The sequence below is a fragment of the Microcystis sp. M015S2 genome (assembly GCF_020245945.1).
Classification (GTDB): domain Bacteria; phylum Cyanobacteriota; class Cyanobacteriia; order Cyanobacteriales; family Microcystaceae; genus Microcystis.
Window position 1 is genome coordinate 57,672 of record NZ_JADBTX010000016.1, and the last position, 53,042, is coordinate 110,713.

General features: G+C 42.5%; 59 protein-coding genes and 3 pseudogenes. 37 read left to right on the forward strand and 25 right to left on the reverse strand.

Annotation, left to right across the window (positions count from 1 at the left end):
• Positions 1–157 precede the first annotated feature (157 nt).
• Positions 158–1,285 carry a DNA replication/repair protein RecF gene (recF, locus tag IM473_RS03045; RefSeq protein ID WP_287657214.1) on the forward strand — a complete coding sequence of 376 codons (1,128 nt, stop codon included), beginning with the start codon at positions 158–160 and terminating at the stop codon, positions 1,283–1,285.
• Positions 1,286–1,448: 163 nt separating this feature from the next.
• Here recF and rpiA read toward each other — a convergent pair whose 3' ends face one another.
• Entirely contained in the window at positions 1,449–2,159 is a 711-nt protein-coding gene (gene rpiA, locus IM473_RS03050) for a ribose-5-phosphate isomerase RpiA (protein WP_287657215.1), read from the reverse strand.
• Positions 2,160–2,231: 72 nt separating this feature from the next.
• A complete protein-coding gene (locus IM473_RS03055) occupies positions 2,232–2,753 on the reverse strand; it encodes an RNA recognition motif domain-containing protein (RefSeq protein ID WP_287657216.1) in 522 nt (173 codons plus the stop codon).
• A 562-nt stretch (positions 2,754–3,315) separates the two neighbouring features.
• Between IM473_RS03055 and IM473_RS03060 the strand changes: the two genes are divergently transcribed.
• Entirely contained in the window at positions 3,316–3,516 is a 201-nt protein-coding gene (locus IM473_RS03060; RefSeq protein ID WP_002739006.1) for an NblA/ycf18 family protein, read from the forward strand.
• Between the two features lie 133 nt (positions 3,517–3,649).
• Entirely contained in the window at positions 3,650–4,531 is an 882-nt protein-coding gene (locus IM473_RS03065; protein WP_287657217.1) for a universal stress protein, read from the forward strand.
• Positions 4,532–4,746: 215 nt separating this feature from the next.
• On the opposite strand, the gene arsC is transcribed toward IM473_RS03065, so the two are convergent.
• From arsC to IM473_RS03085, 4 genes are all read right to left on the reverse strand, one after another.
• On the reverse strand, positions 4,747–5,145 hold the full coding sequence (gene arsC / locus IM473_RS03070; RefSeq protein ID WP_159292536.1) for an arsenate reductase, glutathione/glutaredoxin type: 399 nt from the start codon (positions 5,143–5,145) through the stop codon (positions 4,747–4,749).
• A 23-nt stretch (positions 5,146–5,168) separates the two neighbouring features.
• Positions 5,169–5,816, reverse strand: a complete 648-nt coding sequence (arsH, locus tag IM473_RS03075) for an arsenical resistance protein ArsH (protein WP_287657218.1) — start codon at positions 5,814–5,816, stop codon at positions 5,169–5,171.
• A 9-nt stretch (positions 5,817–5,825) separates the two neighbouring features.
• Positions 5,826–6,971: an ACR3 family arsenite efflux transporter gene (gene arsB / locus IM473_RS03080; RefSeq protein WP_287657219.1), complete on the reverse strand. Its 1,146-nt coding sequence runs from the start codon at positions 6,969–6,971 to the stop codon at positions 5,826–5,828.
• A 125-nt stretch (positions 6,972–7,096) separates the two neighbouring features.
• Positions 7,097–7,435 (reverse strand): ArsR/SmtB family transcription factor, encoded by a 339-nt coding sequence (locus IM473_RS03085; protein WP_002780506.1) that lies wholly within the window; start codon positions 7,433–7,435, stop codon positions 7,097–7,099.
• A gap of 175 nt (positions 7,436–7,610) precedes the next feature.
• Between IM473_RS03085 and psb30 the strand changes: the two genes are divergently transcribed.
• Complete coding sequence (gene psb30 / locus IM473_RS03090) at positions 7,611–7,730, forward strand: photosystem II reaction center protein Ycf12/Psb30 (RefSeq protein WP_002736367.1); 120 nt, start codon at positions 7,611–7,613, stop codon at positions 7,728–7,730.
• Between the two features lie 317 nt (positions 7,731–8,047).
• Positions 8,048–9,604 carry a M16 family metallopeptidase gene (locus IM473_RS03095; RefSeq protein ID WP_287657221.1) on the forward strand — a complete coding sequence of 519 codons (1,557 nt, stop codon included), beginning with the start codon at positions 8,048–8,050 and terminating at the stop codon, positions 9,602–9,604.
• Between the two features lie 117 nt (positions 9,605–9,721).
• On the opposite strand, the gene IM473_RS03100 is transcribed toward IM473_RS03095, so the two are convergent.
• Positions 9,722–10,123, reverse strand: coding sequence for a sll0565 family protein (locus IM473_RS03100; protein WP_271930798.1), 402 nt, complete (start codon positions 10,121–10,123; stop codon positions 9,722–9,724).
• Between the two features lie 72 nt (positions 10,124–10,195).
• Between IM473_RS03100 and IM473_RS03105 the strand changes: the two genes are divergently transcribed.
• Positions 10,196–10,477 carry a DUF6439 family protein gene (locus IM473_RS03105; RefSeq protein ID WP_002735085.1) on the forward strand — a complete coding sequence of 94 codons (282 nt, stop codon included), beginning with the start codon at positions 10,196–10,198 and terminating at the stop codon, positions 10,475–10,477.
• On the opposite strand, the gene IM473_RS03110 is transcribed toward IM473_RS03105, so the two are convergent.
• The 6 genes from IM473_RS03110 to IM473_RS03135 form a co-directional block, all read right to left on the reverse strand.
• Complete coding sequence (locus IM473_RS03110) at positions 10,474–10,875, reverse strand: ATP-binding protein (RefSeq protein WP_287657222.1); 402 nt, start codon at positions 10,873–10,875, stop codon at positions 10,474–10,476. The genes IM473_RS03105 and IM473_RS03110 overlap by 4 nt on opposite strands.
• 341 nt (positions 10,876–11,216) lie before the next feature.
• Positions 11,217–12,584 carry a 23S rRNA (uracil(1939)-C(5))-methyltransferase RlmD gene (rlmD, locus tag IM473_RS03115; protein ID WP_287657224.1) on the reverse strand — a complete coding sequence of 456 codons (1,368 nt, stop codon included), beginning with the start codon at positions 12,582–12,584 and terminating at the stop codon, positions 11,217–11,219.
• Positions 12,585–12,586: 2 nt separating this feature from the next.
• Positions 12,587–13,039 (reverse strand): DUF29 domain-containing protein, encoded by a 453-nt coding sequence (locus tag IM473_RS03120; protein ID WP_287657225.1) that lies wholly within the window; start codon positions 13,037–13,039, stop codon positions 12,587–12,589.
• Positions 13,040–13,095: 56 nt separating this feature from the next.
• The gene (locus IM473_RS03125; RefSeq protein ID WP_287657226.1) at positions 13,096–14,835 is read right to left on the reverse strand and encodes a helicase HerA domain-containing protein; all 1,740 of its coding nucleotides are present in this window, start codon (positions 14,833–14,835) and stop codon (positions 13,096–13,098) included.
• Between the two features lie 259 nt (positions 14,836–15,094).
• Positions 15,095–16,006 carry a 2-carboxy-1,4-naphthoquinone phytyltransferase gene (gene menA / locus IM473_RS03130; RefSeq protein WP_287657228.1) on the reverse strand — a complete coding sequence of 304 codons (912 nt, stop codon included), beginning with the start codon at positions 16,004–16,006 and terminating at the stop codon, positions 15,095–15,097.
• Between the two features lie 309 nt (positions 16,007–16,315).
• Positions 16,316–16,951, reverse strand: coding sequence for a PEP-CTERM sorting domain-containing protein (locus IM473_RS03135; protein ID WP_287657229.1), 636 nt, complete (start codon positions 16,949–16,951; stop codon positions 16,316–16,318).
• A 527-nt stretch (positions 16,952–17,478) separates the two neighbouring features.
• Here IM473_RS03135 and IM473_RS03140 point away from each other — a divergent pair.
• Positions 17,479–17,772 (forward strand): hypothetical protein, encoded by a 294-nt coding sequence (locus tag IM473_RS03140; protein ID WP_286826911.1) that lies wholly within the window; start codon positions 17,479–17,481, stop codon positions 17,770–17,772.
• Here the strand turns inward: IM473_RS03140 and hrcA are convergent.
• Entirely contained in the window at positions 17,759–18,835 is a 1,077-nt protein-coding gene (hrcA, locus tag IM473_RS03145) for a heat-inducible transcriptional repressor HrcA (protein WP_287657230.1), read from the reverse strand. The two genes, IM473_RS03140 and hrcA, sit on opposite strands and share 14 nt — an antisense overlap.
• Before the next feature lie 143 nt (positions 18,836–18,978).
• Positions 18,979–19,317 carry a rhodanese-like domain-containing protein gene (locus IM473_RS03150; protein ID WP_287657231.1) on the reverse strand — a complete coding sequence of 113 codons (339 nt, stop codon included), beginning with the start codon at positions 19,315–19,317 and terminating at the stop codon, positions 18,979–18,981.
• 316 nt (positions 19,318–19,633) lie between these two features.
• Between IM473_RS03150 and sbcC the strand changes: the two genes are divergently transcribed.
• From sbcC to recJ, 3 genes are all read left to right on the forward strand, one after another.
• Complete coding sequence (gene sbcC, locus IM473_RS03155) at positions 19,634–22,657, forward strand: exonuclease subunit SbcC (protein WP_287657232.1); 3,024 nt, start codon at positions 19,634–19,636, stop codon at positions 22,655–22,657.
• 19 nt (positions 22,658–22,676) lie between these two features.
• Entirely contained in the window at positions 22,677–22,931 is a 255-nt protein-coding gene (locus IM473_RS03160) for a MoaD/ThiS family protein (protein WP_287657233.1), read from the forward strand.
• Positions 22,932–23,000: 69 nt separating this feature from the next.
• Complete coding sequence (recJ, locus tag IM473_RS03165) at positions 23,001–25,283, forward strand: single-stranded-DNA-specific exonuclease RecJ (RefSeq protein ID WP_287657234.1); 2,283 nt, start codon at positions 23,001–23,003, stop codon at positions 25,281–25,283.
• A gap of 68 nt (positions 25,284–25,351) precedes the next feature.
• Here the strand turns inward: recJ and IM473_RS03170 are convergent, their stop codons facing one another.
• Entirely contained in the window at positions 25,352–26,299 is a 948-nt protein-coding gene (locus IM473_RS03170; RefSeq protein ID WP_287657236.1) for a fused MFS/spermidine synthase, read from the reverse strand.
• Between the two features lie 174 nt (positions 26,300–26,473).
• Here IM473_RS03170 and accA point away from each other — a divergent pair, with 174 nt between their 5' ends.
• A complete protein-coding gene (gene accA / locus IM473_RS03175) occupies positions 26,474–27,463 on the forward strand; it encodes an acetyl-CoA carboxylase carboxyl transferase subunit alpha (protein ID WP_002744097.1) in 990 nt (329 codons plus the stop codon).
• Between the two features lie 232 nt (positions 27,464–27,695).
• Here accA and IM473_RS03180 read toward each other — a convergent pair whose 3' ends face one another.
• From IM473_RS03180 to rplU, 3 genes are all read right to left on the reverse strand, one after another.
• A complete protein-coding gene (locus tag IM473_RS03180) occupies positions 27,696–28,628 on the reverse strand; it encodes a phytanoyl-CoA dioxygenase family protein (RefSeq protein ID WP_287657237.1) in 933 nt (310 codons plus the stop codon).
• A gap of 148 nt (positions 28,629–28,776) precedes the next feature.
• Entirely contained in the window at positions 28,777–29,046 is a 270-nt protein-coding gene (gene rpmA, locus IM473_RS03185) for a 50S ribosomal protein L27 (RefSeq protein ID WP_002744094.1), read from the reverse strand.
• 34 nt (positions 29,047–29,080) lie between these two features.
• Positions 29,081–29,470 carry a 50S ribosomal protein L21 gene (gene rplU / locus IM473_RS03190; RefSeq protein ID WP_002785944.1) on the reverse strand — a complete coding sequence of 130 codons (390 nt, stop codon included), beginning with the start codon at positions 29,468–29,470 and terminating at the stop codon, positions 29,081–29,083.
• 195 nt (positions 29,471–29,665) lie between these two features.
• Between rplU and murQ the strand changes: the two genes are divergently transcribed.
• The 9 genes from murQ to IM473_RS03235 all read left to right on the forward strand — a co-directional run bounded on the left by murQ (position 29,666) and on the right by IM473_RS03235 (position 36,689).
• Complete coding sequence (gene murQ / locus IM473_RS03195) at positions 29,666–30,586, forward strand: N-acetylmuramic acid 6-phosphate etherase (protein ID WP_287657239.1); 921 nt, start codon at positions 29,666–29,668, stop codon at positions 30,584–30,586.
• A gap of 27 nt (positions 30,587–30,613) precedes the next feature.
• Positions 30,614–32,104, forward strand: a complete 1,491-nt coding sequence (locus IM473_RS03200; RefSeq protein WP_287657240.1) for a site-2 protease family protein — start codon at positions 30,614–30,616, stop codon at positions 32,102–32,104.
• A gap of 180 nt (positions 32,105–32,284) precedes the next feature.
• Complete coding sequence (locus IM473_RS03205) at positions 32,285–32,650, forward strand: DUF4164 domain-containing protein (RefSeq protein WP_287657242.1); 366 nt, start codon at positions 32,285–32,287, stop codon at positions 32,648–32,650.
• A 109-nt stretch (positions 32,651–32,759) separates the two neighbouring features.
• Positions 32,760–33,338, forward strand: coding sequence for an esterase/lipase family protein (locus IM473_RS03210; RefSeq protein ID WP_287657243.1), 579 nt, complete (start codon positions 32,760–32,762; stop codon positions 33,336–33,338).
• 264 nt (positions 33,339–33,602) lie between these two features.
• Positions 33,603–33,962 carry a ssr2422 family thylakoid membrane protein gene (locus IM473_RS03215; protein ID WP_103112024.1) on the forward strand — a complete coding sequence of 120 codons (360 nt, stop codon included), beginning with the start codon at positions 33,603–33,605 and terminating at the stop codon, positions 33,960–33,962.
• 69 nt (positions 33,963–34,031) lie between these two features.
• Entirely contained in the window at positions 34,032–34,490 is a 459-nt protein-coding gene (rplI, locus tag IM473_RS03220; protein WP_287657244.1) for a 50S ribosomal protein L9, read from the forward strand.
• Positions 34,491–34,589: 99 nt separating this feature from the next.
• Positions 34,590–35,174 (forward strand): chromophore lyase CpcT/CpeT, encoded by a 585-nt coding sequence (locus IM473_RS03225; protein ID WP_287657245.1) that lies wholly within the window; start codon positions 34,590–34,592, stop codon positions 35,172–35,174.
• Between the two features lie 22 nt (positions 35,175–35,196).
• Complete coding sequence (gene xth, locus IM473_RS03230; RefSeq protein WP_287657247.1) at positions 35,197–35,985, forward strand: exodeoxyribonuclease III; 789 nt, start codon at positions 35,197–35,199, stop codon at positions 35,983–35,985.
• A 149-nt stretch (positions 35,986–36,134) separates the two neighbouring features.
• Positions 36,135–36,689: a hypothetical protein gene (locus tag IM473_RS03235; RefSeq protein WP_287657249.1), complete on the forward strand. Its 555-nt coding sequence runs from the start codon at positions 36,135–36,137 to the stop codon at positions 36,687–36,689.
• Here IM473_RS03235 and IM473_RS03240 read toward each other — a convergent pair whose 3' ends face one another.
• Positions 36,690–37,007, reverse strand: a complete 318-nt coding sequence (locus tag IM473_RS03240) for a hypothetical protein (protein ID WP_287657250.1) — start codon at positions 37,005–37,007, stop codon at positions 36,690–36,692.
• Positions 37,008–37,129: 122 nt separating this feature from the next.
• On the reverse strand, positions 37,130–38,020 hold the full coding sequence (gene crtR, locus IM473_RS03245; RefSeq protein ID WP_287657251.1) for a beta-carotene hydroxylase: 891 nt from the start codon (positions 38,018–38,020) through the stop codon (positions 37,130–37,132).
• A gap of 496 nt (positions 38,021–38,516) precedes the next feature.
• On the opposite strand from crtR, the gene IM473_RS03250 reads away from it, so the two are divergent.
• From IM473_RS03250 to IM473_RS03320, 15 genes are all read left to right on the forward strand, one after another.
• Positions 38,517–39,056: a PEP-CTERM sorting domain-containing protein gene (locus tag IM473_RS03250; RefSeq protein ID WP_287657252.1), complete on the forward strand. Its 540-nt coding sequence runs from the start codon at positions 38,517–38,519 to the stop codon at positions 39,054–39,056.
• Between the two features lie 117 nt (positions 39,057–39,173).
• The gene (locus tag IM473_RS03255; RefSeq protein WP_287657253.1) at positions 39,174–39,473 is read left to right on the forward strand and encodes a nucleotidyltransferase family protein; all 300 of its coding nucleotides are present in this window, start codon (positions 39,174–39,176) and stop codon (positions 39,471–39,473) included.
• Positions 39,466–39,837: a HepT-like ribonuclease domain-containing protein gene (locus IM473_RS03260; RefSeq protein ID WP_287657254.1), complete on the forward strand. Its 372-nt coding sequence runs from the start codon at positions 39,466–39,468 to the stop codon at positions 39,835–39,837. The genes IM473_RS03255 and IM473_RS03260 overlap by 8 nt, the downstream gene beginning before the upstream one ends.
• An 89-nt stretch (positions 39,838–39,926) precedes the next feature.
• Positions 39,927–40,091 carry a hypothetical protein gene (locus IM473_RS03265; RefSeq protein ID WP_287657256.1) on the forward strand — a complete coding sequence of 55 codons (165 nt, stop codon included), beginning with the start codon at positions 39,927–39,929 and terminating at the stop codon, positions 40,089–40,091.
• A 199-nt stretch (positions 40,092–40,290) separates the two neighbouring features.
• Entirely contained in the window at positions 40,291–44,865 is a 4,575-nt protein-coding gene (gene gltB, locus IM473_RS03270) for a glutamate synthase large subunit (protein ID WP_287657258.1), read from the forward strand.
• Positions 44,866–44,953: 88 nt separating this feature from the next.
• Positions 44,954–45,586, forward strand: a complete 633-nt coding sequence (locus IM473_RS03275; RefSeq protein WP_287690349.1) for a hypothetical protein — start codon at positions 44,954–44,956, stop codon at positions 45,584–45,586.
• Between the two features lie 306 nt (positions 45,587–45,892).
• Complete coding sequence (locus tag IM473_RS03280; protein ID WP_287657261.1) at positions 45,893–46,132, forward strand: hypothetical protein; 240 nt, start codon at positions 45,893–45,895, stop codon at positions 46,130–46,132.
• Positions 46,132–46,560 carry a putative toxin-antitoxin system toxin component, PIN family gene (locus IM473_RS03285; protein ID WP_185236868.1) on the forward strand — a complete coding sequence of 143 codons (429 nt, stop codon included), beginning with the start codon at positions 46,132–46,134 and terminating at the stop codon, positions 46,558–46,560. The genes IM473_RS03280 and IM473_RS03285 overlap by 1 nt, the downstream gene beginning before the upstream one ends.
• On the forward strand, positions 46,557–46,766 hold the full coding sequence (locus tag IM473_RS03290; protein WP_287657263.1) for a DUF4926 domain-containing protein: 210 nt from the start codon (positions 46,557–46,559) through the stop codon (positions 46,764–46,766). The genes IM473_RS03285 and IM473_RS03290 overlap by 4 nt, the downstream gene beginning before the upstream one ends.
• A gap of 150 nt (positions 46,767–46,916) precedes the next feature.
• Positions 46,917–47,165, forward strand: coding sequence for a hypothetical protein (locus tag IM473_RS03295; RefSeq protein ID WP_002738017.1), 249 nt, complete (start codon positions 46,917–46,919; stop codon positions 47,163–47,165).
• Positions 47,158–47,568 carry a type II toxin-antitoxin system VapC family toxin gene (locus IM473_RS03300; RefSeq protein WP_002750647.1) on the forward strand — a complete coding sequence of 137 codons (411 nt, stop codon included), beginning with the start codon at positions 47,158–47,160 and terminating at the stop codon, positions 47,566–47,568. The genes IM473_RS03295 and IM473_RS03300 overlap by 8 nt, the downstream gene beginning before the upstream one ends.
• Positions 47,569–47,842: 274 nt before the next feature.
• Positions 47,843–48,067, forward strand: a complete 225-nt coding sequence (locus IM473_RS03305) for a C2H2-type zinc finger protein (protein WP_002748889.1) — start codon at positions 47,843–47,845, stop codon at positions 48,065–48,067.
• Positions 48,057–48,479, forward strand: coding sequence for a putative toxin-antitoxin system toxin component, PIN family (locus IM473_RS03310; RefSeq protein ID WP_287657265.1), 423 nt, complete (start codon positions 48,057–48,059; stop codon positions 48,477–48,479). Before IM473_RS03305 ends, IM473_RS03310 begins: the two co-directional genes overlap by 11 nt.
• Positions 48,480–48,557: 78 nt before the next feature.
• On the forward strand, positions 48,558–48,797 hold the full coding sequence (locus IM473_RS03315) for a hypothetical protein (RefSeq protein WP_287657266.1): 240 nt from the start codon (positions 48,558–48,560) through the stop codon (positions 48,795–48,797).
• The gene (locus tag IM473_RS03320) at positions 48,797–49,156 is read left to right on the forward strand and encodes a putative toxin-antitoxin system toxin component, PIN family (protein WP_287657267.1); all 360 of its coding nucleotides are present in this window, start codon (positions 48,797–48,799) and stop codon (positions 49,154–49,156) included. Before IM473_RS03315 ends, IM473_RS03320 begins: the two co-directional genes overlap by 1 nt.
• Here the strand turns inward: IM473_RS03320 and IM473_RS03325 are convergent.
• From IM473_RS03325 to IM473_RS03340, 4 genes and pseudogenes are all read right to left on the reverse strand, one after another.
• Positions 49,143–49,349: pseudogene (locus tag IM473_RS03325) on the reverse strand (DUF433 domain-containing protein); the annotation flags it as partial. The gene IM473_RS03320 and the pseudogene IM473_RS03325 sit on opposite strands and share 14 nt — an antisense overlap.
• Before the next feature lie 309 nt (positions 49,350–49,658).
• Positions 49,659–51,284, reverse strand: a complete 1,626-nt coding sequence (locus IM473_RS03330) for an HsdM family class I SAM-dependent methyltransferase (RefSeq protein WP_287657269.1) — start codon at positions 51,282–51,284, stop codon at positions 49,659–49,661.
• Positions 51,277–51,501 (reverse strand): AccI family restriction endonuclease, encoded by a 225-nt coding sequence (locus IM473_RS03335; RefSeq protein WP_287657270.1) that lies wholly within the window; start codon positions 51,499–51,501, stop codon positions 51,277–51,279. The genes IM473_RS03330 and IM473_RS03335 overlap by 8 nt, the downstream gene beginning before the upstream one ends.
• A gap of 147 nt (positions 51,502–51,648) precedes the next feature.
• Positions 51,649–52,293, reverse strand: a complete 645-nt coding sequence (locus IM473_RS03340) for a hypothetical protein (RefSeq protein WP_287657271.1) — start codon at positions 52,291–52,293, stop codon at positions 51,649–51,651.
• Positions 52,294–52,464: 171 nt separating this feature from the next.
• On the opposite strand from IM473_RS03340, the pseudogene IM473_RS22465 reads away from it, so the two are divergent.
• Both IM473_RS22465 and IM473_RS03350 read left to right on the forward strand, forming a co-directional pair.
• A pseudogene (locus IM473_RS22465) lies at positions 52,465–52,623 on the forward strand (tyrosine-type recombinase/integrase); the annotation flags it as partial.
• Between the two features lie 161 nt (positions 52,624–52,784).
• Positions 52,785–53,042: pseudogene (locus IM473_RS03350) on the forward strand (photosystem II D2 protein (photosystem q(a) protein)); the annotation flags it as partial.

Genomic DNA, 53,042 nt, shown 5'->3' on the forward strand with positions numbered 1-53,042 from the left:
ATTATCAGTGATCAGTTATCAGTGATCAGTTATCAGCTTTTTTCTCCCCACTCCCCCACCCCCAACACCCCACACCCCACACCCCACTTCATAATTTATAATTCATAATTCATAATTTATAATTTATAATTCATAATTCCCCAACCCCCAACTTGCAATGTATCTCGAACACCTACACCTTCACAGTTTTAGAAATTATGCCGAACAGGTGCTAAAATTCGAGTCCAAAAAAACAATATTATTGGGCAATAATGCTCAGGGAAAATCCAATTTACTAGAAGCGATCGAACTTTTGGCCACTCTCAAGAGCCATCGAGTCAGCAAGGATCGGGATCTGGTGCTAGAATCGGACTCAGAGGCGAGAATTTTTGCTAGGGTTAATCGTCTTTATGGCGCATCAGAATTAAGTTTAATTCTCCGTTCTTCCGGTCGTCGCACCGTGGTCCGTGATCGTCAACCCCTGCGCCGTCATCTCGATTTTTTGGGCGTGATTAATGCGGTACAATTTTCTAGTCTCGATCTGGATTTAGTGCGTGGTGGTCCGGAAGCTCGCCGAGATTGGTTAGATACTTTATTAATTCAATTAGAACCCCTATACGTTCATATTTTACAGCAATATAATCAGGTTTTACGACAAAGAAATGCTCTCTTAAAAGAGATTCGTAAACAGGAATTAGAGGGCAAAGTTTATGCAGATTTATCCCAACTAAAACTCTGGGATTTACAACTAGCAGAAACTGGTTCAAGAGTGACGAGAAGAAGGGCGCGAGTCCTGCAAAGATTAATTCCTTTAGCCCAAAAATGGCACGAAAGTATTAGCGGAAAAACCGAATTTTTAGAATTACAATATGTTCCCAATGTGCCTTGGCTAGAAGATGATGTCAATGAGGTACAAAGGGCTTTTTTAGATAAGATTGAAACCCGTCGTTTGGCAGAGAAACAACTAGGGACATCGGTAGTCGGTCCGCACCGGGATGAAGTGGATTTTTTAATTAACCAAAACCCCGCTAAATCCTACGGTTCTCAAGGACAACAAAGAACCTTAGTTTTAGCCTTGAAATTAGCCGAATTACAGTTATTAGAGCAGATTATCGGGGAACCTCCTCTACTACTCCTCGATGATGTTTTAGCCGAATTAGATATCGAACGACAAAATCAATTATTAGATGCGATCGAAGACCGTTTTCAAACTTTAATTACCACCACTCATCTCAGTTCTTTTGAGTCCCGTTGGTTGCAATCTTCCCAAGTATTTTCTGTCAAAAAGGGACATATTTTTTATTAACCTATAGTCTCTCTTTGTTTTGCTCTTTGTCTGTATATACCCATAATTCGATCCCCCCTTAATCCCCCCTTAATAAGGGGGGTGTCTGACAGTTTTTAACACCTAACTACTTAATAAAACAGGCCTGCGGCCTGTTTCACTATTAGATTAAGAATAATTAATCCTACCTAATCTCGCGGACTACCGGCTTACCGTCGACAATTTCACCGACGAGAATCAGATCAGCAACCCCGACAAATAAACCATTTTCTAAAACCCCCGGCATATTATTAATAGTTCTTTCCAAATCAGCCGGATCATCGATACTATCAAATTTAACATCGATAACTAAATTGCCTTGATCTGTCACCACGGGGCCAGCTTTTTTCACTCCCATGCGCAGGGAAGGTTTACCACCGAGGGCCTCTAATTTCAGCATCACCGGAGTCATGGCCATGGGTAACACTTCCACCGGCAAAAGAAAAGTCGATCCCAGCTTATCCACCAGCTTATTGCCATCCACTACCACGACGAAAATATCGGCGAGACTATCGACAATTTTCTCCTGAGTATGGGCAGCACCGCCGCCTTTAATCAGGTTTTTCTGGGGATCCACCTCATCGGCCCCATCGATAGCGATATCCATCTTCACGATGACATCGAGGGTAGTCAGAGGAATTCCGTACTTCCTAGCCAAAACTTGCGCTTGAAAAGAAGTGGGAACCCCGACAATATTGCTGATTTCCCCGCTTTGCAGTCTAGCGCCCAGATATTCGATCGCGTAGGCCGTTGTTGAACCAGTTCCCAACCCCACGACCGAATTAGATTGAACTAGATTAGCGGCGGCTTTACCGACCTCCTGTTTCATGATAATGACCGGATCGATTGCTGTCATGATGCACATTCCTAAAAGCGATGTTTTGAACCTCTTAGTTATCGGCTATCCCTTGCCCTCTTGTCAATGCAATTAGGGATTAGTGGCCTGAGCTGCTAACATTTCCTTGAGTTTAGCCAATTCATTAGCCCAACGGGGATCTGGCTGTAAAGCGTCACCATCGCCGGTAACTTTCGGGGTACTACTGCCACCCCGTTCACCCTTGCGTTTTTTGCCGCTGCCGCCACCGGATTTGCGCGGTGTTGCCGTCGTCGGTTTCGGAGTCGGTCTTTCGACTTTTTCGGGGGTTTCTACGCTGGCCTCCGTGCCTTCTGCTTCTTCTCCTTCTTCTTTACCTCCCTTGCTGCGGGGGAGAGCTTTCTCGATTTTGATCGGGTTTTCCATGAAGGATTGGCCGTTGTATTTTTCGATAAACTGGTCGGCTAGTTCATCGCTAGGGACGGTAACGAAGGCAAAACCGCGACATTTGCCAGTTTTGCGATCTTTGATGACTTTAGTGGTAATCGTCTCCCCTTCATCGGCAAAAAGCGCCTGTAATTTTTCGCGCTCGACGGATTCTTTGGGCAAATTACCAACATATAGACGAATGGACATGATGGATTCCTCCAAGTATAGGTTGATGTAAAAACTTGTGCGACATTCCCTGCCTGTATGCTGATTTTTTTAAGGCAAACAGAGCTAAGGAGGATGTTTCCCAGCGATAAGCTTGTAGTTTCTGCACGATAGCGGCTGTGGCCGTCAATTTCGACTATCCTTAACGATTTCAACGAGAGGGACGGAATCTAGGGGTTACGTTTTTTAGCTGTTAACAGGGCTAACCATTCAACTTACCCGATTTATGCCGCTCTCTTCGATTATTACAGAATGTTTACACAATTTGTCAAATATTTTCTCTCGCTCTGGGCTGCCTAAGTATAACTACTTAAGTATTTGTTCACAGTAAGCAAAATTTTATTAAAACTCTTGCTAAATGTATCATTATATGCTTCTTTCCTTTTGGCGGCGGGGTATCCTAGCTAACGGGAGGGAAAAAGCAAAACCCTCTTTACAGATACATTGACACTTTGTCAAGTATTTGTTACATTAGTTAAAAAAGGTGATACCGATCACCCATCTCGCTTGTTATCAACCACTGTCTTCATCGAGGAGGAACACCATGTCTCAACCGATCGAACTTTCCTTAGAACAACAGTTCAACATTCGTTCTTTTCAGACTCAGGTAGAAAAAATGAGTCAGGAGCAAGCGCAGGATTTCCTGATCAAGCTCTACGAACAAATGATGGTCAGAGAAAATATGTACAAAGCTTTTCTCAAACACCAGTGGGGTCTAGATTCTAATCCCTGGGCTCCCCAATAACTCATTTCACCCCTGCGGGCGACCTCTTTCTCCGGCTGGGTTTCTCCGGAAACGAGCTAGGGATGCGGGGCGCATTTCTTCACTTTTTTAGCTATTCTTAGGGAAGAATAACCGAATTGCTAGGGGTTAATTTATGTTCGAGCGCGCTTTGATCTGTACAGATCTTTTCGATGGTCTCCATCGTCTTGTCCATTGTGTGCCACACTTAGCCCTGAGCGGCTTAAAACAAGTTATCTTCCTCCACAGTATTCCGGTTTGGGAACAACCCACCCTAGCTGCCGTAGATCAAGGAAAAATTGACGCGGCTAAAGAAAAATTATCCCCAGCTTTAGCAAATATTCCCGACGGTATGACAGTTAGTCTGGAAATCTCTAACCGTCGTCCCGTGGATGCCGTGCGGGAAATCCTCGCGCATCACTCTATCGACGTAATTTTGATGGGCAATCCCAGGCGCGGCGCTGTCCAAGAAAAATTATTCGGTAGTACCAGTTTAGCGATCGCAGCTATGACCGATATTCCGCTGCTGATTTTCCGACCGCAATTATTATCAGTTTATACTCACGATGAATTAGCCCTGCGCTGTCAGCATCTCTGGAAACATTTATTAATTCCCTACGATGGCAGTCCCGACGCGATTTATCTAATTGAACAGATAGAAAAATACGCTCAAACTCGCGCCCCTGGCTCTTTTGAGCAATGTCTCCTCCTCCGGGTAGTGGAAAATATCAGTCGCGATCCCGGTGTCACCGAATACCGTTTAAATGATGCCCGTCGGGAATTAGAATCGGTGCAAGTGCGACTAGAAAAACTCGGTTTGCAAGTACAGAGCGAAGTGCGACAAGGAACACCTGTATTAGAAGTTTTGACGGCAGCAGAAGAAGATGATATCAGTGCCATCGCAGTGGCCACCTGCCATCGTTCTAATATGTTGGAATGGTTAGCCGTGCGTCGAATTAATGAAGATATTCTTCATCAACTGTGGTTTCCGCTCTTATTTTTCTCCCCCAAGGGATAAGCTAGAAAAAAGATTATCTTGGGGATAAACCACAGAGACACAAAGGACAGAGAGAAGAGCCGAAAATTTTTTGGGAAAATTAACTTAAGTAAGTAGTTATAATTAAATTAAAAATAGATTTTGCCTCTGATCCCCCCTGCCCCCCTTAATAAGGGGGGTGCCGATCCCCCCTTAATCCCCCCTTGATAAGGGGGGTGTCTGACAACTTTTAACAACTACCTACTTAACTGCTCGATTAATCCAATAACTTTAGCCTTAATTTCATCGCGAACTCGGCGAAAAGTTTCGATGGGTTGACCATCGGGATCATCAATTAGCCAATCCTCGAAAATTTCCTGTAAAACCCATCCTTCCGGCAGATTGACACCGCAACCACATAGGGAGATAACGGCATCGTAATCTTCAGGATTAAAATCCCTAATTGGTTTAGAAGTTTGGTCAGTAATATCGATACCAATTTCCTGCATAACTTCGATTGCTCCGGGGTGAACTTTGGCCGCTTCTAATCCGGAACTGGTGACAGCAATTTTTCCCGCGCCTAAAGTTTTAGCGAAACCTTCGGCGATTTGGGAACGACAGGAATTTTTTCTACAGGCAAACATAACTTTTTTCATGATTTTAACTCCTAGAAATTGATTTAATTAATAGCTTTATGGGCAATTGTGGCTATTTCTTGGGCGGCTTTTTCCTTTCTTTCACTATAGCGATCGATCAGATAATCTACCTGATCTCGCAGGAGAATGGTAAACTTATAAAGTTCCTCCATTACATCAATAACTCGATCTCGATAGGGGGAATCTTTCATCGTGCCATCCTCATGAAACTCCTGATAAGCTTTAGCCACCGAAGACTGATTAGGAATAGTAAACATTCGCATCCAACGACCAAGAATTCGCAGAGTGTTAACCGCGTTAAAAGATTGGGAACCTCCGCTTACTTGCATGACTGCTAAGGTGCGGCCTTGGGTAGGTCTAACCGCACCAATACTTAAGGGAATCCAATCAATTTGGTTTTTGATGATGCCGCTAATATTGCCGTGAAGTTCGGGAGATGACCAGACTTGACCCTCGGACCATTGACTTAATTCTCGTAATTCCTGTACTTTGGCATGAGTATCGGGAACACTGCCATAAATCGGCAATTCACGGGGATCAAAAAAGCGCACTTCTGCCCCATATTCAGTGATAATTCTGGCCGCTTCTTCTGCTAATAAACGACTGTAGGAACGTTCCCGTAAAGAGCCATACAAAAAAAGAATTCTCGGTTTGTGAGTCGATTGGATCATGGTGAATAATTATTTATAAGAACTCAAGCAACGAGGATCAAGAAGGGTGGCTTTTTCTGGATCTCTGGGAAACCAAAAGGCGGTTTTTTTACAGAATTCTACCAACATTAACATCACAGGTACTTCAATCAATACCCCCACTACTGTCGCTAAAGCAGCCCCCGAATTCAATCCGAATAACATCACCGCAGTGGCGATCGCTACCTCAAAATGATTACTAGCACCAATTAAAGCAGCGGGAGCCGCATCTTCGTAAACTAAATTGAGTTTGAGAGCGGCCACATAACTAAGTAAAAAAATCAGATTAGTTTGAATAAAGAGGGGAATAGCAATCAGGAAAATATGCAGGGGATTACTAACAATTAAATCGCCTTTGAAAGCAAAGAGGAGGATTAAGGTTAACAATAAGGCAGTGATTGCCACAGGACTGAGATAGTGAAGAAAACGCGATTCAAACCAGGCGCGTCCTTTATGTTTAAAAATCCAGTGACGGCTATAGATACCGGCAATAAGCGGTAAACCAACGTAGATTAACACAGAAAAAACAATGGTCTGCCAAGGGACTACAAAATTATTAGCTGCCAGTAACCATTTACCTAGAGGAGCGTAGAGAAAAAGCATCGCTAGGGAATTGACTGCTACCATAATTAGGGTATGACCCTGGTTACTGTAGGAAAGATAGCCCCACATCAAAACCATGGCCGTACAGGGAGCAATTCCTAGTAAAATAGCTCCAGCAGTGTAGGAACTAGCTAAACTTACCGTCTGTCCTCGGATAATCTCCGTTTGACTCAACCAAGGCAGAAACAGCCAGCCGAGAAAAAATTGAGCCAGCGCCACCATGGTAAAGGGTTTGATCAGCCAATTAACCACTAAAGTTAAAATAACTGGTTTGGGAGTGCGGGCAGCCCGGAGAGCCTGAGAAAAGTCGATCTTAACCATGATCGGATACATCATGAAGAAAAGACAGATGGCGATCGGAATAGAAACGTTATAGACACTCATGGCATCTAAAGTCTTCGCTACGTCCGGAAATAACCGACCGAGGGCAATTCCCGCCAAAATACAGAAAATAACCCAAAGGGTAAGGTATTTTTCAAAAACACTAAGGCTACCACCAGCTTTGGCGGCTTTAGGATTGATTTGATTAGTCATCGCACAAAGGTGGAAAGGGAATAATGGGAGATTGGGCAACCCACCTTTATTATTTCAAAAAAAGTTGATATGTCAAGGGTAAAAGCTAGTTATAAAGCTTTAATATTTCTAAAAATCTTGATCGGTTACTGATTTTCCTCGCAGAAACGAGCGGGGACGAGGGAACTAAAACGACGATATTCGGATAGATATTCTTCTAGGAGAAGAAATTGAGATAGATTCAGGCTGTAGTAGATCCAACGACCCTCTTGACGACTGCGGACTAAATTGGCTTCTTTTAGCGTTTTTAGGTGAAAAGATAATTTAGATTGGGCGATATCAAGATGGTCGCGCAATTCACAGACGCATAATTCCTGATGCCGCAACAGTTGCAAAATTTGCAGCCGTAGGGGATCCGAGAGTGCCTGAAAACCAGTATAAATTTGGGTTAACGAGTCGGGAGATGTGGTCAGAGAGTTGAACATTGAGATAGTCCCTCGGTGGGAAGGAAAGAGGAAAGCGGGAAAATTCAGAATTGCAACAAAACTTTATGTATTTTTGTATCGAATCAGGAAAACCAGCGAATCATCCCCTGTATGATAGACAATGGTTTTGACCAGATTAGCCCTTAAAATCATTGTAGACAGGTTAGGAGACATCATGGAATTATTTGCGGCTCTCAATTTAGAACCCATTTTTCAACTCACCTTCGTGGCGCTAATCATGTTAGCTGGCCCCTTTGTCATTTTCCTACTAGCTTTTCGTGGTGGCGACCTATAAAAACCGCCTCCCCCCCATTGTTATTCGTGCTTTTTTTTGACTTCTCTCCTCTTTAGGGAGAGATTTTTTGTCTAAAAGTCAGGAGTCAGGAGATAGGAGTCAGGAGATAGGAGTCGGGAGTCAGGAGATTGCTTTTATTTATTCCCCCCACTTCCCACTCCCCACTCCCAATTCATAATTTATAATTTATAATTCATAATTCTCACACGCCACTTCCCACTTCCCCACTTCCCCACTTCCCCTCTCCTAACAATCGACTGCTAAGATCGAACAGAGTGATCAATCCCTCGCTCCTACGATACCTGATAAAACTATCTATGATCATTAAAAATAACCCCTATTATCGGGCTGTAATCGGCTTTTGGGTCGCTTTCCTTGTGTTTTGGGGTTTTGGGAGTTTCTCACCCCTTCTTGCCCAAGCGAAAGAGGAACCAGCCGATGTACAATCGATTACCCCCTACCTTAAGCAATTTCAACAAAAAATTACCGAATTTCGCCTCGATAACGGACTAAAATTTATTATCCTAGAAAATCGCGATGCCCCGGTTATTTCCTTTGTCACCTACGCGGATGTGGGGGGTGCCGATGAACCGGACGGTAAAACAGGAGTTGCCCACTTTTTGGAACATTTAGCCTTTAAAGGCACAAAAACCATCGGTACTACCGATTATCTTAGCGAGAAAAAAGTCCTCGATCGCCTTGAAGCTATAGACAAAGAACTGCAAGCAGCCAAAAAAGCGGGTAAAAGCGCAGAAGTGGCTAGATTAACGGAAGAATTTCAAAAAACTAAGGCAGAGTCCGAGAAATTCGTCCAACGCAACGAATACGGGCAAATCGTCGAAACTCAGGGGGGAGTCGGTTTAAATGCCACCACTTCCACCGATGCAACTAGCTATTTTTACAGTTTCCCGTCGAATAAATTGGAATTGTGGATGTCTTTGGAATCGGAACGATTTTTAGAACCGGTGTTCCAACGGGAATTTTACAAAGAAAAAGACGTAATTCTAGAAGAAAGACGGATGCGGACGGATAATAGCCCCTTGGGTCTATTAATCGAAGCTTTTCTCGATCAAGCTTATACTGTCCATCCCTACAAACGTCCCGTTATCGGCTACGATCGAGATATTCGCAATCTAGAACCCTCAGATATCCAAAACTTTTTCGATAAATTTTATCCTGCCAGTAATTTAACCATAGCTATCGCCGGAGATGTGGACCCAGAACAGGTCAAACAGTTAGCTAAGGTTTATTTTGGTCGTTTTCCCGCTAAACCAAAACCCCCCCAGGTGACGGTAGTGGAACCGAACCAAACCAAAACAAAGGAAATTACCCTAAAATTAGCCTCGCAGCCTTGGTATTTAGAAGGATACCATCGTCCCGCCCTCAATCATCCCGATCATGCGGTTTACGAGGTTATCGCCACTTTAATGAGTGAAGGAAGAACTTCGCGACTGTATAAAGCTTTAGTGGAGGACAAACAACTTGCCCTCGCTGCCCAGGGATTTAACGGCTTTCCGGGGGATAAATACCCGAATTTGCTGTTATTCTATGCTCTGAGCGCTCCTAATGTCAGCCTGGAGGAAGTAGCGCAGGGTTTGAATTTGGAATTGGAAAGATTGAAAAATGAACCGGTTTCGGAACAGGAATTAGAACGGGTTAAAAATCAACTACGGGCAGCCCTATTAAGAGGTCTTGATTCTAACATGGGCATGGCGCGATCCTTGATTGAATACGAGGTAAAAACCGGCGATTGGCGTAATTTATTCGCCCAATTAGATGCTTATAATGCTGTCACGGCAGCCGATATTCAACGGGTGGCTAAAGAGACTTTTACCCCCGAAAATCGCACTATTGGCCGAATTTTACCGAAATAGAGAGATGGGGAGATAGGCGATTTTTCAGTGAGCAGTATTAGGTGAGCATTCACTGAAAAAAAGCTACCTTCTCTCCTCCCCAGTGCCGTCTTAACAAGTAATTTAGATACCAGTTAATCACCCAGTGCAGGATCGCAGAATCCAACCCAGTAAGACTCCAATACCACCAAAGCGGACAATTTGCCAAAAAACTTCCCCCAGCAGTCCGCGACGGATTCCTTCCCAGAATAGGCGCTTTAATTCCCCTTCTTTAAGTAAATTGCTTTCTAAAATTACCTCTAATTCTTGAATCTGTTCGCGAATTTGTACCAATTCCTTTTCTAGTTCAGGTAGGGGATTTTCCCGCCATTGGGGTTCTATTTGGCTAAATTGTGCTTCTAGGTCTTTTTTTTGCTGTTCTGCTTCGTTGATCTGTCGATAACGGTCTTTTAGTGTTGCGATCGCCGCTTCGACTTCTTCAATCGCTTGGGTAAATTCTGCCGATTCATCGTTAGGGTATGGGTTTTCTTCTAAGGACATGGACTCGATGGGATTTCCTGCGTCTAAACTATAGTTATAGACGATTTTACGGTTTTACGAAACCTTTTGATTATGATTCCATCCCCTGTCTCTTCCTCCTCTCAGACTGTTGATGATCTATCTACCCTGGAATTGGCGCGGATTTTGGCGGAACGTTTGGCGATCGCACCGATTGACTGGCATCGTCTGAAGGCCAATCGTAATGCTCGGGCCGCTGAACAATTAGGGACGGCTTTGGTGTTTTTATTAGATAATCAGCCAGAAGAAGCACTTCCTCGGCTACAACAGGCTACAGGCTGGCTCGATCGCTCGATTTCTGCTCCTCCCTGTCCTTCTCACGGTCATGGTCATTAATTCAACCAGCGTTCCTGTTTAATTTGTTTAGAAAGTTTCAGTTGGGTTCCTTGTTGATTCCAGTGAACTTGGTCGAAGATTTGATATAACATACACAGTCCTCGGCCATTTTCCGCTTCTTCGGGGGGAAAATTGGGGCAATCGCAACTACAGCCATGATGGTGACAACCTGGCGTAAATCCACAACCTTCGTCGGTAATTACCCAAGAATACTCGTCTTTACTGCTAGAAAATTGAACAACGACGGTTTTGCTGGGATCGAGATGATTGCCGTGTTTAGCGGCATTAACTAAAGCTTCCTGCAATCCTAATCTAATTTCTGGTTCTAATTCTTCGGGAATACTAGCGGTCAATAAATCTAAAATCGGACAAAGATACAAGGTGGAAGCGAAACTCATAGTGTTCCAGCTTCGTTTGCTTGTTGGCAGTGAAATAGCAATCACACGCTTTACCTCTAGCTTTTATTCAATGACTGTTCTCTTACAGAAAGATTAAGGTCTCTTAACCGTCGATCTAGATGATTGCCATACCTAATGAGTCATGTTTTGTCCCTTTTCTGTCTCTGAGATTGATTAGATATTTTTATGATTGATCTACAAACCAATCGAGAATCAAGGCCACTTTGAGCGGGTAATTAATCAAAAAAGTAGTTGACTGGAACCGATACTGATATGCTATAATTTTTAACCATTGACTTTTCAGCTATAAACGGCTAAAGTGTCGGGGTTTTCCTCCTATTTCATCCTACCATATTCGCTGTTTTTTGTCTAAGAAAAGCGACGCATTCGACGTGGGGAGTTTGGGGAAAGAAATCAGCTGTTTGCACTTCTAGCAGTTGATAATCGCCTGTTTTACAGAGATATTGCAAGTCTCTGGCTAAAGTTGCACTTTGACAACTGATATAAACAATGCGTTGACTTTGCAGTTGTAGCAGACTATCAAGGACAGAGCGATCGCAACCTTTGCGGGGCGGATCGAGTAGAATAATGTCGGGTTTAACTGTCAGTTGCGGTAAAGTTTTTTCTACTGCCCCCAAAATAAAAGTTGTGTTGGTAATATTATTTAATTGAGCGTTAATCTTGGCTCGATCGAGGGAAAAGCTATAGGATTCTAGTCCAATCACCTCTTTAACCCGTTTAGCGAGGGGTAAAGTAAAAGTACCGATGCCACAGTAGGCATCAATAAGAATTTCTTCACCTTTAAGGTCTAATTTCTGACAAATAACCGCAAATAAGGCCTCAGCAGCCTCTGTATTAACCTGAAAAAAGGTATCGGCAGCCAGTTGATAGGTTAATCCGGCGAACTTTTCGGTAATATAATCCCGTCCGGCGATAGTTGTGGTCTGAGCGCCAAAAATAGCATTCCCTCGATCGGGGTGATAATTCACGGTTACACCGACTAAATTGGCGTATTTTGCCAGCCATTGCCGCGCCTGGGTCTCAATTCCCTGTAAATTATTATCGGTACTAATCAGGGTTAATAAAATTTCTCCCGTGTGGCGGCCAATTCTTAGGGATAAATGGCGTAATTGTCCTTGATGGGTCTTTTCATCGTAAATTGACCAGCCTTGCTCCTGAATATCCCGTTTTATCTCTGCTAGAAACGGATTTAAAGCCTGATCTTGAATCGGACATTGATTGAGATTAATCAGATGATGGCTGCCGCGACGATAATAACCCGCTTGCACATTGCCAGTGGGGGAAAATCCGAGGGGATAGGTAGCTTTATTGCGATAAGCGAGGGGAGAATTACCGGTGAGGGGAGGATAAACTAAAGGATCGGTAAAACCGCCAATTCTGGTTAATACCTCTTGTACTTGCTCTTTTTTGACCTGCAGCTGAAATTGATCCTCGATGTGTTGCCATTGACAGCCACCACATTTATCGGCAACGATGCAGCGGGGCCGGATACGATGGGGAGATGCTTGTAGAATAGTTTGTAGTTTGCCGATCGCATGACTTTTTTTGATATAGGTGATGCGAGTTTGAATGCGATCGCCAATAACCGTATCTGGTACAAAAATCACCTGTCCTCGGTATTTTCCCACACCTTCGCCCGTATGGTTGAGGTCGGTAATCTCGATCTCGATTAAATCACCTTGTTGCATAGTTAGGGAAACCAGTTTTCATCCAGGGTTTCTGCTGGGGTAATAATGACTTCTATGGGAATTTCTTGCTGGCTCAATTTCGAGACTATTTGCCTAGCTTTTCCATAACAAGAATCGAAAATTTCGAGGAGATAAGGTTTTAAACTAGGACTGTCTTCCAGCAGCTCGGCAATTTCAACTCGAAAATTAATAATTGCCGCTTCCCATTTATTAGCATTATACTCTCTTTCCGTCTGCCAATAAACTAACTTGAGCAGATGAGCTAATAATTGAATTAACAAACTTTTGAGAGCGTGTCGATTATTTTTTCCCATACTTGCTAATTCCTCGATCAGATTAGTCCAGTCAACCGAGGCAAAATCCTCCTGTCGTAATTGGTTAACGGTTGTCTCGATCCATAGCTGAAAATCTCGATCGTATAAGCTGATCTTCGAGATCGGTATTGGAGCGGTCATGGGGGGTAAACAGTAAAAACAATCCAACTCTATTCTACAATCAAAAATTAATTTTTCTAAAATCCTAGATCGGCTTTGGCAATTTTGGCCGCCGCTAAAACTTCCTCATCGGGTAATTCTCGCCAGTCGGTTGCGCCTATTTCAGTATAGAATTTTTGATCGTAGGCGCGAGTACGAATTACTACCGGCATAGGGACCGCATGACCTAAAACTAAAGCTTGTTGTTTTGAGTCTAATTTCGCTAAAACTGATCGCAAACTTCCCCCTCCAGAAACCCCAGTAAATATGGCTTCGATGTCCTTTTCATCGTTTAATAAACAGGTGATTCTCGTCCCGACCTGAGACATAACTTCGTTATCAATTCCTGAAGGTCTTTGATCGACAATTAGGAGAGTAACAAAGTATTTTCGCATCTCCCTGGCGATGGTTCCAAAGATAGTTTGATGCACCACGGCAGAATCTAAAAATCGATGAGCTTCTTCAATGGTAATCACTAACTGTTGCGGCCGATCAACGGGGTTTTTAGTTTGTAAAAAATATTCAGCTTTTTTAACATAATTAGCATGAATCCGACGGGTGATCATATTGGTGGCTAACATATAGGAAAGCATATTACTTTGGGAGCCAAATTCAATGACAACGTGCTTACCCGCATCTAAAGCTTGTAAAACCTGATCGATATAATTGTGGGGACAAGAACTTTTTAAATATTTCAAACTCTCCAGACGCATTAATTTTCTCTGGAGGGACATAATTGATCCGGCATGGCCTTGTTTTTCCGTACAGAAGATTTTAATATCCTCGTTACTCATATTCAATAACTGAGTAATCCAAGATTCTCCATACTCGTTATAGAGAATATTGGCATTATCTAAACTAGCTTCCGAGATGCCTAATTCCCGACCGATTAAACGAATATCTTCGATTTCAATCTGATTATAACTTAAGAATAATTCCTGCGCTCCTCGTACTCCCCGGCGTTTGGTAGAATCGGGATCCAGGGTATAAATTTCCACCTGTCCGGGGAATAATTGACATAATCCTTTCACCGTAGAAACCTCCTTCCCTTCTTTCATCGCTTCCCAACCGTATTCCGAGTGCATATCAAACATGAGGTTAACCCCTGCTTGTTTGCGAATAATACCCGAAATTAACAGCCTGGTTAAAAAGGATTTTCCCGTCCCGGATTTGCCAAAAACGCCGTTACTACGTTCCACAAAGCGATCGAGATTAATACATATTGGCACGTCCATGTCAAGGGGTTGACCAATGGCAAAATTCTTTCTGGTGGGATCATCTTCCCAACCGAAAACCATGCGAAAATCCTGCTCACAAGCTTCATAAACTTGGCTAAAATGCGCGGGAATAGTTTTAACTGGCAGTAATTCTAAATCGGCGCTGGTTTGGGGTTGAAAAGAGCCTAAAGAAGTGTCGGAAACTGCGGGAGAATTACCTCCAGTCGGCGTCAGAGAGACCCTGGCTTGAAAAGCCGGGGCTTCCTCTGACTTCGTAAACATAAGCATAGGAGATAGTTCAATAGTACCATAAGTACCGCTACCCGCTAAAACATCGCGCATAAAACTATCATCGGGATGGGGAGGGTTAGCGATAATCCGGGGACTAGAGTTACCCAGGGAGACATCGGTGAGGAGACAGAAAAAACGCGAGCGAGTGCCTTGCACCACTAAAAATTTACCGACGCGCATATCCTCCACGGAAATATCCGGATAAAGACGGATTTCTAAACCTTCACTCAGGGAACCTTGAATAACCGATCCGAGGGGTTGTTCACTCATGCTAACCTTTATTTGTGGCGATCTATCTCCCTATTCTGTCACTTTTCCGTTAATAGGTGCAAACTCGATCGGGTACAGTCATCAGTGATCAGTAAACAGTAATCAGTGATCAGTAAAAAGACAGTAGGAAACTGGAAGATGTACCAGACTAAGGCTGAATCCGCCTTATTTAATACGGCCCACTTAATACATACTGCACACTTAAAACTCAAATCTGATAACTGATAACTGATACAGGGGTTTAAGAAAAAAATCTGGTTTATAAACGGGAAGCAAGGCAATAGCCAAGGGAGAAGAGAATGCCACTAAAAAAGTGAAGATTAACCGCTATAAACTTGCAGTTACTGACTAGCTGAGGTTGGTCGTGATTTTGGTTAACGTGGTGGACTAATTGCCAAGCGAAAGGGAGACTAAGGAAGATTAAAAGAGTGAGAGGGGGATAAACCTGCAGCAGCACAAAAACTACCGTTAAAACATAAACGAGAACCGTCACTACGGTTAAAACTTTAGAACCTTTTAAAGTACCCAAACGGGCAATGGGTGATTTTTTACCCGCTTTGAGATCATCGGCGACTTGATGGAAATGGGAACAAAAAAGGATGATAGAAGTGGTAATCCCGATAATAATTGAAGCCGCTAGACTAGAGAGAGAAAAAGCACCGACTTGGGAATAGTAGGCAGCCGCAATCGCCAAGGGTCCAAAAGTAAAGAAACAGATAATTTCACCTAATCCTTGATAACCGAGACGGAAGGGCGGACCTTGATAGGTATAGCCCAAAAAACAGCAGAGGGCGATTAATTCTAGGATCATCCAATCGCCTCGCCCATAACTAATAGCAAAAATACCAGCAATACCCACTAATAGAAAAAGATTACTTAGCCAGAAAATTAAAGATTTATTGCCAGTTAAATTAACGATCGAATGTGCCTTATTGACATCGATCCCGGTATCGGCATCAAAAACATCATTACTGAGATTTAACCAAGCGAGAATTAAAATAGCTGAGAGGATAAAAGTGCCAAAAATCGGGAGAGAAAATCCACCTGTTTCCTGATAAGCGATCGCTGTTCCCAGAATAATCGGTATAATCGCCACACTATACATTGGTGGTTTAATGGCTGCTAACCAGAGTTTTTTGGCCGAGGGAGTGGTGACAGTATTAGTGGTCATAGTTAAATAGGGTTTGCTGAAAAAGTTTTTCCTAGTAGTAGGGTGTGGGGTGTAGGGTTTTACCCATTTTTAGGTGGTCAATTACCCAATTTTCAGGGAAAAAGTGCCTAAATTTTCCCCCTGATCACTCCAAGGGCTGGCACTTTTTGATTTCAAAAAGGCCTAAAGATATTATCCAACAAGGTTTTTATATTTATTCAGCAAGCCCTAGATAGTTCTTCAAAAATTGAGATGCGCCCAACCTGACACACTCAGTTTTGATATTAAACCGAAATTTTCGCTAATCTCGCCCTGAGCTTAGTCGAAGGGTTAGACTTTGGTTTTGGTTTTTTCTTGCAGTTGACGACGGGTAGCGGCACCAGCTAAACCCAGACCTAATAAACCGATAGCGGTCATAGTTCCGGGTTCAGGTGTTTTGGTGGTGATTTCTATTTTAACGCCGGCCAAGGTGGACAAGGCGTTACCAGTTTGAGTGAAACGAATGAACAGAGGAAGACTAAAGTTAGTAGGTACCACCGACGAGACATCGAAGTTGAAGGGGGTACTGGTAATAGTATCAATGCCACTGGCAAGAACGTTATTGAATACGTGAGTTCCGTGAGCAAAGAGATCGAACTCTAGTTTAGCGTTAGCATCGGAAGACTGGTAAGTGAATGAACCTAAAACATTAGCGGCGATGAAATTACCTAGAATTGCGCCGCCAGTAGCAGGAGTAAAGGGGTCTGTATCACCTTGTCCTGCATTAATGATCGTAGCACCGATGCCATTGATGGGATCGGGATTGCCACTAGATGGTGGTGGAGAAGAAGGGGAGTTAAAATTACCTGTCGTGGTTTGAAAAACAATCGGTAGGGAGGTAACAAGGGTTCCCGCTTGGACTGCGGGGGCAACTAGGGCAACGGTGGCGAAGGTGGATAATAAAACTGCAATTTGATGGCTTCTCATGATTTTTCCTTGTCTAATAAGGGGATAAATTAAGCAAATTGCCTGAGTTCAAAAGGTTTAGGGGAACATCGGCAGAAAATCAACATCGGCAGAAAATAGGTAATATATACCTATTCCTTTTGATTCTGATCGACGTTTATTTTAATTGGCAGCTTGTGGTTTTGTCAAGGAGATTTTTGTTGATTTTTCTTGACATAAAACAATTTAGCTGCGTATATCCCCGAAAAAAGCTGATTTTAAAGTGAGCCATTCATCAGTGAATATTATCAAAACCCTGGACTGGGGATAGGAATTAATCTATCCCATCCCATGAAAAAGCCCTATTGGAGAAAACTTCAGTTTGTCAAGACTGTTTGGTACATTTTAGGAAAACTTGACATAATCTTTCATCTCAGCCGAGAACAAGCCAAATATCTTCATATAAATTCATGATTAGAGTGGGTTTTCTGGAGCGACCCAAGCGATCGCTAAAGATGTTATTATCTAGGACAGTCAGCTGAAAATTCCTGCAACTTTGCCAACCACCGATGAGAGCGATCGCTAAAGATGATATTCTTTATATTCACCATGAGGATGTGCCTGTTTATAAAAAAGGTGGTTCGGTGGTGAGAAATAGTTATTTTTGGGCGCTAAAATCGATCGCCTGTGGAGCGCGTCGGGGACAGGATTGGGAGTTCGATGGGGAGGTGTGGGTGGCGCTGGTGCGGATGTTGCTCTGTTTTGCCAATTCTGGTTATTTGGGGGATGGTGAGACAATTTTAGAGTTTACTGTCGATTGTCCTATTCCCGAACCTTTGCGGGCGATATCTACTTACTTATAGCTTCACTGAGATAGTTAGCGGTGGATTCCACTAGGGGAATAGTATTTTCGTATAACATTCGCGTCGGTCCGATAATGCCGACACTACCGACGGGAGTATCTCCCTGTTTATAAAAAGCGGAGATAAGAGTACAAGGGCGCATGGATTCCAGAGGATTTTCGGAACCAATAGTGATTTTGACTTTTTTAGCTGATTTTTCCGGTTCTGGTCTTTGTAAAATCAGGGGTAAAAGGCGATCCTGTTCTGCTTCCAATAGATGCAGTAACATTTGTACTTGTTGCCATTGGGCGAATTCTGGCTGTCGAATGACTTCAGCGACACCATGGACGATAATCTCCGGGGTGGCAGTGGATTGGAGACTAGCGCCGATTTCTTGGCTTAATTGTTGGAGAAAATGGGTATAACGGGTAAATTCTCGCTCGATTTGCTGCCAATCGAGGTTAATTAAATCTGCCAAGCAATAACCTTTTAATTTTTCCCCGAGAAAATTAGAGAGGATTTGTAATTCTTCTGCTAATCCATCCTTCTTGTCCGTTGCCATAGACTCAGGAATCTCTATCATAACCGAGCGTGTTTGTAAACTATCTGTAACAATAATTAACATAATCTGCCTGGCTGAGACGGGGATTAATTGCAGATGACGCAGGGTATTAGTGAGGGTGTGGGGGAGGGTAACGATAGCGATATAACCGCTTAAACCGGCTAAAAGTTGGGTGGCCCGTTGCAGCAGACTTTCGAGACTCCAAGCAGGAGATTTAGCGTTTTGATGCAGATAATAGCCGATTTTTTCGCCGATACGGTCATCGGGAGTCATTAACTCATCGACGTAGAGACGATAACCCCAATCGGAGGGAATGCGTCCGGAGGAAGTGTGGGGTTGATAGAGTAAACCTTCTTTTTCCAGTTTACCGAGAGCATTGCGAATCGTGGCGGAACTAACAGTAAATTTATACTCCTCCACCAGAGTTTTTGAGCCAACCGGTTCGGCCGTGGCGATATAATGTTGGATTGTCGCCTTTAAGATATGCTGATAGCGATCGCTGAGATGGGTTCTAGCGGACATAGGGGAATAATCTTAACAAAAGATTTATAACATTTTTTTAGACAGTATAACGCTTAATCAGTTATCAGTTATCAGTTATCAGTTATCAATGGGGAGAAAGGGGATAGTTTACCCCTCTCTTTTCCTGATTGAGGCCATCAAAATTAGTAACGGGGAATATTAGGATCGACGAGGAGGGAATAAGCATCGATGCCACCGTTAATATTTTTAACATTAGTAAAACCCTGACTTTGTAGCCATTGGCACATTTGCAGGGATCTCATGCCATGGTGACAGATAACGAGAGTTTCCGCTTGGGGGTTGAATTGGGTGGCAATAGTGGGCGACCATTCTCGGTATTGACTCAAGGGTAAAATGGTAAAACTGGCTACAGATGCGATCGCAACTTCCTCCGGTTCGCGCACATCAATAAGTTGTAAATTAGGATCATGAGCGGCTAAACGGAGAGCGAGTTCATCGACGCTAATTTCGGGAATGCTCATAGATTTGGTCTTAAGAATCGGTTATCTTTCCTTTAGATTAGCAAATCGAGGGACCCTGAGCGGTTATCTGTGAACAGTGCCTAGGTTGTGATGATGGTGAGGAGAATTCTGAGGAACAAAAAAAGCGCATTTGCCCCCGGCTGGATTTCAGTTAAGCTTTGATTAGAGGTTATTGTAGGAGAGAGTTATTGATACCGAATAGATTCACCCAGATGTATTTCGCTGAAGCTATCTTGTCCCCGGTTTTTTATCCTCTGATTAATTTCTAACCTGTACTGCATTCTCTCCCCTCTCCCACCTCCCCACCTCCCAGCTTATGATTCCCCTAAAATTAACCCTGAAAAATTTTCTCAGTTATCGCGAGGCAGTGCTAGATTTTCGCGGATTACATACTGCCTGTATTTGTGGTGCCAATGGTGCGGGAAAATCCTCTTTACTCGAAGCAATTACTTGGGCAATTTGGGGAGAAAGTCGCGTCTCGATTGCTGATGATGTCATTCATGCGGGCAGCGATTATGCGCGGGTAGATTTCGAGTTTAGTTATGGGGGAGAAATTTATAAAATTATCCGTAGTCGTCACCGGGGGGGAAAAGCTTCTGGTTTAGATTTTCAGGTGATTAATGATCAAAGTTTTCGTCCTTTATCGGGTAAAAGTATTAAAGATACTCAAGCACAGATTAATACTTATCTAAAAATAGACCATAAAACTTTCATTAATTCTGCTTATTTACGACAGGGACAAGCGGACGAGTTTATGAAACAGCCTCCCAGTGGTCGTAAACAGATTTTAGCAGAATTATTACAACTTGATCGCTATGAAATTTTAGCAAATAAAGCCAAGGATATATCGAAACAATTTGATGGGCAGTCCCTCCAGATCGAGCAGCAAGTAGAAACTATCAAACTCCGTCTTCAGGAGAAAAATTCTTATCAGGAACAGCTGCAAGAGTTAAGCAGCCAAATTGACCAAATTAATCAAGAACAAGAGGTAAATAATCGGCGTTTACAGCAACGACAGGGGGAAGAAAATCAGCGTCAGAATTGGGAAAAACAGCTGCAGTGGCAAAGAGAACAGGAGCGAGCTTTATTAGCAGAAATCGAGAGATTAGACCGGGAAAAAGTTAGTCTAGACAATCAATTAAATCAAATAAGGACTATTCTTCATCGCAAAAATGAGATTATTACCGCACACGAGCGCCTAATCAATTTAGACCAGAAAGAGGCCAGTTTGTCAAGTCAATTGCAAGCTTGGCAACAGGCCCAGTATGATAAACAACAATTAGAACAGAAATTACAGCAAAAAATTAACGAATTTACCCTTCCCATCCAACAAACGAGCGCTCGTTTAGAAGAATTGGGAAGACAGGAACAAGAAACTCAAAAAATTATCGAGCAAGCGGGGGATATTCAAGCAGCATTGGAGAAGTTAAATTATCATCGTCAACGTCTTCAGGAATTGGATAGATTAGCTTTAAAATATGCTCCTTTAAATAGCCGAAAAGCTGATCTAAATATGCAGTTGGAACGGGAAAAAGCCAGGATTAATGCTCGTCGGGAACAACTGCAAAGAAATCGGCAACAATTAGAGACAGAAATCGCTCGTATTCCGCTGCTAAGAGAGGAAGCTCTCAATTTAGCCAAACGAATTAAAGAACTAGATAAAAAACAAACCTATTGTGAACGAGTTGAAGAAAAGGAAACTCTCAAACAAGTGGACAAAAAAAGTTTATTGGAGCAACAGAAAAGATATGAAGAACAACTTTTAGAGTTAACTGATAAATTGGAAAAATTAAATATTCCCGATTCGGTTTGTCCTCTGTGTGAACAGAATTTAGACAGTCATCACCGTCATCAAGTAATCAGGAAAACCCATCAAAATCAAGAACAAATTCAAGAGCAAATCTGGTCCCTACAGGAACGGATGGCAGACTGTGATCGAGATTTAAAACGTTTAGGGGAGGAATTAGCCCAAATTAAACAAGAATTGCCAGCAAGGGCGAATCTACAACAAAAATATGTACAGTTAGAAGTCAAGTTAGAAACTATTGAAGAAAAGGAAATAGAACTAGAGAAAACCGAGGAGATACTTGTCCAGTTAGAAGCACTTTTAAGCAGTGGCAATTATGCCCTAGAATTACAGCAAGAATTGCAAATTGTCAATCAAGAAATCGCCCTATTAAACTATGATGAACAAAGTCACGCTTTAGTCAGAGGAGAAGAAAAAAGATGGCGTTGGGCAGAAATTCAAGAATCAGAACTTAAGCAAGCAAACCGTCGTTTAGCTAATATCAAGGCTGAGAAACCTAATTTAATTAATCGATTAGCTAGACTAGAACAAGAGAAGCAAGAACTAGGTCAAAACTCCCCACTGAAACAGGAAATTGAACGCTTAGAAAAGCTTATTCAAAACTTAAATTATGATCGCAGTGAACATCAGAATATTCAAAATCTGATCCGACAATTACAGGGGGTAAGATTACAGTATCAAGACTGGCAACAAGCAGAAAAAAATTATCCAGAAATAGCCGCTAAAATCGCTGACATTGAGCAAAGATTACAGCTGCGAAATGAGGATCGCCAGAAGATAAATCAGGAGTTAGTAAATATTAGTCAAAAGATTGGTACTTTGACTGACTATCGCCAAGAAATAGCCGTATTATCGACTAATATTCAACAGCGAAGACAGATAATTGATGGATTGCTCTCCCAAAAAGGTCGGGTTGAGGAGAAGTTACATCAACTAGAAACTTTAGGTAAACAACTGACAGAAAAAGAGAGCGATTTAGCTAAAGTTAAACAACAATATAGAGTTTATAAAGAGTTAGCCCTAGCTTTCGGCAAAAATGGCTTACAAACTCTGATGATTGAGAATGTTTTACCAGAGTTGGAAGCTCAAACTAATCATATCTTAGCTCGCTTAACTGGTAATCAATTTCATGTGCATTTTTTAACCCAAAAAAGCGGTAAAGGTACGAAGAAACAGCAACAAAAGTCAATCGATACTTTAGATATTATTATTGGTGATACCCGGGGAGCCCGTCCCTACGAAACCTATTCAGGAGGAGAAGCTTTTCGGATTAATTTCTCGATTCGATTAGCTTTAGCGAGATTATTGGCACAAAGAGCGGGAACAGCCCTACAAATGCTCATTGTTGACGAGGGATTCGGAACTCAGGATGCGGAAGGATGCGAGCGCTTAATTGCGGCAATTAACGCTATATCCGCCGATTTTGCCTGTATTTTGACTGTAACTCATATGCCCCAATTTAAAGAAGCTTTTCAACATCGCATCGAAGTCCGCAAAACCGAACAGGGTTCTCAATTAATGTTATTATCCTAGGAAAAATATTGATGTAAAGATGGAAAAGATTACGATCACAGTCAAACTATTTGCTATTTATCAAGAAGTCTATCAAACTTCACAATTAAACCTCGAATTTCCTGCCCAAACTTCCGTGGCAGCAGTGTTAAACTATATTATAGCCCCCTATCCTCAATTAGAAAGATGGCGCGATGTTACTCGTTTTGGAGTTAATCTTCAGTTTGTTTCGGGAGAGAAAATCCTCAAAAATGGCGATGAGATAGTTTTAATTCCCCCCGTTAGTGGTGGCTAAATGGAGATAGGGAAAATCACAAAAGTTGACTGTCACCTTTTTTCCTTTTTACTTTTTCCTTGATATCCCGTGTCTAACTGGCAAATTCCCCCATCGGTAGAGCTTCCCCAAGAGTTTTTAAAAATAGTCGAAGACTATACCCCAGAGTCGGATGGCAGCGTCGTGGCACAAATATTATGGCATCGCGGTGTCCGGGATGTGGTGACTCTGGGGACGTTTCTGGATGAGAAAGCTTATCAGTCAAAAACTCCCTTTGATTTTGGGCAAGAAATGAACTTCGCCGTCAAAAGACTGCAAAAAGCCCTAAATAAAGGCGAAAAAGTGACTATTTGGGGTGATTTCGATGCCGATGGTGTCACCGCTACCAGTGTCCTCTGGGAAGGATTGGGACAGTTTTTCCCACCCTATCAACAGTTAGATTATTACATACCCGATCGCCAAAAAGAATCCCACGGCCTCAATTGTCCAGGTATCGAGAAACTAGCGCATCAAGGAACCAGTTTAATCGTCACCTGTGACACAGGAAGCACGAATATCGCCGAAATTGACTATGCAAACAGTCTAGGCATCGATATTATCATTACTGATCATCATACCCTACCCGACGAGCGCCCCGAGGTGATTGCCCTGATTAATCCCCGCTACTTTGTGGAAACCCATCCTTTCTATCATCTTTCTGGGGTTGCCGTTGCTTATAAATTAGTGGAAGCGATGTATTTAACCCTTGCAGATATTCCCAGAAAACCCCTAGAAAATTTGCTCGATTTAGTTGCGATTGGTTTAATTGCCGATTTAGTCAAATTGACGGGAGAATGTCGTTATTTAGCCCAAAAAGGTATTCAAAAACTGCAAAATACTCAGCGTTTGGGAGTTAAAAAATTACTCGATTTATGTAACAAAACCGGAGATAGACCGCTGGATATATCCTTCGGTATTGGACCGCGAATTAATGCTGTCAGTCGCATTTATGGCGATGCTAGATTTTGTGTGGAATTACTTACCAGTGAAGATGAAAAGCGTTGTCACGAATTAGCTGAACAAGCGGAATTAGCCAACATTCGTCGCCAAGAAATCCAACGGGATATTATTAAACAAGTTCAGAAAAAACTAGAGAGAATTGATCTTTCCACCACTAATGTAATTATTTTAGATGATCCCCAATGGCCAGCGGGAATTTTAGGATTAGTTGCGGGACAAATTGCCCAAGAATACCAGCGACCAACAATTTTATTAAGTACCAGTGAACCACCTTTTGCTAAGGGTTCCGCTCGGTCAATTCGTGAGATCGATCTCTATCAATTAGTATCTTCTCAATCCCATCTTTTACATCGTTTTGGTGGTCATCCTTTGGCCGCAGGTTTAAGTTTAACTATAGAAAATTTACCCCTATTTATTGAGGGAATTAATCAACAGTTGCGACGCACAGGAATTGATTTAACTTCCCTTTCTTCCCAGATAGAAGTAGATGCGGTGGTGACGGTTTCCCAATTGGGAAAAAGTCTATTTCGAGAATTAAAATTACTGGAACCCTGCGGAATGGGTAATCCGACACCAAAGCTATTAATTCAAAATTGTTATTTTCAAAATCTTTGGCATAAAAATCTTGAGGATTTCAAAGGCAAAAAAATCGCTTATCCCCGGACAACTTTTGAAATCTGGGATAGTTCAATCGAGCAGGGTTTCCCCGGTATGTGGTGGGGTCATCACAAAGACGAAATTGCTGCCGATACCCGTTATGATGCCGTAGTTGAATTAGATTTTAATACCTACAAAAATCGCTATGAAGTGCGCTTAATTGCCCTGCAAACTTATCAACAACAATCCCTAACCTATAGCAATAAAAAAGATTTTTTAATCGACAATCGCCATCGAGAAATTAGTCAAGAAGTTAGCCAATTAAATCCCCTTTTTCTCTGGGAATGTCCCCGGGATTGGACAAAACTTTCCAGGGAATATCAACAGGCAATTTTACGCGATAAAAAGTTAGTTCTTGCCTATGCTAGTCCTTTAAAAAAATCCGCTCACACCACATGGATAAACCTTGTGGGGATTGGGAAATATTTAGCTAGAACTAAAACCAGTATTTCCCGTCAACAATTACAAAAGCGCTTAAACCTCAGTTATCATACCCTAGAATTAGGATTAATTTCCCTAGCAGAAAATGGCTTTAAAGTCAAGAAAAATCAAGAAAATTTATCCTTTGAATTAATCAATCATGAGGCAAAAATTAATAAGATTGAGCAATTTCTAGAAGCGGTGGCCCTAGAAAACTTTCTCCAGCAATACTTTGCTACTGTTCCCCTAGAAATTCTGCAAGCAATTCTCAATCATGAAGACTCGATCGATTTCTAATTCTAAATCCGTTGAGTATATTATGACCCTTATTTACTGATAACTGATAACTGATAACTGATTACTGATTACTGATTACTGATTACTCCTTGACCGAAAAATTTCGGGGGTTTTGCCAGGGTATAAACTTCCGTATTTTGTGCGATTGCTTGACGAATATAGAGAGGAGTTTGTAACATTCCGAGCAAAGTCATGCCATCAATTAAACGTAATCCTCCTGTAGTTGTATCGCTGATTAATTCATCCACCACATCGGGATCGGGACGAGTATTTAAAGGATGATTAGCACAGAGAGTAAAACCCCAAGGGGAACCATAACTAGGAGTAGGAGCGCAATAGGAATGAACGTAGGGAAAAACTGCTTTTAAAGTATTCACCAAACGCGCATGATACATCACCGAAGGAGGAGAAACCGGGCCAGATTGGACAACAACAATGCCATTTTCGGCCAAAACTCTTTGTAGTTTTTCAAAGTATTCTTTCGTGAATAGGGGGAAAGAAGGACCCTCTCCGATGGGATCAACCAGATCAGAAATAATAATATCCCATTTATCATTAGTGGTGTCTAAAACTTCTAAAGCATCGGCCACAACTAACTGAAAACGAGGATCATCAAAAGTGCCTTGGTGCATTTCGGGAAGATGTTCCTTACAAGCTGCCACCACATCCCCATCGATATCGATCATCATCACTTTTTCGATTGTTTTCCAACGCAATAACTCCCGCGTTGTCGCACCTTCACCACCTCCCAGAATTAAAGCAGTTTTTGCTTCTTGGTGGGCAATCATTGCCGGTTGCACTAATGCTTCATGATAAATAAATTCATCCCCCGTACAGGATTGCCATTTGCCATCCAGTACCAAGGCTTTTCCATAGGCCCCCGATTCAACAATATACATCTCCTGAAAAGCGGTTTTTTTGTAGGCTAAAATCCGGGAAACCCCATGACTATAAATGTCCCAGGGGGTAATATATTCGTTAACCCATAGATCCGCTTTTAGTTCACTTCCTGCCATAACTAATCCTCCTTGGGGTGAAAAAGGCACGATCTACTATTATACGACAATTGACAGATTTAGATCGTTAACCTGAAATTATCTCCAGGTAATCCCGAAGCTGCCGATAATCGATCGCTGAAAAACGGTAAGCTAGAAAAGATTAGCTTCAAGTAAACTTCTAGCCACTAACCTATGACCAAAAACGAGACTACCGAGAAAAAGATTTTTCTCCTAGATTTTGAGAAACCCCTTTACGAATTAGAATCCCGCATCGAACAGATTAAAGAATTAGCCCAAGAAAATAGCGTAGATGTCTCGGAACAAATTAGTCAACTAGACGAACGAGCTAATCAATTACGTCGTGAAATTTTTAGCAATCTCACCCCTTCCCAAAGGCTACAATTAGCCCGTCATCCCCGGCGCCCCAGTACCCTAGACTATATTCAAGCCATCACCGATGAATGGTTCGAGTTACACGGTGATCGCGGTGGTTATGACGATCCTGCCCTTGTGGGTGGTGTTGCCCGTTTTAACGGTCGTCCCGTGGTGATTATCGGACATCAAAAAGGCCGGGATACTAAGGATAATGTCGCTAGAAATTTCGGCATGGCTGCCCCCGGTGGTTATCGTAAAGCCATGCGTTTAATGGAACACGCCCATCAGTTTAATCAGCCAATTTTAACCTTTATTGACACCCCCGGCGCCTGGGCGGGGGTGGAAGCGGAAAAATTAGGTCAAGGAGAAGCGATCGCCTATAATCTCCGGGAGATGTTTCGTTTAGATGTGCCGATCATTTGTACTGTTATTGGCGAAGGTGGTTCCGGCGGCGCTTTGGGGATTGGTGTCGGCGATCGCCTATTAATGTTAGAGCATTCTGTCTATACCGTGGCGACTCCCGAAGCTTGTGCCGCCATTCTCTGGAAAGATGCCAAAAAATCCGATAAAGCAGCAGTTGCCCTCAAAATTACCTCAAAAGATTTAAAAGAGTTAAATATTATCGATCAGATCGTTCCTGAACCCTCCAGAGGGGCCCATGCTGATCCGATAAAAGCGGCAGCCAATTTAAAAGCCGCTATTAGTGAAAATTTAGAGGCTTTATCTTTATTAACACCCCAACAACGGCGCGAATCTCGTTATCAAAAATTCCGCAATTTAGGCGTATTTTTAGAGGCTACAGCTTAATCAGTGAGCAGTGATCAGTTATACCAAATCCTGTTCACAAAGTAGAAGCATTCGGATAGGAAATCTACGGTTTCAGCGATAGGTTATTACCTCAATGCTTCGCCCCTACTTTCAAAATCTTGCACCTGCTTCGCAAAAAAGCCCCAAACCCCTTAGCTCGTCTATATTTTACCTTTATTCAGCCAGCCCTAATTAGTCCGATTAATTCCGAGTTATTAGTGGTAGATTAATCTTACCAATTAAAAGGCCCCAAAGCCCGATCATTGTAATCGCCACCCTCGGCAATAAAATGAATTACCATCGATTTACGGGTTAGCAGGGTATTATTAATCTTCCCACCACCATGAATTAACATTCCGTGCCAGAGAAGAATCTCTCCTTTTTTAGCAGTAAATGATTGACAGTCATAATTCTGAGCGCGCTGGTTAACATAATCTTGGTATTGGGGAATTTTAGCGGCAGTAATATTTTTAAGATTGACGGCGGGATAGTCTGGAAAAAAGTCAGTTACTTTGATATTTTTATGAGATTTAGGATAAAAAATTAGCGGGCCAGCATCGGCGGAAATATCTTCCAAGGCAATCCAAACACCGACTAAATGATTAGCCGGATGAACATAAAAAACTGCCATATCCTCGTGTAGCCCCTGCTCTGTACCGTGCAGGAAGTTGATGGAATATCTCGGTTCGCAGGATTTGCCAATAATTAAATTAACTAAATCTCTCAGATTTTGATTGTCAAAAATTGCTCGAGCAGCGGGGGAAATCTCATGAAAGGCATGGAGTCGCCAAATAGAATTAACTAAGGCTTTTCTTTGCTCCATATCTAGGGCTAAAACTTGCTCGTGACTTAAACTCGCCGGTAGATTTTCTGCTTGAATGCCTTCAATTCTTAATCCAGGGATAGCCGATTCTAGGAAAAATAAATCGGCTAATTCTGCTACTAAATTATTGATCGCCGTTGCGGGAATTAAATCTTTGACAATACAATAACCCAATTCTCGCCAATGGTCGAGGAGTTGATATTCTCGTTCGGAAATTCGCCGTTGTTGACGAGCTTTTTGCAGGGATTTTTCGGCTCGCGAGCGATCTAACCAGGGTAATTCGGCAGTAGAATCGAAAGACCAGGGCAAATTTTTTAAGATATCGGCAATTTTAAGAATCATACTCAGTTCATCTTTTCCGAGCTACTTTCGGACTATATCTAATCCATGAGTGTTCGATCTACCCTGTCAACAGATATAAATTATCTGAAAAAACCCCCTAGGATGAGTTAGGAGGTTACAGGGAAAAAATTAATCAGAGTTGATGGAATTAACTGGCGCTAACTTCAGCAGGATAAACGCTAACTTGACGGCGACTTTTATCCTTGTATTCAAATTTGACCACACCATCAATTAAAGCGAATAAAGTATCATCGCCACCACGACCAACATTTTTACCCGGGTGAACTTTAGTACCTCGTTGACGGATGAGAATATTTCCCGCTTTTACCACTTGACCACCGTAGCGCTTAACGCCTAGTCTCTGGGAACGAGAATCGCGTCCGTTGCGGGTACTACCCGTACCTTTCTTATGAGCCATAATTTCTCTCCAAATGCTTTTTTGATTCTAAAAGTTATTCTTCTTCATCGCTACTATCTTCCACAACTTCAGCACCGGAGGTAGCAGCAGTGGCGACTAGGGTTTTACCGTTATAATTGATTGAATCAATCATAAAACGGGTAATTTCTTGACGATGACCGCGTTTTTTACGGGTTTTCTTTTTCGGGCGCATTTTATAGACAATAACTTTTTTGCCCCGACGATGTTGCATGACAGTGCCTTCGACGGTGGCCCCTTCGATAAAGGGTTGACCGATGCTAATATCATCCTCATCATGGATTAATAGCACTTTGTCGATGGTATGGGTACTTTGTTCATCGACGGGAAGAAGTTCAATATCGTAATAGCGACCGGGTTCTACCCGAATCTGTTTGCCACCGGTCTCAATAATCGCGTAACTCATAAATTTTCTGCGCTCGTTTTGCCGTACAGGTAGCTGAAAAAAATTCCAGCTTTTGTGCTAATGTCTTCACCTGATCCGAGCAGGAATTGACACAATTTACCATTGTCTAATATTCGGGCGGCAATTGTCAAGCTTTTTACCCACCGATTGGCTATATACTGAAAATAATCTTACGAAAAGCTCAATTAAACCGTTATGGAACAGTGGGAAAGCAGAGGACACCTGTTAACCGAACAAATTAACCCAAACAGCCTAAATTTAGACCAATTAAACCCGCTCGAATTGGTGGATCTCTTCAATCAGGAGGATGCCCAAACCCTAAAAGCGATCGCCATGGCCCGGCAAGAATTGGCCCTAGCAATCTCCCTGACCAGTCAAGCTCTGGCTAAAGGTGGTAGACTCTTTTACATTGGGGCGGGAACCAGTGGCCGGCTGGGGGTTTTGGACGCGGCCGAATGTCCCCCCACCTTCTGCACTCCCCCGGAATTGGTACAGGGAATTATTGCCGGTGGAGCGGCGGCGCTGGTGCGTAGTTCCGAAGATTTGGAGGATAAAGCGGAAGATGGGGCGGCGATTATTGCCCAGCGAGAAATTCACGAATTAGACGTGGTAGTGGGGATTACCGCCGGGGGGACAACCCCCTACGTTCATGGGGCTTTACAGGCGGCAAAACAGCGGGGTGCGACGACGATTGCTATTAGTTGTGTCCCCGCCGAACAAGTGGAGATTCCTGTGGATGTGGATATCCGCTTATTGACCGGACCAGAACTTCTGGCCGGCTCCACCCGTCTGAAAGCGGGAACGGTGACGAAAATGGCTTTAAATATCCTTTCCACAGGGACAATGGTCATGTTAGGCAAGGTTTACGGCAACCAGATGGTCGATGTGGCAGTTACTAATCATAAACTCCATGACCGCGCCCTGCGGATTATCTGTAACCTTAGCGATATTAGTCGTGAGGAAGCGGCAATTTTACTGGAAAAAAGTGGCCGCCGGGTTAAACTGGCTTTGTTAATGCAGAAAACGGGACTTTCGGCGGCGGCAGGACAAGAATTGTTACAAAAGCATCGAGGGCAATTACGGGCCGCCCTGCAAGCTTATAATCAAATTGATTGATAAAAACCTATTGATTTTGACTTTCCTATGGTTAATATTTCTTCGGAAATTGCTGCGGTCGCTGTTATTTTCCTCGTCGCTGGTGCTATCTTGACTTGGAGTTTTTATCGAGCTAAACCCTACGGCCAACTGGGAATTTTACCTTGGTTACAATCCCTGGTCTTAATAGCTCCTTGGTTAATTTTTTTCGGGCTATTTGCGGCAGGAATTTATCTCAATCTAGCGGTAATTCTCTTTTTACTGGTTGCTTCCACAATTATCTATATTTATTTGGGCAACCGTTTACGCTTACTGAAAACCAATCAGATAATTGAACCGAAAGTTAACCCGGCAGTTAGCCAGTCCGTTACTCCTCTAGAAACCGCGGCAGCAGTGACAGCAATTGTACCGGATGTGATGCCAATTCCCGAAGAGGATTTAAAAGTTGTTCAGAGTATTTTTGGGATAGATACTTTTTTTGCCACCGAAACTATCTCTTTTCAGGAAGGGGCAATTTTTAAAGGCAATTTACGGGGAGAACCAGATATCGTTCACTCGCGCTTAACCCAGAAATTAAGTGTTCATTTTGGCGACAAATATCGTTTATTTCTGGTGGAAGGAACCGAGGAAAAACCTGTGGTAATTATCCTTCCCAAAACTAACGATCCTAGTCCTGCCACTCTTGCTCAAAAAAATCTCTCTTTAGTTTTGTTAGTAGCCACCATTGTCACCAGCTTAGAAGCGGCGGGAATTTTATTGGGTTTTGATTTGTTTAGTAATTGGCAGAGATATCGAGAAGCAATTCCCCTGAGTTTGGGTTTATGGTCGGTATTAATTGCCCACGAAATCGGTCATCTAATTATCGCTAAACGCCATAATGTTCGTCTCAGTTTACCCTATTTTCTTCCCACTTGGCAGATTGGTTCTTTTGGGGCGATTACTCGTTTTGAATCTTTATTACCTAACCGCAGTGTCCTATTTGATATAGCTTTCGCTGGTCCTGCTTTGGGAGGTTTGGTTTCTTTAATCTTGTTAATCGTTGGACTGACTTTATCTAATTCTGCCAGCCTTTTTCAAATCCCTAGTACCTTTTTCCAAAGTTCAATTTTAGTGAGTTTTTTAGCGCGGATAGTTTTGGGCGACGAGTTACAAAATGCCGTTATCTCCGTGCATCCTTTAACTGTTATCGGTTGGCTAGGATTGGTGATTACCGCCCTTAATTTACTGCCTGCTGGACAGTTAGATGGTGGCAGAATTGTTCAGGCTATTTATGGTCGCAAAATTGCCCGCCGCACCACTGTGGCCACTTTGGTCATTTTGGGCATTATTTCCTTAGTTAATCCCAGTAATCCGATTCCTCTCTATTGGACAATTTTAGTCGCTTTTTTACAAAGAGAGTTGGAAAGACCTAGTTTAAATGAGTTAACGGAACCCGATGACACCCGCGCCGGTTGGGGTTTATTACTGCTCTTTTTAATGTTGGCGACTCTGATTCCTTTAAGCCCTAGTTTAGCGGGACGTTTAGGCATCGGTGGCTAAATACTTCCCCGAAATTCTTGCCATTGATTGCCGTCAAAAAAAAGCTTGACAAAAACTCAAGTCTTGACTTATAATTTTATTATAATGGGAATCCGTGTCCGCCTATAGACCCCTGATTTTTCGGCAAGATATAGCCTCCAGCATTTACCCCTGAAGATTTGACTTTTGGAGTTGCTCAAAATGTCTAACGAAACTGTCACTTATTCCCTAGAAGCTGTCCTGACAAGGATTGAGGGGAAAATCGACTCTCTGGAAAAACGCCTTGACGAGAAAATCGACTCTCTGGAAAAACGTATTGACGAGAAAATCGACTCTCTGGAAAAACGTATTGATGAGAGATTTGACAAGATAGAAGACCGGTTAACTAAAGTAGAAATAGGACAGGCCGAACTCAAGGGAGATATTAAAGCTTTAGACGAAAAAATCAATGGATTAACTGCAAGGGTTGCCTATCAGGAATTCACCAATCGAGGGATTCTGATAGCATTGGTGGTCGCTATTTTAGGAGGTGCCGCTAAACTTTTTGGTTTTTTCCCTAATCCTTAGAAGTTGCTGGTAGCCGTACCTAGTAGATAGGCTCTTCCCAAAAATTTTTCGCTCATTACCCCGAGCATTTGTTAGAATAGATTCAGAATTTAAGGATAAAACCTCATCTATGAATCCCGTTGTTTTGGTGCATGGTTTTCTGGACACTACTGCTGTTTTTAAACCGATGAGCGAGTATTTAAACTATCATGGTTGGCAGGTGCATAGTTTTAACCTAATTCCCAATCATGGTTACGAAAAGTTAGAAGTTTTAGCCAGTCAGGTGGACAATTATATCGAGAAAAACTTTGCTAAAGAGCAGAAAGTAGATCTGATTGGGTTTAGTATGGGAGGCCTAATTACCCGCTACTATCTGCAAAGATTGGGAGGAGTGGCAAGAGTGCAACGTTACCTAAATATTTCTGCACCGAATCGAGGCACTTTAACCGCGTATAGTTTACCCTTAGATGGGATTAGACAAATGCAGCCTGGAAGTCAATTTCTAGAGGATTTAAATCAAGATTGTCAACAAATTTTAAATAAAATTAAAACCACAATTATCTGGACTCCCTACGATTTAATGATATTTCCCGCCTATAGTTCCCGTTTATCGGTGGGCAAAGAAATTTCGATTCCCGTATTGCTTCATGCTTGGATGGTCAAAGATAGCAAAGTTTTAACAACAATTAAAGAGACCTTATTAGAATAGAAATACTGGTTATCTCCAATAAGTAGTCGTGCAAAATTAATTTCCTAGTCGAGACAGGAGACAGGAGACAGGAGACGGGATACAGCTATTAGGGATCGGATTTGAGTTTTCAGTTCACTGTCGGCCTGATCACAGCAGAAGTCTGACGGAGTAGTGGCTTAGATGTGTAATTAATTGTGCTTAGATACTTACTGGAACAAGGTCAAAATATTACCAATAAAAACGTTAATTATCATCAAAAAAGCTTGACTTAGGGTTATAATTATGCTAGGCGATCAAATTCCCCAAGGTGTCACCATGTCCACTCAAGAACCCACCCTAACCGATGTTCTCAACGAACTGAAAAGCTTCCAAACAGCAGTAAATCAACGTTTTGAGGCGATAGATCTACGTTTTGAGGAAATAGACCAACGTTTTGATGCTATGGGGCAACGCTTTCAGGAAATAGACCAAAGATTAGACAAGCTCGACTATAAATTTGACACCTACGAAAAAGCCTCCGAGAAAGTGCTGAGATTAGCCACGACAATTATTATTGCAGCCGCCACCGTAGCGGTTTTACCCTCGGCCTTTCAGGCAATCGGTCCCCTATTAACCCAAATAATCGCCGCTGGCAATAACTAACTTGTGATCAAGATTTGACGATTGCATGGTATGATAGGGGTTTTGGAACTATTGTTTTAGGTCAAGATCATGGCGAAACGAATGCAGGTTATCCTCAATCAAAAAGTCAGCAAATTAGGTGAAAATGGCGATGTGGTGGAAGTAGCCCCCGGTTATGCGCGCAATTACCTTATCCCCCAAGGTGTGGCCGTTTTAGCCACCAAAGGCGCGATTAAACAAGCAGAATTTAGGAAAGAAAAAGAGCGTCAACGTCTCCTCGCCGAAAAACAAGAAGCGGAAACCAGAAAAACTGCGCTCGAAAAACTCAGTCCCTACAGCATCCCTAAACAGGTGGGTGAAAATGAGGCAATTTTCGGTACTGTCACCAGTCAAGATGTGGCTACGGTTATTCTAGAAAATGCTAAATTAGAAATCGATCGCCGTGGTATTACCGTCCCCGATATCGGTCAATTGGGAGTCTATAAAGTACAAGTCAAACTCCATCCCGAAGTTAGTGCCGATATCGAAATTAAAGTAATTGCACAATAACAATTGTCGGGGCATAGTTATCAGTAATCGGTGAAAAATTATCAGAGCAATTAACTAGCTGATGGCTGATAGCTAATAGCCATTCACATCTCAAAAATTATGACTCATCCCACGGATATAAAAACCCTAGCGCGCTGGATGGCGGCGGATTTTAGTAATCAAGAACAAGCTTTTGCTAATCCGCCTTTTTTTGCCCATATTCGCGTGTGTATGCGCCCTTTGCCCGATGAATTACTGAAGGGAACCAGTTTATTTTTAGAGCAGGCCTACGATTTTATGCTCAATACTCCCTATCGTTTGCGAGTATTTAAATTGTCGGTAGTCGATGACCATATTGAACTAGAAAACTTTAAAGTTAAAGAGGAAGCTAACTTTTTTGGTGCTTCTAGAGAACCCCAGCGTCTCAAAAATCTCAGCTTAGAACTATTAGAACCGATGGCGGGTTGTGATATGAATGTAACTTGGACAGGTAACAGTTTTAAAGGGGTGGTGAAACCGGGTAAACAATGTTTAGTCTTTCGCAAAGATAGAATGACTTATTTAGATAATAGTTTTGAAATTAGTGAACGGGGATTAATTAGCGTTGATCGCGGTTTAGATCCCGAAACCGATCAATTAGTCTGGGGTTCGATCGCCGGTCCGTTTGAGTTTGTGCGTCGCAGTAGTTTTGCTGAGGAAGTGTGAGAAAAATTCTTGGTTTTTAGCTATGAAAATCGCCACATGGAATGTCAACTCGATTCGCAGCCGACAAGAGCAGGTAATTAACTGGTTACAACTCAATCCCGTTGAGGTTTTATGCTTGCAAGAAACCAAGGTAATCGATCGAGATTTTCCCAGAGAAGCTTTTGAATCTTTGGGTTATCATCTCTATCTTTCTGGACAAAAAGCCTATAATGGTGTGGCGATTTTTAGCCAGAAACCCATGGACGATATCACTGTGGGATTCAGTCCAATTATCGGCGAAAATTTAACGGGAGAACTGGACGAACAAAAACGTTTAATTACTGGAGTAATCGGCGATATTCGGATTATTAATCTCTACGTTCCTAATGGTTCTTCCCTAGATAGTGACAAGTATATTTATAAGCTTAAATGGTTAGAAACTCTTAGGAAATATCTAGATAAAATTATTAATTCTCAACCTGAAGAATTATGTATCTGCGGAGATTTTAATATTGCCTTAGAAGATAAAGATATTTATGATGCCAAGGGCAAAGAAAATCATATTATGTCTTCAGCTAAAGAAAGAGAAGCTTTAGAAAAGGTCTTAGAAATTGGCTTACAAGATGCCTTTAGAAAATTCACATCGGATCCAGGACATTATAGTTGGTGGGATTATCGCAGCGGCGGTTTTGCTCGTAACCGAGGTTGGCGAATTGATCATCTTTATTTAACTCCTCAGCTATACGAAAAAGCCGTTAATTGTCTGATCGATCGAGAACCCAGAAAACAAGAAAAACCTAGTGATCATACCCCTGTTATTCTGGAAATATAAGGCAAAAATAGCTAAAGCATCAACCTAGACTTTGCACAGCCAGAATTTTGCTCTCTTAGCTTCCCTAACTAGGGACTTTCACCTTGAGGATTTATTCGGTAACGAGAAAATGCTATGATTCGGGTTGAATTTACCAAGTTTATTAAATTATGCGTTCTCCCCAATTAATTGTTCTATTGCTCGGTTTATCCCTTCTCCCCAGCATCTCCCCCGCTTTTGTCCATGCTAATCCCTCGATAGTGCCAGTGAAACAATCGAGTAATCGCGATGGGGGACAAACAATCAAGGAAGCGGAAATTAAAGCAATGATTCAAGACATTGAAACCGCTATTAAAGATAAAAATATCGCCCTAATCCTCAAACACTATGCCCCGTTTATTTCCTCGCAATTGACCATTAAAACCGATGCTAGTACCGAAATTTTTGAGTTAAATGGCATCACGGAACATAAAATATTTTTAGAGGAATCCTACAAAAATATTAGAAGTATAGAGGTTCTTTCTGAGAATTGGGACGTGGATATTCTTGCTAATGACGAGATGGCGATTATCACTCGCGAGCGGGTAGTCAATATTACCAACACCGAGGGTGATAACTATATAGTGGCATCGGAAGCAGTGGCTAAAGTCGCTCCCATCGACGGCAAATTGAGGATCTTTTCCATTCAAGAAACCGCCGAAGTGGGACGCAGACCAAAAAAATAATTAACTTCTCCTGTTGGGACTGGACCAACCCGACTCCCGCCGTCTTCTTCCCTCGATAAAACCGTCATCGTAGTCTCTGGAATTGCGCGGATTATCATAGCGGGCAAAGTTAAACCCGTCCTCTAGTCCGCGCTGAAATTCTTGCTCTGGTGGCACAAATCGATAACGTTGTCTATTATCCTGTACCGCCCGGTTGATTAACAAAGCCCCCGCTCCAATACCAACGGCCTCACCAAAGGTTAAAGACTTAGCATAATCGATGTTAATTGTCAAGAAAGTTGTTGTTAAAATTAAGGCTTTTCCCCAATGCTGACCCATAAAATCCTCCTTAAAAAAATCAAGTTGACAACAAAACCAGTACAGATACAGAGTTTCTCATAAAATCGACCACCGACTTCCCAAAATGAAAAGTTTGTACCTCACCATTACGATAAGTGAGATCAAGAAGTTTTAGAAGAATGGGAGTGAAAGCGAATCCCCAAGAAGACATCGTAGAGGAAACTCCAGAAATTCTTACCTTGCAGTAAACCTAAAGACTGTTCACACTCTTTTGCGTCTAAAAGCGGTTTAGTGGCATAGTATGCCGGTTGGTATTTGTACCAGGGAATCGACGGCCAGAGATGATGCACGAGATGATAATTCTGCCCTAAAATCAGCAGATTTAACAGGGGACTTGGGTAAACGCGGGCATTTTTCCAACGATTACGCTCTTGGAAAGGACGATGGGGGAGATAATCGAAAAATAAACCGAGGGCAATTCCCACCACTAAAGCGGGAACAAACCAAAAATTCATCACATAGCTGATAAAACCGTATTGACAGGCGACGATGACTATGGTAGCCACAAAAAGACGACTGAGGAACCATTCCAGCAGTTCGTATTTCCGCCAGAGTTGCCGCTTAAAAAAGAAAATCTCGTGATAAAAAAATCTGGCCGCAATCATCCACAAAGGGCCACCAGTGGAGACAAAATGATCTGGATCATTTTCGGGATCGTTAACGTGAGCATGGTGCTGTAAATGGACTCTAGTGAAGACCGGAAAGGCAAAACCGAGCATTAAAGCACTGCCATGACCTAAAATAGCATTAAATATCCGATTGCTATGGGCAGAATTATGAGAGGCGTCGTGGATAACTGTCCCCGATAAATGTAAAGCGAGGACATTAGCACTAAAACAAATCCAGTCAGGCCAGGACCATAGCCAATAGCCACAGGTAGATAGGGTTATTAGGCTCAAGGCACTGAAAAACATGGTAACGTTTGGGTTGAAGCCCCCCGGTGCTTTTAAATACTCTTTGGGGACTGTCAGCAACATCTCGGCCGACTGCATTATGGGTGTTGCTCCTTATTGTGTTCGCTTTACTGGCGTAAATTATCATACTACGGCTTTTTCATAAAGTTTTGTAACATTATCTTAATTAATCTAAAGTTATGAAGAAAGTAAGGATTTGTTATATGGTCTTCCCCCCCTCAGTCCCCGATTGCTGCAGATTTTGACCGCTCTATCCCCTTCATGGGTCATTAGGCCACACCCCCCCATGTCCGAGTGGCGTTCCCAAAACTCTCGTAATTTAACATTACTGATCACGCGCATCGATCGCTAGTTTTATTGTTCTTTTTAACCTAGATAAACATCGATCGCTCTAATAATCATAGTGTATGTCAATTTTACCGAGCGCCACCCGCACCCCAGAAAAACGCATCGCCCCGAATCCCGAATCGAGTAATCAATAGCTAGATGAAGTATAAGAAATATAAATAGCAAAAACCTTGACAAAATCGGGGGGGGGTAAAATTCGGGGGAATTTAGCTAAACAATGTGTTCTATGCCACTTAAAAGTTCCTTTTGCTATTCCGTCGCCCTCGCAACGGTAGCCACCGCCACCCTCGCACCAGTTGCGAGCGCCGCAACTTTTAACTTTTCCTACACCTCCAGCACCGGAACAATTACCGCAACGGTGGACGGAACCCTGCAACCAGATAACAACACGGTATTCGTCAGTTCTATCAGTAATACCACCTTTAACGGCTCTCCCGCTCCCGCTCTTCCGTTCGTAGGTTCTTATACCGATACCATTTTTGCTGGTGTACTGACGGGTCAGGCGGTGCTATCCTTAGACGGATCGGGACTGGATTTTGTCGCTTGTGACAACACGTTTTGTGATGATGGATTCGGCTTTCTACCCCCTGGCGTTATAGCTCCGTTTACCGTTTTCGCTTCCGGTACCTCCTACGGTGCATCTTTTGAACCCTTCATCCTCGCCAATTATTCCCTGACCACCGTTCCCGAATCAGCGACGGTTCTTGGTTTACTCTCTGTTGCCGGGGTCGGTTTATTGTGCAAAGGCCGGAAGCTAGAAAAGTAATTTTTGACTAACTAAAAATTGAATTGATTGGGAACGGGCCCAAGCGATTGTGGCGGCCCGTTTTAGTCTTTGATCAGGATCGGAAGATCGCACGATTAACTAAAGGGAGTAAATTAGATGGTAGATAAAATCACCGCCAACGAGATATTGGAACGTTTACGAACCCTGAAACCCGAACTGGAGGAACGATACGCGATCAATCGAATCGGCATTTTCGGCTCGGTAGCCAGAGAGGAAACCCGACCGACGAGCGATATAGATATAGTGGTATATATGCCCCCCGATCTGCTTAAAAGAGTCAGACTGAAAGCCGAACTAGAGAACCTATTCGGACGGGAAGTGGACGTGATCCGCTATCGGGATTCTCTGAATCCTTACCTCAAGGCACGGATCGATCGAGAGGCCATTTATGTGTGATCGATCGCTTCTATTCGAGTTATTACTAGAGCTTGAAGAGGCGATCCGCCGGATCGAGCGGCGATTTACCCGGATTCAAAAAGCCGATGATTTCATCGCCGATGATGATGGACTCGATCGATTGGATGGCATTAGTATGATGTTGATTGCGATTAGTGAAAATATTAGAAGACTCGATCGGCTAATGGGAGAGAGTTTAGCGAATCGCTATCCGGAAATTCCCTGGTCGGAGATTAAGGGAATCAGAAATATTCTCGCCCACGATTATTTTGACATCGATCCGGAGGAAATTTATCGGATTTGTAGGGAGGATCTGGAGATTTTGAAGCAGGTACTCGGGAAAATACGTCACGACCTCTTGTAATTATCGAAATGTCCCAATCAAACCGCTCCGCTCGGTCTTCACCCCGACATTTTTGATAAGGTTAAAAATCGCTTGGAGGGTTTACGGTGATGGAAGAGAAAGAAACAGGACTAAATGAACGGGAACTAGAGGAAATTCTGGAAATGGCACGGGATGCGGCGGAAAAAGCCCGATCAATGGGCGAGGTAATTACGGAAAATTCTAAAAAATGGCGGGAGAGAGCGGAAAGAACCAATCGAACGAGATCGAGATAGCGATCGATCTTTTTCTTAATTGTAAAAGCGATCTCGATTAGGGGGTAAAGCAGCGAAAGGAACCCTGGTCACATCGAAACATTTCCTTAAGATATAAGACCGAAGGTCCAGTCTGGATACAGAATTGATATACCTAGAATCGCTACTCTGGCTCACCCTCTAGGCCCTTCCCTTCCAGACTGCTAGGCTATTAGACAAAATGAATAACAATCAAACTCCACGGAAACAAGGACTATACGATCCCCGATTTGAACATGATGCTTGTGGTGTCGGTTTTATCGTTCATAAAACGGGTAAAAAGTCCCACGATATTGTTGAACAGGCCTTAACAATTTTACTAAACCTCGATCACCGTGGCGCGTGCGGTGCGGAAAAAAATACCGGAGATGGGGCGGGTATTTTGTGCCAAATCCCTGACCTATTTTTCCGGAAAGTGACCAGTAATCTAGGTTTTACCTTACCAGCAGCGGGACAATACGGGGTAGGAATGCTCTACACTGCCCCTGATGCCGAAATTCGCGGGAAAAGTCGCCAGGAATTCGAGAAAATCGCCGCCGAAGAGGGGTTAAAAGTTCTCGGTTGGCGTGATGTTCCCACGGATAACTCTAGTTTGGGCAATTCGGCCAAATCTACCGAACCCTTTATCGAACAGGTTTTCATCGAACGCGATGCCCATTTAAGCGATGATCTGGCCTTTGAACGCAAATTATACGTTATTCGCAAACGTTCCCACCTCAGTCGTCAATCTTTTAATCGTTACTGGTATCCTTGCAGTATTTCTAGTCGTACCATTGTCTATAAAGGGCAATTAATGCCGGTACAGGTGGGTGACTATTTCCCTGATTTACACGACCCCGACTTTGAAAGTGCTTTAGGATTAGTCCATTCTCGTTTTAGTACCAATACCTTCCCCAGTTGGGAACGCGCCCACCCTTACCGTTATATTGCCCACAATGGCGAAATTAATACCCTGCGAGGTAATATTAACTGGATGCACGCCCGTCAGTCGATGTTTGCCTCACCCTTGTTCGGGGAAGACATCAAAAGAATCCAGCCGGTTATTAATATCGAGGGTAGTGACTCCTTAATTTTTGATAATGCCCTAGAATTAATGGTTTTATCGGGGCGTTCTCTTCCTCACGCTGTCATGATGATGATTCCTGAACCCTGGGCGGCCCACGAATCGATGAGTGATGAGAAAAAAGCTTTTTATGAATACCATTCCTGTTTGATGGAACCCTGGGATGGTCCGGCCTCGATCGCTTTTACCGATGGTACGATGATGGGGGCAGTGTTAGACCGCAATGGTTTACGTCCTTCCCGTTACTACGTCACCAAGGATGACCTAGTAATTATGGCATCGGAAGCGGGAGTTTTACCGATTGAACCGGAACGCGTCGCTTTCAAAGGTCGTCTGCAACCCGGCCGGATGTTCCTTGTGGATATGAAAGAAGGTCGTATCGTGGCCGATGAGGAGATAAAAGAAGCTATTGCCAAAGCTCATCCCTATCGCCAATGGTTAAACGAAAATTTAGTCAATTTAGACGATTTACCAGCAGTTGAAACTGCCCCACCTGAAACTGCTGTTTCCCTAATTCAACAGCAAACCGCTTTCGGTTACACTTTTGAGGAATTACGTCTTTTATTAGCCCCCATGGGCCGGGATGGAGTGGAAGCAGTGGGTTCCATGGGTTCCGATACACCCCTAGCCGTCTTGTCCGATCGGCCAAAACTGCTTTATGATTACTTTCAGCAGTTATTCGCCCAAGTCACTAACCCCCCGATTGACTCGATTCGCGAAGAAATTATCACCTCTCCCATCACCACTATCGGTGCGGAGAGAAATCTCCTAGATCCGCAGCCAGAAAGCTCTCACCTGATTAAACTTAACTCTCCCATCCTCACTAACGCCCAATTAGCGCGTTTACAGGGCAATAGCGAATTTAAAACCGTGACTATTGCCATTCTCTTCGATCCCACTTCGGGAGTCGAGGGGATGCGTAGCACAATTGAGGCAATTTGTCAAGAGGTGGACGAGGCAATTTTAGCGGGCGCGAGTATTATTATTTTAAGCGATCGAGGTATCGATAAAAATCACGCCCCGATTCCCTCACTGCTGGCGGTTGCCGGTTTACACCATCATCTCATCCGGCAGGGAACCCGCACCAGAGTCGGTCTTGTCTTGGAATCCGGCGAACCCCGGGAAGTGCATCACTACGCCCTTTTACTCGGTTATGGTTGCGGTGCGATTAATCCCTATCTAGCCTTTGCCACCCTCGGCAGTATGATCGAGGAAGGTTTATTGGTAGGAGTTGACCACCAGAGTGCCTGTAAAAACTACATAAAAGCCGCCACCAAGGGCGTAATTAAAGTGGCCTCTAAAATTGGCATTTCCACCCTGCAAAGCTACCGTGGGGCGCAAATATTCGAGGCTATTGGCTTAAATCGATCGGTAGTTGATCGCTATTTTACTTGGACAGCTTCCCGCATTGAAGGGGCCGATTTAGAAATTATTGCCAAAGAATCCCTACTCAGACATGGCCACGCTTTCCCCGACCGGGACGTGAATGTGCATACCCTCGATATTGGCGGTGAATATCAATGGCGTAAGGACGGGGAAGCCCATCTTTTTAGCCCAGAAACCATTCATACCCTGCAACAAGCGGTAAAATTGGGCAAATACGACCTCTTTAAGAAATATTCCCAACTGGTCAACCAACAGAATCAAAAATTCTTCACCCTGCGGGGATTATTAACCTTTAAAAACCGGGAAAGTATCCCCATCGAAGAAGTGGAACCGATTGAAGCGATTATGAAACGCTTTAAAACCGGGGCCATGAGTTACGGTTCCATTTCCAAAGAGGCCCACGAATCCCTCGCTATTGCCATGAATCGTATCGGTGGCAAGTCGAACACAGGAGAAGGGGGCGAAGATTCCGAGCGCTACACTTGGACAAATGAACGGGGAGACTCGAAAAATAGTGCCATTAAACAGGTGGCTTCCGGCCGTTTTGGTGTCACCAGTCTTTACCTCTCCCAAGCGCGAGAATTGCAGATAAAAATGGCCCAGGGGGCAAAACCGGGCGAAGGCGGTCAATTACCGGGTAAAAAAGTCTATCCTTGGATTGCCAAAGTCCGTCACTCCACCCCCGGAGTTGGTTTAATTTCTCCCCCACCCCACCACGACATCTACTCCATTGAAGACCTAGCGGAGTTGATTCATGACCTAAAAAATGCCAATCGTGCGGCCAGAGTGAGCGTAAAACTGGTTTCTGAGGTGGGAGTTGGCACAATTGCCGCCGGAGTCGCTAAAGCTCACGCTGACGTGGTTTTAATCTCTGGTTTCGATGGTGGGACCGGAGCCTCACCCCAAACCTCGATTAAACACGCGGGTTTACCTTGGGAGTTGGGACTAGCAGAAACCCATCAAACATTGGTGTTAAATAATCTTCGCAGTCGCATCGCGGTGGAAACCGATGGCCAGATGAAAACCGGCCGCGATGTGGTGGTAGCGACCCTATTGGGGGCCGAAGAATTCGGTTTTTCGACCGCGCCACTGGTAACGTTAGGCTGTATTATGATGCGGGTTTGTCATCTTAATACCTGTCCGGCGGGGGTAGCGACCCAAGATCCGTTATTACGGAAGAATTTCATCGGGGATCCTGAATATACGGTGAATTTCATGAAATTTATCGCCCAGGAAGTGCGGGAAATTATGGCCGAATTGGGATTCCGCAGCTTAAATGAAATGGTGGGGCGAACTGATGTATTAGAGCCGAAACAGGCTGTAGAACATTGGAAAGCGAAAGGAATTGACCTAACCCCGATTCTCTATCAACCGGAGGTAGATGCAGAGGTAGGGCGTTATTGCCAGATTCCCCAGGACCACGGTTTAGATAAGTGCTTGGATATAACCGTTTTACTGGATTTATGCAAAGATGCCATTGAAAAAGGCGAAAAAGTCAAGGCGACACTACCGATTAAAAATATTAACCGCGTGGTGGGGACGATTTTAGGCAACGAAATCACTAAACGTCACTGGGAGGGTTTACCCGAAGATACCGTACATCTCCATTTTCAGGGCAGCGCGGGGCAGAGTTTCGGTGCTTTTGTTCCCAAAGGGGTGACACTGGAGTTAGAAGGGGATGCCAATGATTATGTGGGTAAGGGTTTAAGCGGTGGCAAAATCATCGTTTATCCGCCCAAAGGTTCCACTTTTGTGGCCGAGGAGAATATTATCATCGGTAATGTGGCTTTATACGGTGCAACCAGTGGTGAGGTGTATATTTCTGGGGTTGCTGGGGAACGTTTTGGGGTGCGTAACTCTGGGGTGACTACGGTGGTTGAGTCCGTTGGCGACCACGCTTGCGAGTATATGACGGGGGGTAAAGTCGTTGTTTTAGGGCCCACCGGTCGCAATTTCGCCGCCGGAATGAGTGGTGGTGTCGCCTACGTCCTCGATGAGTCGGGGGATTTCGCCACTCGTTGCAATACCCAAATGGTGGCTTTAGAGGCGCTAGAAGGGGAAGAAATCGACGATTTACGCGAGTTAATTCAACGCCATGCTGATTACACTAATAGTCAAAAAGCAGCCCTAGTTTTAGCAAATTGGTCAGAAATGTTGCCCAAGTTTGTGAAGGTAATGCCCAAGGATTATAAGCGGATGTTGCAGTGTATTAAAGAGGCGTTAGATTCGGGTTTAACCGGCGATTCTGCTCTCGATGCCGCTTTTGAAGCCAATGCGCGTGATGTTGCGAGAATCGGCGGAAGTTAGAGGTTAATGGGGGCTGAATAAGCCCCTTTTTTTTCAATTGATGATCTAGAATCTACAGTAAATACTAACCATCTATCTATAGAGGTGTATGATGAAAAAGTTTATTGGTTATGCCAGTGTTTTCATTGTTAGTTTCTCTGGTTCGGCTATAGCTTTTGATAATGAACAATTAATCGCTTTAAATAATTCTGATATTGCGGTTAATTGCTGGAAAACTACTTTTTCTAGTGGAATCGTACAACATAAATTTAATTCTAATGGTACTTATAAACGAACCCAGTTTAATAATAATCCTGCCAGCGAAATAATATCGACGGAAAATTGGAGAATATCCTCTTCTTGTCCAGAGGACTGGCGCCAGAGATTAATCAATAATACTTGGTTTGAAGCAAGTGCTTTTATCGAAACTCAGCAAGGAAAATATAATTGTCAAGTTTTAGAATCAGGAATTACTAGCGTTTTTTTCGCTATTAAGTGTAATAATGGTTCGGTTATCTCTTTTTATGACGTTGGGCTGTTGTATCCTGATTTTATATTTCTAATTGATAAAAATGGTTCTTACTTTGAAATGAATTCTGAAATAATAATGAACCAGATTTGTAATAATGGAATAATGACTCAGCAACTCAATTTTATTGCTTTTCAATCAAGTTTTAGGTTTAGTGGTTCTGTTATTATCAAATTACGTTATCGTCCTGTCTTAAAGCCAGAAGGTTTTTAGGAAGTTGATGGACGGCGCTACTGAGTGGGGATTCGTTGAGTGTGTACCAGAGCGATGATCATAATTTTACGGCAAGCGCGAAGATGAAAGGACTTTCTAGGCCGATAATATTAAATCCGTTGAGTAACGCACAGAAAACGGGTTTCTCGGAGAAACCCGTTTTCTACTCATGCAAAAATAACCAGATTTGTTATAATTTCTCGATTCTAACTGATCGACGCAGAGAAGGGATAGGCGAACCGAAAACCCTCTCCATTAAGGACTCGTGTTAAACTGATTAATCATGCTGGTGTCTAGAAGCGACCTATGCCGAACTTAACCTTAAGCAACGAACAAGTTATCGACTTATTCAAACAACTCCCCGAAGACCAGAAACAGGAAGTTTATAAAATTCTCATCCTCAGTCAGTGGGACCGATGGGAATCCTTGTCTAACTACGCCATTGACAAAGCTCGAATCTTAGCCAAAGAACGCGGCTATGATTGGGATACCATGACGGAAGAAGAAAAAGAAGAGTTTGTCGATAATATCGTTCATGAAAAATAGTGGCTCCCATTGTCGTTTTTGATACCAATATACTAATTTCTGCCTTGCTTTTCCCTGGTGGGAGTCCACTTCTGTGCGTGTCTATGGCAAGAAACGGGCGGATACAATCGGTAACTTGCCAAGAAATTTTAGATGAGTTTTCAGAAAAGCTTATTGTAAAATTTACACTTTCTGAAGAAAAAACCGAGGAAATTATTGAAGAAGTTTGCCAATTTTCTCGAATTGTCAGAATTAATCAAGAGCTTGCCCTAGTATCTGCCGATCCCGATGACGATATGATCATAGAATGTGCGATCGCTGGCAAGGCGACCCATATTATCACGGGAGACAAACATCTTCTTTCACTGGTTGAATATCAAAATATTCAGATCGTAAAAGCAAAAGATTTTCTAGATTTCTTAACTCAAAATAATAACCATCAATTATGAACTTGACTCAATGTGATTTTATTAAAAGATATTCCCGAAGAAAAACCATCGGTGGGAGACGTGGGAAATTGCTAGAAAAACATCAAATTGAGGGATTACAAACGGGGTATAGTGTCGAGTTTTTCGAGAGGTTGAGAAAAACGATTACTGTTATCACCATGGCCGAAAATTCCCTCCGTTTCCCCACCCACGAGGATCGACCTTGACTCTACAGGACTGATATTTTCCCATCTTTAGCAGAATATCGGCATCTAGAAGAGGGTGCGATCGTGCGGTAGTTATAGTTGAGAGGGTGTGTTACACTAGCCTTAAGGCACTGTGTAGGCCGTAATCGAATTACTTCTCAACAATCCATTATGATAAAAAATCTACGAGTTAGTTATGATGGAATGGTTTTCCGTCCCGAAGAAAAGATTGAATTAGAACCCAATACCCATTACATCATCCAAATTATTTCTCGGGAAGATCCACTAGAAAATAACCATAAAAATGCTTGGGAACTGTTAGAAGAAATGGCTGGCACCTATGAAGCTCCAGAAGATTGGTCAAGGGAACACGATCATTATTTATATGATACTCCCAAAAGAAATATAAGCGATGAATAAGTCCAAACTTTTTTTAGATACGGTCTTTATCCAAGCAATTCTCAATCCTCATGATCAATATCATCAAATTGCTATGCAGTTCCTCCCCTATGTAAAAAATGCAACAGCAGTTTGGGTTACTGAAGCCATTTTTATGGAGGTTGGTAATGCTCTTAGTCATTACAATCGTCCTAAGGTTTCTGCCTTTATCAAGCAATGCTATCAAACCGATAATTTATTCGTTGTTACTATCACTTCTACTCTTTTTCAAAAAGGCTTAAAGCTCTACGAATCAAGATCTGATAAAAGCTGGGGATTAGTAGATTGTTTTTCTTTTATTGTTATGGAAGAAAATCAAATTACCGACGCTTTAACTTCAGATGTTCATTTTATTCAAGCAGGTTTTCAAGCTTTACTACGATAATTAATTAGCGATCACCATTTAGTTAAAGATATAATTTTACGGCAAGCGCGAAGATGAAAGGACTTTCTAGTCCGATAATTTCTCGATTCTAACTGATCGACGCAGAGAAGGGATAGGCGAACAGAAAACCCTCTCCATTAAGGACCCGTGTTAAACTGATTAATTATGCTGGTGTCTAGAAGCGACCTATGCCGAACTTAACCTTAAGCAACGAACAAGTGATCGAATTAGTCAAACAACTTCCCGAAGCACAGCAAGGATGAGCCTTAATAATATGAGCAAAATTTCGATCGAAGTCAGTCCCGAAGCGGCAGAAGTCTATCAATCCGCATCCCCAGAGGAACAAGAACGCGTCCGGGTTCTTGTCGATTTGCTAATTAGAAAGCCAGTTAACAGCGATATCGATTTCTTGAGAAAACTAATGGACGAAATTAGTGATGAGGCGGAAGCTAGAGGATTAACACCCGAAATCCTAGAATCTTTATTAAATGAGCCTTGAATACTATTTCGTTTTCGATACAAATGTTTTAGTAAGTGCGCTTCTCTCTAAAAACGGTAAAGCTCGTCAGGCATTAGACAAAGCCCAAAATATCGGCAAGCTTTTAATGTCCGAATCTACTTTGTTAGAATTGATCACTGTTTTCAATCGTCCCAAATTCGATAGATATGCCTCATCAGCAAAAAGGCGGCTATTTATAACGGCGATAGAAAGAACCGCGGAAATTGTCGTGATTCGAGAGAAAATCAAGGTTTGCAGAGATGAGAAAGATAATCAGTATTTAGAACTAGCGATCGATGGTCAAGCTACCTGTATTGTAAGCGGCGATTCTGATCTATTAGTTTTAAATCCATTTCAAGAAATCCCAATTTTAACGATTCAAGAATTTCTAGATCATGACTTTTCCCGTTAGCGATCAGTCCCCCCACCCACGAGCCAGCTAAAGACTCATGTTAAAATCGTTAATCATGCTGGTGTCTAGAAGCGACCTATGCCGAACTTAACCTTAAGCAACGAACAAGTGATCGAATTAGTCAAACAACTCCCCGAAGCACAGCAACAGGAACTATTTAGATTCCTCATCCATCGTCAGTGGGGAAATATGGAAGCTATAACCGATTACGGAAGCCAACAGGCAAAAATCGTCGCAGCAGAACGCGGCTACGATTGGGAGACAATGACCGAAGAGGAAAGAGAAGAATTTATCGATGAAATCGTTCACGAGAAGTAGTGATTTATACTGTTGTCTTCGACACAAATATTCTCATATCTGCCGCGCTTTCTAAAAGCGGTAGCCCGAATAGTTGTTTTTCCCTAGCCCAAAGCAAACTGATTCGATCGGTCACTTGTCCAGAAATTTTACAGGAATTATCCGAAAAACTGCTACTAAAAATCAAATTTCCTGAAGAACCAGTTAGAAAATACATCGAGGAAATTTGTGAGGCTTCTAGCATTGTTTCTATAGGTGGAACACTGAGAGCCGTTCCCAACGATCCTGACGACGATATGATCATAGAATGTGCGATCGTTGGCAAGGCGACCCATATTATCACGGGGGACAAACATCTTCTCTCACTTCTAGCCAATTAGTGAGGTACTCACCGATCTCTTGTTTGTTGTGAAGATAATAGAGAATAGTGGCATAAACCTGTTCTCGGTTTAATGATAGGTAAGTTTTGGCAATTTCTTCAGGTGTTCGACTACGGTAAATATAGTCATACAAAACTGTTTCAATGCCAATTCGTGTATTTTTTATGCGAATGTCATTGGCAGCGAGAAAGATAAACTAATCTTCTAGTTGCATAGTTTATCTCTCCAGAATGTTAAAACTAAACCGAAATAGCATCGCCCTGTTTGGGAAACTTTTCTTTAATATAGCGGAGCAGAGCTGACGCAATACCATGATTGTAAATTTTCTTAAATTGCTGCCTTATCTGGCATTATACCTGATCAGAATCTGCTCCGAGACAATCAGTTGCGTTAAAACAAAATAGGGCGCGTTACATTTTATTAACCCACCCAACAAGATCGGCGATCGCTTGCTCAAAGTCCATAATCTTGGTGCGTTCCCAGTAATTTATTGGCGGAGTAATTAGGGGTTGTCGTGGGGAATGCAGCCGACAAAATCGGCGACCGCACTATGGAGCGCAGCGGAATTGCCGTCCGGTGCAGCGCATTGTTGGGAGTCCATAAGTCTTTTGATCAGAGCATTACTCATGAGAATTGCTTTTTGGTGATCATTTTGTGCAATACTAATTACTTCTTCAGCATCTTCATCACTGATCATTTCAAATTGTTTCTGGCTTGGACATAAGCTATCGTTCAAATCCCTTGGTTCAAACTTGTCTAATTCATCACCATAACTTCGTTTATTGATTTTTATTATTTCCTGTCCAATATCACTGAGCAAATACACAAATAATTTATTAATAAATTGTTGTCCGAATTTATTTGGATAAAAGGAATGAAAGCAGGTAAAATTTATTGCTGTTGTGAAATTGCGTATTACTTTTAACCTGCCCCTGCTAAAGACGCCGAATAAAATTGGAGCCGGTTTTCTCTTTTCAATTTTGTACCAGGTGTTCCTTGTTTTTGTAAGATACCTCCCATGATATCCCAATTTTTCGCCTTCTTTTATGTAATTTCGTATTTCAGAGTTGTCGTGATCTTTTACATCTAAACAATAGACTGGCTTATCCTCATTGTATAGTATATTAAAATCATGCTCAGTAAATACTGCTTTGCGGATTTGAGAGCTTTTTGTAATACACTTACAAATATTATTATCACTCAACTTCCGTTGCTCAATTTTTGATTTTTTTAACGCAAAAAATTCATTTGCGCCAGTAGCAATACCTCTCGTAAACCTACCGTATAGGGACAACTTACAGAAGCCATTTGGAGATACTTGTTCAGTGAACAATGATGAAATAATAGGTGTCCACTTTTTGTTGTATGGTAAATTCGATGGTTCGATTTCCCACTGATAGAATTTACTAATATCAGCTATTTTATCTATTTCATCAATTTTTTTGATCTGTAAAATTTTAATGGTTTCTTTTTTTCCGTCATTTTTACAAAGAAGCACACAAACGGTTGTCGTTGCCTCTGGGAAAATTTCTTTTTCATTGGCAAAGATTATTATTTGCTTCAATAAATGATTTTCAAGGAGACTTTTTTTGATTTCTTTTCCGTAGCCAGTATTAAAAAACTCAAAAGGCATAATATATGCCAAGTTACCATTGATTCTAAGTTCTCTTAAAGACTTGACAAGGAATACGGAAGAGATATTAGAGTAACCGATAAGTTTCTTCCCTATTTTTTCTTCAATTTTTGGTAATATATCATGACGCTTAAGAAATTTCTGAAATCGCATATATGGTGGATTACAAATGATACCGTCAAATTTTTCAGTTTCAGCTTCGAGGTAATCACTATTGATAACTCTCAAATAAGGACTGTCACCATTACGATTGAGAAACTCAAATATATTTCTATCAATCTCATATCCAATGAAATGTACTTGATTACCTGAAGGTATTTTTATTGCTTCATCATAAAAAACGCCTAAGCCAAACGCTGGGTCTAATACTGTTTCTGGATTATCTTTTAAAACCCACTGTACCATGAGGCGAGCAACGCACATAGGTGTAAAAAACTGACCGTAATCCTTCCTATGATTAAGTGGAGTTTCAGCTATATATTTTAACTCACGCATTAATAACATCCCTTAGAAATATTTTATTATCAAGGTATCCCTTGCCGCCTGCAAAAGTCACATAAAAAAGCAGACGACCCCTGTCTAATTCTTTCAGAGCCGATTTATGTTCAGGCATATCAATTTTTCCAAGTACTTCTTTCCCAATTTGCCCATTGATCTTGACAGATTTAAAGTTTTTTCGGGCTTCACTAAAGTTGACAATGTTGACGCTCATCAGAGTTGTACATGGTTAAGTACAATTGTTATTATAGTTCTGTCCAAATCTGGTTGGCAAAACCCAAAGGCTTCGGGGAACGCACCCTAAAGCGATAGCGATAGCGCTTCAGCAGACGGCAATAATGTTTCCATCATAATAGCTAATTTATAAAGAGTGGTTGCTCATGAATATTTTTACCTTATTTCTAAATTCCTCTTCAGCATCATGCTTCATGATTTCAACTCTTCTTTGAGTTTCTTCTTTTTTCTTTTCAATAGATTTTTTGTTTGCTGAATCCGCTAATATGCCAATCAACATACCTACTATTGGTGGAATAAGCAGCGTTAGAAGAAGTACACCACCTGAAGCTGAGCCAGCTATTGTAGTGCATCCTGCAAATGAGATAAGACATCCACCACCACATCCAGCAGCAGTACTTTCACTTGATTTATTTTGAACTTCTTCAACAAGTTTTCTACCCTCTTTCTCTTTTTTTGAAATTTCTTCAAGATAAGGACTAAGTTCAACCATAAACTCGTTCATGTAGAGACGATCTTCATCTCTAGCTAAATCAAGATTTACACCTGTTGAGTTCTTTATGATTTGAAGAGTTTTATAAAGATCTCCAGCTTTCCAAGATGTTCCACAGTCAAGGCAAGCATTTACATTTCTATCTTCACCTGTAACGGCTCCAACAGCACCACCAACAACTCCAAATAAAGCCCATCCAGCAGCGGCACGTCCCCAACTAACGTTAGTTTCTTTTTTAAGCTGAATATGATTAGAACCACAATTAGGACAATTAGCCATTATTACTCTCTAGTATTCAACACTTTGTCAACTGTGCGGTTTAATCACCTCAATTTTGGCATAATTACCGCTCCAGAGCGGTCTAGTATTCCGCCAAGTGGATTTTACCGCATTTGCCGATAAAAGAAGAAGCCCAATCCCCTCGACTGTAAGAAATATGGCAGTTGTCACGCCTTGCGCCACAGCTTTGCCACCCATTTGCCCGAAGATAGCCACGATATCCGCACCGTACAGGAATTATTGGGACACAAGGACGTGAAGACGACAATACCAAGCAATGCCGAATGTCGCCCAGCAAGTGGTCTCCCGAAAAATTTTAGATTTTTTTAAGATCGACCTAAAAAATATTGGTCATTTTTTCCAATATAGTGTAAGTTAAGAAAAGTAAAGATTTCTCACAATTCTTCCACACATCTGCTCGCCTGCTCGGATAGATGGAGAAGAGAGCGCGGAATCTTAGCAATAATATACATTTTTCGGAGAAAACCCCCATGACCATTGCTGTCGGACGCGCCCCAGAAAGAGGGCTGTTTGATGCTCTCGATGACTGGCTCAAAAGAGACCGTTTCGTCTTCATCGGTTGGTCTGGTTTACTACTCTTCCCCTGTGCCTTCATGGCCCTAGGTGGATGGTTAACCGGCACCACCTTCGTCACCTCCTGGTACACCCACGGGTTAGCCAGTTCCTACCTGGAAGGCGGCAACTTCCTGACTGTAGCCGTCTCCACCCCCGCCGATGCCTTCGGTCAC

What these genes read in the sequence shown, in the direction of transcription:
- IM473_RS03110 (WP_287657222.1), bottom strand. Translation starts at nt 10,875, where the DNA reads ATGAGTTTCGCTTCCACCTTGTATCTTTGTCCGATTTTAGATTTATTG.
- psb30 (WP_002736367.1), top strand. Translation starts at nt 7,611, where the DNA reads ATGGAATTATTTGCGGCTCTCAATTTAGAACCCATTTTTCAACTCACC.
- IM473_RS03065 (WP_287657217.1), top strand. Translation starts at nt 3,650, where the DNA reads ATGTTCGAGCGCGCTTTGATCTGTACAGATCTTTTCGATGGTCTCCAT.
- murQ (WP_287657239.1), top strand. Translation starts at nt 29,666, where the DNA reads ATGGAACAGTGGGAAAGCAGAGGACACCTGTTAACCGAACAAATTAAC.
- IM473_RS03295 (WP_002738017.1), top strand. Translation starts at nt 46,917, where the DNA reads ATGATAAAAAATCTACGAGTTAGTTATGATGGAATGGTTTTCCGTCCC.
- IM473_RS03315 (WP_287657266.1), top strand. Translation starts at nt 48,558, where the DNA reads ATGCCGAACTTAACCTTAAGCAACGAACAAGTGATCGAATTAGTCAAA.
- arsC (WP_159292536.1), bottom strand. Translation starts at nt 5,145, where the DNA reads ATGAAAAAAGTTATGTTTGCCTGTAGAAAAAATTCCTGTCGTTCCCAA.
- IM473_RS03170 (WP_287657236.1), bottom strand. Translation starts at nt 26,299, where the DNA reads ATGGCAGGAAGTGAACTAAAAGCGGATCTATGGGTTAACGAATATATT.
- IM473_RS03250 (WP_287657252.1), top strand. Translation starts at nt 38,517, where the DNA reads ATGCCACTTAAAAGTTCCTTTTGCTATTCCGTCGCCCTCGCAACGGTA.
- IM473_RS03180 (WP_287657237.1), bottom strand. Translation starts at nt 28,628, where the DNA reads ATGATTCTTAAAATTGCCGATATCTTAAAAAATTTGCCCTGGTCTTTC.
- IM473_RS03140 (WP_286826911.1), top strand. Translation starts at nt 17,479, where the DNA reads ATGAGAGCGATCGCTAAAGATGATATTCTTTATATTCACCATGAGGAT.
- IM473_RS03150 (WP_287657231.1), bottom strand. Translation starts at nt 19,317, where the DNA reads ATGAGCATTCCCGAAATTAGCGTCGATGAACTCGCTCTCCGTTTAGCC.
- IM473_RS03265 (WP_287657256.1), top strand. Translation starts at nt 39,927, where the DNA reads ATGGAAGAGAAAGAAACAGGACTAAATGAACGGGAACTAGAGGAAATT.
- IM473_RS03085 (WP_002780506.1), bottom strand. Translation starts at nt 7,435, where the DNA reads ATGTTCAACTCTCTGACCACATCTCCCGACTCGTTAACCCAAATTTAT.
- IM473_RS03240 (WP_287657250.1), bottom strand. Translation starts at nt 37,007, where the DNA reads ATGGGTCAGCATTGGGGAAAAGCCTTAATTTTAACAACAACTTTCTTG.
- IM473_RS03255 (WP_287657253.1), top strand. Translation starts at nt 39,174, where the DNA reads ATGGTAGATAAAATCACCGCCAACGAGATATTGGAACGTTTACGAACC.
- IM473_RS03305 (WP_002748889.1), top strand. Translation starts at nt 47,843, where the DNA reads ATGAGCAAAATTTCGATCGAAGTCAGTCCCGAAGCGGCAGAAGTCTAT.
- rplI (WP_287657244.1), top strand. Translation starts at nt 34,032, where the DNA reads ATGGCGAAACGAATGCAGGTTATCCTCAATCAAAAAGTCAGCAAATTA.
- IM473_RS03290 (WP_287657263.1), top strand. Translation starts at nt 46,557, where the DNA reads ATGAACTTGACTCAATGTGATTTTATTAAAAGATATTCCCGAAGAAAA.
- IM473_RS03125 (WP_287657226.1), bottom strand. Translation starts at nt 14,835, where the DNA reads ATGAGTGAACAACCCCTCGGATCGGTTATTCAAGGTTCCCTGAGTGAA.
- IM473_RS03095 (WP_287657221.1), top strand. Translation starts at nt 8,048, where the DNA reads ATGATCATTAAAAATAACCCCTATTATCGGGCTGTAATCGGCTTTTGG.
- IM473_RS03235 (WP_287657249.1), top strand. Translation starts at nt 36,135, where the DNA reads ATGCGTTCTCCCCAATTAATTGTTCTATTGCTCGGTTTATCCCTTCTC.
- arsB (WP_287657219.1), bottom strand. Translation starts at nt 6,971, where the DNA reads ATGACTAATCAAATCAATCCTAAAGCCGCCAAAGCTGGTGGTAGCCTT.
- IM473_RS03160 (WP_287657233.1), top strand. Translation starts at nt 22,677, where the DNA reads ATGGAAAAGATTACGATCACAGTCAAACTATTTGCTATTTATCAAGAA.
- IM473_RS03335 (WP_287657270.1), bottom strand. Translation starts at nt 51,501, where the DNA reads ATGAGCGTCAACATTGTCAACTTTAGTGAAGCCCGAAAAAACTTTAAA.
- IM473_RS03060 (WP_002739006.1), top strand. Translation starts at nt 3,316, where the DNA reads ATGTCTCAACCGATCGAACTTTCCTTAGAACAACAGTTCAACATTCGT.
- IM473_RS03260 (WP_287657254.1), top strand. Translation starts at nt 39,466, where the DNA reads ATGTGTGATCGATCGCTTCTATTCGAGTTATTACTAGAGCTTGAAGAG.
- accA (WP_002744097.1), top strand. Translation starts at nt 26,474, where the DNA reads ATGACCAAAAACGAGACTACCGAGAAAAAGATTTTTCTCCTAGATTTT.
- rpmA (WP_002744094.1), bottom strand. Translation starts at nt 29,046, where the DNA reads ATGGCTCATAAGAAAGGTACGGGTAGTACCCGCAACGGACGCGATTCT.
- IM473_RS03225 (WP_287657245.1), top strand. Translation starts at nt 34,590, where the DNA reads ATGACTCATCCCACGGATATAAAAACCCTAGCGCGCTGGATGGCGGCG.
- IM473_RS03300 (WP_002750647.1), top strand. Translation starts at nt 47,158, where the DNA reads ATGAATAAGTCCAAACTTTTTTTAGATACGGTCTTTATCCAAGCAATT.
- menA (WP_287657228.1), bottom strand. Translation starts at nt 16,006, where the DNA reads ATGACCACTAATACTGTCACCACTCCCTCGGCCAAAAAACTCTGGTTA.
- arsH (WP_287657218.1), bottom strand. Translation starts at nt 5,816, where the DNA reads ATGATCCAATCGACTCACAAACCGAGAATTCTTTTTTTGTATGGCTCT.
- IM473_RS03330 (WP_287657269.1), bottom strand. Translation starts at nt 51,284, where the DNA reads ATGCGTGAGTTAAAATATATAGCTGAAACTCCACTTAATCATAGGAAG.
- rplU (WP_002785944.1), bottom strand. Translation starts at nt 29,470, where the DNA reads ATGAGTTACGCGATTATTGAGACCGGTGGCAAACAGATTCGGGTAGAA.
- IM473_RS03120 (WP_287657225.1), bottom strand. Translation starts at nt 13,039, where the DNA reads ATGACCGCTCCAATACCGATCTCGAAGATCAGCTTATACGATCGAGAT.
- hrcA (WP_287657230.1), bottom strand. Translation starts at nt 18,835, where the DNA reads ATGTCCGCTAGAACCCATCTCAGCGATCGCTATCAGCATATCTTAAAG.
- rlmD (WP_287657224.1), bottom strand. Translation starts at nt 12,584, where the DNA reads ATGCAACAAGGTGATTTAATCGAGATCGAGATTACCGACCTCAACCAT.
- IM473_RS03280 (WP_287657261.1), top strand. Translation starts at nt 45,893, where the DNA reads ATGCCGAACTTAACCTTAAGCAACGAACAAGTTATCGACTTATTCAAA.
- IM473_RS03055 (WP_287657216.1), bottom strand. Translation starts at nt 2,753, where the DNA reads ATGTCCATTCGTCTATATGTTGGTAATTTGCCCAAAGAATCCGTCGAG.
- rpiA (WP_287657215.1), bottom strand. Translation starts at nt 2,159, where the DNA reads ATGACAGCAATCGATCCGGTCATTATCATGAAACAGGAGGTCGGTAAA.
- IM473_RS03210 (WP_287657243.1), top strand. Translation starts at nt 32,760, where the DNA reads ATGAATCCCGTTGTTTTGGTGCATGGTTTTCTGGACACTACTGCTGTT.
- IM473_RS03105 (WP_002735085.1), top strand. Translation starts at nt 10,196, where the DNA reads ATGATTCCATCCCCTGTCTCTTCCTCCTCTCAGACTGTTGATGATCTA.
- IM473_RS03100 (WP_271930798.1), bottom strand. Translation starts at nt 10,123, where the DNA reads ATGTCCTTAGAAGAAAACCCATACCCTAACGATGAATCGGCAGAATTT.
- IM473_RS03135 (WP_287657229.1), bottom strand. Translation starts at nt 16,951, where the DNA reads ATGAGAAGCCATCAAATTGCAGTTTTATTATCCACCTTCGCCACCGTT.
- IM473_RS03200 (WP_287657240.1), top strand. Translation starts at nt 30,614, where the DNA reads ATGGTTAATATTTCTTCGGAAATTGCTGCGGTCGCTGTTATTTTCCTC.
- IM473_RS03205 (WP_287657242.1), top strand. Translation starts at nt 32,285, where the DNA reads ATGTCTAACGAAACTGTCACTTATTCCCTAGAAGCTGTCCTGACAAGG.
- IM473_RS03275 (WP_287690349.1), top strand. Translation starts at nt 44,954, where the DNA reads ATGATGAAAAAGTTTATTGGTTATGCCAGTGTTTTCATTGTTAGTTTC.
- xth (WP_287657247.1), top strand. Translation starts at nt 35,197, where the DNA reads ATGAAAATCGCCACATGGAATGTCAACTCGATTCGCAGCCGACAAGAG.
- IM473_RS03215 (WP_103112024.1), top strand. Translation starts at nt 33,603, where the DNA reads ATGCTAGGCGATCAAATTCCCCAAGGTGTCACCATGTCCACTCAAGAA.
- sbcC (WP_287657232.1), top strand. Translation starts at nt 19,634, where the DNA reads ATGATTCCCCTAAAATTAACCCTGAAAAATTTTCTCAGTTATCGCGAG.
- IM473_RS03310 (WP_287657265.1), top strand. Translation starts at nt 48,057, where the DNA reads ATGAGCCTTGAATACTATTTCGTTTTCGATACAAATGTTTTAGTAAGT.
- recF (WP_287657214.1), top strand. Translation starts at nt 158, where the DNA reads ATGTATCTCGAACACCTACACCTTCACAGTTTTAGAAATTATGCCGAA.
- IM473_RS03340 (WP_287657271.1), bottom strand. Translation starts at nt 52,293, where the DNA reads ATGGCTAATTGTCCTAATTGTGGTTCTAATCATATTCAGCTTAAAAAA.
- gltB (WP_287657258.1), top strand. Translation starts at nt 40,291, where the DNA reads ATGAATAACAATCAAACTCCACGGAAACAAGGACTATACGATCCCCGA.
- crtR (WP_287657251.1), bottom strand. Translation starts at nt 38,020, where the DNA reads ATGCAGTCGGCCGAGATGTTGCTGACAGTCCCCAAAGAGTATTTAAAA.